52 protein-coding genes and 1 tRNA gene (1 of these 53 running past the window's edge) are annotated in these 50,011 nt (G+C 71.0%); 28 read left to right on the top strand and 25 right to left on the bottom strand.

The genetic code is table 11. From position 1 onward, the window contains the following. Window positions 1-372: 372 nt before the first annotated feature. The 4 genes from mshC to ASE25_RS19155 form a co-directional block, all read right to left on the bottom strand. Entirely contained in the window at window positions 373-1,629 is a 1,257-nt protein-coding gene (gene mshC, locus ASE25_RS19170; protein ID WP_082622991.1) for a cysteine--1-D-myo-inosityl 2-amino-2-deoxy-alpha-D-glucopyranoside ligase, read from the bottom strand. A gap of 85 nt (window positions 1,630-1,714) precedes the next feature. After that, window positions 1,715-2,524: an SCO1664 family protein gene (locus tag ASE25_RS19165; protein ID WP_056776959.1), complete on the bottom strand. Its 810-nt coding sequence runs from the start codon at window positions 2,522-2,524 to the stop codon at window positions 1,715-1,717. Then, entirely contained in the window at window positions 2,508-3,053 is a 546-nt protein-coding gene (locus ASE25_RS19160; RefSeq protein ID WP_056776955.1) for a DUF3090 domain-containing protein, read from the bottom strand. Before ASE25_RS19160 ends, ASE25_RS19165 begins: the two co-directional genes overlap by 17 nt. 10 nt (window positions 3,054-3,063) lie before the next feature. Next, a complete protein-coding gene (locus ASE25_RS19155; protein ID WP_056827048.1) occupies window positions 3,064-3,795 on the bottom strand; it encodes an MSMEG_4193 family putative phosphomutase in 732 nt (243 codons plus the stop codon). 91 nt (window positions 3,796-3,886) lie between these two features. Here ASE25_RS19155 and corA point away from each other — a divergent pair, with 91 nt between their 5' ends. After that, on the top strand, window positions 3,887-4,888 hold the full coding sequence (gene corA, locus ASE25_RS19150; RefSeq protein WP_056776952.1) for a magnesium/cobalt transporter CorA: 1,002 nt from the start codon (window positions 3,887-3,889) through the stop codon (window positions 4,886-4,888). Between the two features lie 60 nt (window positions 4,889-4,948). Here the strand turns inward: corA and ASE25_RS19145 are convergent, their stop codons facing one another. After that, window positions 4,949-5,809, bottom strand: a complete 861-nt coding sequence (locus ASE25_RS19145; RefSeq protein ID WP_056776949.1) for an undecaprenyl-diphosphate phosphatase — start codon at window positions 5,807-5,809, stop codon at window positions 4,949-4,951. 140 nt (window positions 5,810-5,949) lie between these two features. After that, on the bottom strand, window positions 5,950-7,047 hold the full coding sequence (locus ASE25_RS19140) for an LLM class F420-dependent oxidoreductase (RefSeq protein WP_056827032.1): 1,098 nt from the start codon (window positions 7,045-7,047) through the stop codon (window positions 5,950-5,952). A 75-nt stretch (window positions 7,048-7,122) separates the two neighbouring features. Here ASE25_RS19140 and ASE25_RS19135 point away from each other — a divergent pair, with 75 nt between their 5' ends. Further along, entirely contained in the window at window positions 7,123-8,058 is a 936-nt protein-coding gene (locus ASE25_RS19135; protein ID WP_056827031.1) for an aldo/keto reductase, read from the top strand. A 60-nt stretch (window positions 8,059-8,118) separates the two neighbouring features. Here ASE25_RS19135 and ASE25_RS19130 read toward each other — a convergent pair whose 3' ends face one another. Both ASE25_RS19130 and ASE25_RS19125 read right to left on the bottom strand, forming a co-directional pair. After that, window positions 8,119-8,520 (bottom strand): hypothetical protein, encoded by a 402-nt coding sequence (locus tag ASE25_RS19130; RefSeq protein WP_056827030.1) that lies wholly within the window; start codon window positions 8,518-8,520, stop codon window positions 8,119-8,121. A 161-nt stretch (window positions 8,521-8,681) separates the two neighbouring features. Then, window positions 8,682-9,476, bottom strand: coding sequence for an LppX_LprAFG lipoprotein (locus tag ASE25_RS19125; protein WP_056776938.1), 795 nt, complete (start codon window positions 9,474-9,476; stop codon window positions 8,682-8,684). Window positions 9,477-9,656: 180 nt separating this feature from the next. Between ASE25_RS19125 and ASE25_RS19120 the strand changes: the two genes are divergently transcribed. Continuing rightward, the gene (locus ASE25_RS19120; protein ID WP_034770947.1) at window positions 9,657-9,842 is read left to right on the top strand and encodes a DUF5703 family protein; all 186 of its coding nucleotides are present in this window, start codon (window positions 9,657-9,659) and stop codon (window positions 9,840-9,842) included. 21 nt (window positions 9,843-9,863) lie between these two features. Here the strand turns inward: ASE25_RS19120 and ASE25_RS19115 are convergent, their stop codons facing one another. Continuing rightward, window positions 9,864-11,222: a M20/M25/M40 family metallo-hydrolase gene (locus tag ASE25_RS19115; protein ID WP_056827029.1), complete on the bottom strand. Its 1,359-nt coding sequence runs from the start codon at window positions 11,220-11,222 to the stop codon at window positions 9,864-9,866. Between the two features lie 121 nt (window positions 11,223-11,343). Between ASE25_RS19115 and ASE25_RS19110 the strand changes: the two genes are divergently transcribed. The 7 genes from ASE25_RS19110 to ASE25_RS19080 all read left to right on the top strand — a co-directional run bounded on the left by ASE25_RS19110 (window position 11,344) and on the right by ASE25_RS19080 (window position 16,149). Then, a tRNA-Leu gene (locus ASE25_RS19110) sits at window positions 11,344-11,430 on the top strand. A gap of 121 nt (window positions 11,431-11,551) precedes the next feature. Next, complete coding sequence (locus ASE25_RS19105; protein ID WP_056776932.1) at window positions 11,552-12,097, top strand: MarR family winged helix-turn-helix transcriptional regulator; 546 nt, start codon at window positions 11,552-11,554, stop codon at window positions 12,095-12,097. Continuing rightward, window positions 12,094-12,903: an ABC transporter ATP-binding protein gene (locus ASE25_RS19100; RefSeq protein ID WP_056827028.1), complete on the top strand. Its 810-nt coding sequence runs from the start codon at window positions 12,094-12,096 to the stop codon at window positions 12,901-12,903. The genes ASE25_RS19105 and ASE25_RS19100 overlap by 4 nt, the downstream gene beginning before the upstream one ends. Further along, the gene (locus ASE25_RS19095; RefSeq protein ID WP_056827027.1) at window positions 12,863-13,684 is read left to right on the top strand and encodes an ABC transporter permease; all 822 of its coding nucleotides are present in this window, start codon (window positions 12,863-12,865) and stop codon (window positions 13,682-13,684) included. The genes ASE25_RS19100 and ASE25_RS19095 overlap by 41 nt, the downstream gene beginning before the upstream one ends. A 47-nt stretch (window positions 13,685-13,731) precedes the next feature. Then, a complete protein-coding gene (locus ASE25_RS19090; protein WP_056776923.1) occupies window positions 13,732-15,000 on the top strand; it encodes an MFS transporter in 1,269 nt (422 codons plus the stop codon). Between the two features lie 4 nt (window positions 15,001-15,004). Beyond that, window positions 15,005-15,775: a HipA family kinase gene (locus ASE25_RS19085; RefSeq protein ID WP_056776920.1), complete on the top strand. Its 771-nt coding sequence runs from the start codon at window positions 15,005-15,007 to the stop codon at window positions 15,773-15,775. Further along, window positions 15,772-16,149 carry a DUF3037 domain-containing protein gene (locus ASE25_RS19080; protein WP_020144179.1) on the top strand — a complete coding sequence of 126 codons (378 nt, stop codon included), beginning with the start codon at window positions 15,772-15,774 and terminating at the stop codon, window positions 16,147-16,149. The genes ASE25_RS19085 and ASE25_RS19080 overlap by 4 nt, the downstream gene beginning before the upstream one ends. Before the next feature lie 27 nt (window positions 16,150-16,176). Here ASE25_RS19080 and ASE25_RS19075 read toward each other — a convergent pair whose 3' ends face one another. From ASE25_RS19075 to ASE25_RS19055, 5 genes are all read right to left on the bottom strand, one after another. Beyond that, window positions 16,177-16,995 carry an RNA methyltransferase gene (locus ASE25_RS19075; protein WP_056827026.1) on the bottom strand — a complete coding sequence of 273 codons (819 nt, stop codon included), beginning with the start codon at window positions 16,993-16,995 and terminating at the stop codon, window positions 16,177-16,179. Between the two features lie 86 nt (window positions 16,996-17,081). After that, window positions 17,082-17,852 carry a sulfite exporter TauE/SafE family protein gene (locus ASE25_RS19070; protein ID WP_056776914.1) on the bottom strand — a complete coding sequence of 257 codons (771 nt, stop codon included), beginning with the start codon at window positions 17,850-17,852 and terminating at the stop codon, window positions 17,082-17,084. 59 nt (window positions 17,853-17,911) lie between these two features. Further along, entirely contained in the window at window positions 17,912-19,105 is a 1,194-nt protein-coding gene (locus ASE25_RS19065) for an SPFH domain-containing protein (protein ID WP_056827025.1), read from the bottom strand. A 123-nt stretch (window positions 19,106-19,228) separates the two neighbouring features. Further along, entirely contained in the window at window positions 19,229-19,678 is a 450-nt protein-coding gene (locus ASE25_RS19060) for an NfeD family protein (RefSeq protein ID WP_369793513.1), read from the bottom strand. Between the two features lie 130 nt (window positions 19,679-19,808). Continuing rightward, window positions 19,809-20,594, bottom strand: coding sequence for an ABC transporter ATP-binding protein (locus ASE25_RS19055; RefSeq protein WP_056776906.1), 786 nt, complete (start codon window positions 20,592-20,594; stop codon window positions 19,809-19,811). A gap of 60 nt (window positions 20,595-20,654) precedes the next feature. Between ASE25_RS19055 and ASE25_RS19050 the strand changes: the two genes are divergently transcribed. Then, a complete protein-coding gene (locus ASE25_RS19050) occupies window positions 20,655-21,419 on the top strand; it encodes a hypothetical protein (protein WP_056827024.1) in 765 nt (254 codons plus the stop codon). 24 nt (window positions 21,420-21,443) lie between these two features. Here the strand turns inward: ASE25_RS19050 and ASE25_RS19045 are convergent, their stop codons facing one another. Then, window positions 21,444-21,860: a hypothetical protein gene (locus ASE25_RS19045; RefSeq protein WP_056776900.1), complete on the bottom strand. Its 417-nt coding sequence runs from the start codon at window positions 21,858-21,860 to the stop codon at window positions 21,444-21,446. Window positions 21,861-21,915: 55 nt separating this feature from the next. Here ASE25_RS19045 and ASE25_RS19040 point away from each other — a divergent pair, with 55 nt between their 5' ends. Next, entirely contained in the window at window positions 21,916-22,650 is a 735-nt protein-coding gene (locus tag ASE25_RS19040) for a PIG-L deacetylase family protein (RefSeq protein ID WP_056827023.1), read from the top strand. Window positions 22,651-22,670: 20 nt separating this feature from the next. Here ASE25_RS19040 and ASE25_RS19035 read toward each other — a convergent pair whose 3' ends face one another. From ASE25_RS19035 to glgA, 3 genes are all read right to left on the bottom strand, one after another. Then, the gene (locus ASE25_RS19035; RefSeq protein ID WP_200959170.1) at window positions 22,671-24,392 is read right to left on the bottom strand and encodes an alpha/beta-hydrolase family protein; all 1,722 of its coding nucleotides are present in this window, start codon (window positions 24,390-24,392) and stop codon (window positions 22,671-22,673) included. Between the two features lie 113 nt (window positions 24,393-24,505). Then, entirely contained in the window at window positions 24,506-25,081 is a 576-nt protein-coding gene (locus tag ASE25_RS19030) for a 1-acyl-sn-glycerol-3-phosphate acyltransferase (RefSeq protein ID WP_056776893.1), read from the bottom strand. A gap of 62 nt (window positions 25,082-25,143) precedes the next feature. Further along, entirely contained in the window at window positions 25,144-26,346 is a 1,203-nt protein-coding gene (glgA, locus tag ASE25_RS19025; protein WP_056776890.1) for a glycogen synthase, read from the bottom strand. Between the two features lie 102 nt (window positions 26,347-26,448). Here glgA and glgC point away from each other — a divergent pair, with 102 nt between their 5' ends. From glgC to cphA, 6 genes are all read left to right on the top strand, one after another. After that, on the top strand, window positions 26,449-27,708 hold the full coding sequence (gene glgC, locus ASE25_RS19020) for a glucose-1-phosphate adenylyltransferase (RefSeq protein WP_056777761.1): 1,260 nt from the start codon (window positions 26,449-26,451) through the stop codon (window positions 27,706-27,708). 45 nt (window positions 27,709-27,753) lie between these two features. Beyond that, entirely contained in the window at window positions 27,754-28,611 is an 858-nt protein-coding gene (locus tag ASE25_RS19015) for an LLM class F420-dependent oxidoreductase (RefSeq protein ID WP_056827022.1), read from the top strand. Between the two features lies 1 nt (window position 28,612). Continuing rightward, entirely contained in the window at window positions 28,613-29,344 is a 732-nt protein-coding gene (locus ASE25_RS19010) for a ZIP family metal transporter (protein WP_056827021.1), read from the top strand. Between the two features lie 110 nt (window positions 29,345-29,454). Further along, the gene (gene serB / locus ASE25_RS19005) at window positions 29,455-30,702 is read left to right on the top strand and encodes a phosphoserine phosphatase SerB (protein WP_369793512.1); all 1,248 of its coding nucleotides are present in this window, start codon (window positions 29,455-29,457) and stop codon (window positions 30,700-30,702) included. A 9-nt stretch (window positions 30,703-30,711) separates the two neighbouring features. Further along, window positions 30,712-31,632: a cyanophycinase gene (locus tag ASE25_RS19000; RefSeq protein ID WP_056776878.1), complete on the top strand. Its 921-nt coding sequence runs from the start codon at window positions 30,712-30,714 to the stop codon at window positions 31,630-31,632. An 89-nt stretch (window positions 31,633-31,721) separates the two neighbouring features. Next, window positions 31,722-34,613, top strand: coding sequence for a cyanophycin synthetase (gene cphA, locus ASE25_RS18995; protein ID WP_056827020.1), 2,892 nt, complete (start codon window positions 31,722-31,724; stop codon window positions 34,611-34,613). A 218-nt stretch (window positions 34,614-34,831) separates the two neighbouring features. Here the strand turns inward: cphA and ASE25_RS18990 are convergent, their stop codons facing one another. The 3 genes from ASE25_RS18990 to ASE25_RS18980 all read right to left on the bottom strand — a co-directional run bounded on the left by ASE25_RS18990 (window position 34,832) and on the right by ASE25_RS18980 (window position 38,695). Beyond that, on the bottom strand, window positions 34,832-37,093 hold the full coding sequence (locus ASE25_RS18990) for a tetratricopeptide repeat protein (protein WP_082619841.1): 2,262 nt from the start codon (window positions 37,091-37,093) through the stop codon (window positions 34,832-34,834). Window positions 37,094-37,132: 39 nt separating this feature from the next. Continuing rightward, entirely contained in the window at window positions 37,133-37,894 is a 762-nt protein-coding gene (gene fabI, locus ASE25_RS18985) for an enoyl-ACP reductase FabI (protein ID WP_056827019.1), read from the bottom strand. Between the two features lie 81 nt (window positions 37,895-37,975). Beyond that, complete coding sequence (locus ASE25_RS18980; protein ID WP_056776869.1) at window positions 37,976-38,695, bottom strand: beta-ketoacyl-ACP reductase; 720 nt, start codon at window positions 38,693-38,695, stop codon at window positions 37,976-37,978. A 119-nt stretch (window positions 38,696-38,814) separates the two neighbouring features. On the opposite strand from ASE25_RS18980, the gene ASE25_RS18975 reads away from it, so the two are divergent. The 8 genes from ASE25_RS18975 (at window position 38,815) to ASE25_RS18940 (ending at window position 44,539) form a co-directional block, all read left to right on the top strand. Beyond that, a complete protein-coding gene (locus ASE25_RS18975; RefSeq protein WP_056757006.1) occupies window positions 38,815-39,105 on the top strand; it encodes a DUF3099 domain-containing protein in 291 nt (96 codons plus the stop codon). After that, window positions 39,102-39,350, top strand: coding sequence for a hypothetical protein (locus tag ASE25_RS18970; RefSeq protein WP_056827018.1), 249 nt, complete (start codon window positions 39,102-39,104; stop codon window positions 39,348-39,350). The genes ASE25_RS18975 and ASE25_RS18970 overlap by 4 nt, the downstream gene beginning before the upstream one ends. Before the next feature lie 231 nt (window positions 39,351-39,581). Further along, a complete protein-coding gene (locus tag ASE25_RS18965) occupies window positions 39,582-39,818 on the top strand; it encodes an acyl carrier protein (protein ID WP_056776862.1) in 237 nt (78 codons plus the stop codon). Between the two features lie 25 nt (window positions 39,819-39,843). Beyond that, window positions 39,844-41,502, top strand: a complete 1,659-nt coding sequence (locus ASE25_RS18960; protein WP_056827017.1) for an HAD family hydrolase — start codon at window positions 39,844-39,846, stop codon at window positions 41,500-41,502. Beyond that, entirely contained in the window at window positions 41,495-42,709 is a 1,215-nt protein-coding gene (locus ASE25_RS18955; RefSeq protein WP_056827016.1) for an MBOAT family O-acyltransferase, read from the top strand. Before ASE25_RS18960 ends, ASE25_RS18955 begins: the two co-directional genes overlap by 8 nt. Further along, window positions 42,706-43,896, top strand: coding sequence for a hypothetical protein (locus tag ASE25_RS18950; protein ID WP_056827015.1), 1,191 nt, complete (start codon window positions 42,706-42,708; stop codon window positions 43,894-43,896). The genes ASE25_RS18955 and ASE25_RS18950 overlap by 4 nt, the downstream gene beginning before the upstream one ends. Further along, the gene (locus ASE25_RS18945) at window positions 43,893-44,108 is read left to right on the top strand and encodes a hypothetical protein (RefSeq protein WP_056827014.1); all 216 of its coding nucleotides are present in this window, start codon (window positions 43,893-43,895) and stop codon (window positions 44,106-44,108) included. The genes ASE25_RS18950 and ASE25_RS18945 overlap by 4 nt, the downstream gene beginning before the upstream one ends. Next, a complete protein-coding gene (locus ASE25_RS18940; RefSeq protein WP_056827013.1) occupies window positions 44,108-44,539 on the top strand; it encodes a VOC family protein in 432 nt (143 codons plus the stop codon). Before ASE25_RS18945 ends, ASE25_RS18940 begins: the two co-directional genes overlap by 1 nt. A gap of 3 nt (window positions 44,540-44,542) precedes the next feature. Here ASE25_RS18940 and ASE25_RS18935 read toward each other — a convergent pair whose 3' ends face one another. The 4 genes from ASE25_RS18935 to ASE25_RS18920 form a co-directional block, all read right to left on the bottom strand. Continuing rightward, window positions 44,543-45,457 carry a bifunctional 2-polyprenyl-6-hydroxyphenol methylase/3-demethylubiquinol 3-O-methyltransferase UbiG gene (locus ASE25_RS18935; protein ID WP_082619839.1) on the bottom strand — a complete coding sequence of 305 codons (915 nt, stop codon included), beginning with the start codon at window positions 45,455-45,457 and terminating at the stop codon, window positions 44,543-44,545. Between the two features lie 92 nt (window positions 45,458-45,549). After that, window positions 45,550-46,572 (bottom strand): GTP 3',8-cyclase MoaA, encoded by a 1,023-nt coding sequence (gene moaA, locus ASE25_RS18930; RefSeq protein ID WP_056827012.1) that lies wholly within the window; start codon window positions 46,570-46,572, stop codon window positions 45,550-45,552. A 232-nt stretch (window positions 46,573-46,804) separates the two neighbouring features. Further along, on the bottom strand, window positions 46,805-47,161 hold the full coding sequence (locus ASE25_RS18925) for a nuclear transport factor 2 family protein (protein WP_056827011.1): 357 nt from the start codon (window positions 47,159-47,161) through the stop codon (window positions 46,805-46,807). 201 nt (window positions 47,162-47,362) lie between these two features. Continuing rightward, entirely contained in the window at window positions 47,363-47,917 is a 555-nt protein-coding gene (locus ASE25_RS18920; protein ID WP_056827010.1) for a hypothetical protein, read from the bottom strand. 226 nt (window positions 47,918-48,143) lie between these two features. Here ASE25_RS18920 and ASE25_RS18915 point away from each other — a divergent pair, with 226 nt between their 5' ends. Then, entirely contained in the window at window positions 48,144-48,818 is a 675-nt protein-coding gene (locus tag ASE25_RS18915; RefSeq protein ID WP_056827009.1) for a helix-turn-helix domain-containing protein, read from the top strand. Beyond that, window positions 48,815-50,011 carry the 5' portion of an MFS transporter gene (locus ASE25_RS18910; RefSeq protein ID WP_056827008.1) on the top strand. It continues 141 nt past the right edge of the window, so only the first 1,197 of its 1,338 coding nucleotides appear in the window; its start codon is at window positions 48,815-48,817; its stop codon lies beyond the right edge, outside the window. Before ASE25_RS18915 ends, ASE25_RS18910 begins: the two co-directional genes overlap by 4 nt.

The raw sequence follows: 50,011 nt of genomic DNA, 5'->3' as shown, positions 1-50,011 counted from the left end.
GCCAAAGGCCAAACCCGACGAACCGAGATCTACGACAACCTCATCACCAGCCTCGACACCACCGAAGCCTCTTGACACCGATCACCCACATAATGCCGATGACAGGATGCCGTTCGAGGAGAAATAGTTGGTCTAGCCCGGATTCCAGCAGGCATCATCATGAGGCTCATGAAGATCCCGGCGCTGGACGGCATCCACCATTTGAAGGTGCATGTGACCGACGTTCGTCGGTGGGCGCGATGGTAGACGCGCACTCTCGGCTATGAACCCCTGATGGAGTTCGTTGAGGGTTCGCGGCTGGTCGACTACGGGATGAGCCACCCACACGGGGGCACGCTCTTGACCTTGCGGCTCGACCATCGGAGACGATGGTCAGAGACGCACGCCGAGAAGCGCATCCAGCGCGCGTCCGAGCACACCGGGAGCGCCCGGGTCGTCGCCCCCGCGGGTCAGCGACTGGCTGGCCCAGCGGTCGACGGCCTCGAGGGCCCTTGGGCTGTCGAGGTCGTCGGCGAGGGCCGCCCGGATGTCGTCGACCGTCTGGTCGGCGACGGGTCCGCCGTTGCCCGACAGCGCCTCGCGCCACGTGGCGAGCCGCTGCTGCGCCTCGACGACCTGGCTGTCGGTCCACATCCAGTCGTGCGCGTGGTGGCGGGCGAGCAGCGCCAGCCGGATCGCCATCGGGTCGACCCCGTCGCGACGCAGCTGTGAGACGAGGACGAGGTTGCCCTTGCTCTTGCTCATCTTCTCGCCGTCGAGGCCCACCATTCCCTGGTGCACGAAGGACCCGGCGAACGACTCGGAGCCGCTGAGCGCACGGCCGTGCGCCGAGCTCATCTCGTGGTGCGGGAAGACGAGGTCCGTGCCGCCACCCTGGACGTCGACGGGGATGCCGAGGTGGTCGAGCGCGATGCAGGCGCACTCGATGTGCCACCCGGGACGACCGGAGCCGAGGCTGCCGCCGTCCCACTCGGGCTCGCCCTCGCGGTGAGCGCGCCACAGCAGGGCATCGAGGCGGTTGCGTTTGCCTTCACGGTCGGGGTCGCCGCCGCGCTCGGCGAAGACCTCCATCATGCCGGCCTCGTCGAGGTGGCTGACCGAGCCGAAGCGAGGGTCGCGGGCCACGTCGAAGTAGTGGTCCTGCGCACCCTCGCGTGACGCGTCCGGCGCCGGCACGGCATACGCCCAGCCGTCGGCGACGAGCTTCTCGATGGGACCGACGAAAGTGGGGATGCTCTCGACGGCGCCGAGGTACTCGTCGGGCGGGATGACGGCCAGGGCGGTCATGTCCTCGCGGAAGAGCGCGATCTCGCGGGTCGCGAGGTCTCGCCAGTCGACGCCGTCGCGCTCGGCCCGCTCGAGCAGCGGGTCGTCGATGTCGGTGATGTTCTGGACGTAGCGCACCGCGTGCCCGCTGTCGCGCAGGACCCGACCGAGCAGGTCGAAGGTGACGTAGGTCGCCGCGTGACCCATGTGGGTGGCGTCGTAGGGCGTGATGCCGCAGACGTAGAGGGTGACGAGGTCACCGCGGGCGGCGGGCACGAGCTCTCCGGATGCCGTGTCGCGGACTCGCACCTCGGGTGCACTGCCGGGAACCTTGGGGACGAACGGCATCGGCCAACTTCTCACGCGCAGACTCTATCCCGGCGCGCGTGACCCGTCGGGACCGGTCGGACGCGGCGCGGTCGACCACGCGCACGGCGACGCGCGCACCTCACAGCGGCGGCCACGGGACCGAGGGCCAGTCGGGGCTGGGAAAGGGGTGCACGCCGCGGTCGAGGAGCCGCCGGACGCGCTGGGCCAGGGCGTCCACGTCGTCCTCCGGGAGCAGCGCGAGGAGCCGCTGCCGCGGCTCGTCCTCGGCGAGCGCGTCCCGCAGGCGCTTCAGGCGCAAGAGGTCGTCCTCGACGATCGGCTCCCCGGCCCACCCCCACAGCACCGTGCGCAGCTTCGGGGTCGGCGAGAACGTCACGCCGTGGTCGATGGCCCAGAGGCGTCCCTCCCGGTCCCGGAGGCAGTGCGAGCCCTTGCGGTCGGAGTTGTTGAGGGCGGCGTCGAGCACGGCGAGGGACCGCACGTCGTCGGCGCCCGAGTGCACGACGGTCACGGCCGAGCCGCCGGGTGTCTCGCCGTCGAAGACCGCGTGCCAGCCGTCGGGTGTGCGCCCCTCGGGCACGAGGTCCACGACGACGTCGTCGTCGACGGGGTCGAACGGGTCACCGATCCACAGCTGCACCGAACCGGGACCGAGCGGGCCGTCGCGCAGCACGGTCGAGGGCACGACGTGCCAGCCGCCGAGCTCCGAGACCACCTGCGCCGCCACCTCCCGGCCGGCCAGCGTGCCGTCGGGGAAGTCCCACAGCGGTCGCTCGCCCCGGACCGGCTTGTAGATGACGTGACCGCCGGGGACGCTCGCGATGCGGGCGACGACAGCGAGGTTCGAGGACTCGGTGATGCGCCCGAGGACCTCGAGCTCGCCGGTCAGGTCGACCGACGGCGGGGTGCCGTCAGCGCTTGTAGCCATTGGCCCGCGGGCAGATGTGGCCCGTGGGATCGAGTGGGCTGCCGCAGAAGGGGCACGGCGGGCGGCCGGCAGCGACGAGCGCGTTGCTGCGCCGTGCGAAGGCGCGGGCCTCGGCCGGCGTCAGGGCGACCCGGATCGAGTTGCGCCCGAGCGGACCCACCTCGTCGTCGGCGTCCTCGTCGACCTCGTCGGGGTCGTGGTCGTGGCACTCGATGACGACCTTCTGCGCCTCCTCGTCCCAGGCGAGGGAGAGGGTCTGCACGTGCCAGTCCTCGTCGAACGGCGTCTGCAGCGGGTCGGTGTCCTCGGGCGCCCCACCGGGCTCGCCCGGCTCGACGGCAGCGGCGGGCGCGAGCTGGTCGAGCACGTCGTTGACGCGGTCGGCGAGGATCGAGACCTGCTGCTTCTCGACGCCCACGGTGACGACGAGAGGGCCGGTGCTCGCCTGGAGGTAGAAGGCCCGCTGGCCGGCCGGGCCGACCGTCCCGGCGACGAACCGGTCAGCGGGATCGAAGTCCTGGACCGTCATGCGCTCGACCCTATCCGACACTTCCGGGTGTCCCGGCGCCCCCGCCCACGACGGCGTCGCCCTCCTCGGCGGCCGGCTTCTCGGGCGGTCGCAGCCCCGTCAGGTCGCCCCCGACGTCGTTGAGCCGCAGCACGAACGGCTTGCGGCTCGTGTAGCGCACGACGCTCACCGAGGCCGGGTCGACGTTGATCCGCTGGAAGTCGTCGAGGTGGGCGCCGGTGGCGTGCGACAGGATCGACTTGATGACGTCACCGTGCGACACCGCGACCCAGACCGCGTCCTTGCCGTGCGTCTCGAGGATGCGTGCGTCGATCTCCCGGACCGCGCGCAGCGCCCGGTCCTGCATCTCCACCATGGACTCGGCGGGGTATGCCGCCGAGTCGGGGAAGCGCGCCTCGCTCGGTCGGTCCTGCACGACCTTCCAGAGCTCCTCCTTGGCGAGCTCCGCGATGGGTCGCCCGGTCCACGCGCCGTAGCGGCACTCCCCCAGTCCCTCGTGGATGCTGCGGGCCACGTGGTCCGGGAGCGGGGCGGCCAGCAGGTCGGCGGTCTGCACGCACCGGTCGAGCGGTGAGCTGACGACCTCGACGACGGGCAGCACTGCTGCGGCGAGCCGCTGGCCGACGGAGGCGGCTTGCGCCTCTCCGGTCTCGTCGAGGAAGACCCCGGGCATCCAGCCGGCGAGCGTACCGGCGGTGTTGGAGGTGGAGCGCCCGTGGCGCACGAAGATGACGGTGGGCACGACCGCCACCCTAGCCCGCCCCTGCACCCTCGCCCGGCGGCATACGCCAGCCTGCGAGACGTCGGCGAGCGGACGTGGTGAAGTAGGAGATGTGATCGTGGACAAGGCCATCTACCGCAACGGCCGGCGGCAGGGTTGCGGCGACCTCAGCGATGAGCTCGACGTGCTGCGCCTCACTCAGGACGGCTTCCTCTGGATCGGTCTCAAGGACCCGACCGACCAGGAGTTCGACCTCGTCAACGAGGAGCTGCACCTGCACCCGCTCGCCGTCGAGGACGCGGTCAACGGACACCAGCGGGCCAAGATCGAGAAGTACGAGTCGTCGGTGTTCGTCGTCCTCAAGACGCTGCGCTACATCGAGGCGACGAGCGACATCGAGACCGGTGAGGTCATGCTCTTCATCGGCGACCGCTTCGTCGTGACCGTCCGGCATGGTGAGGGCAACCCGCTGGCCGGCGTGCGCCAGCGCCTCGAGACCGAGCCCGAGCGCCTCGGCCACGGCGCCATGACCGTGCTCCACGCCGTCATGGACTCCGTCGTCGACAACTACCTCGTCGTCGACCGGGAGGTGCGCCGGGACCTCGAGCAGATCGAGGAGCAGGTGTTCGCCTCCCACCTCGGCGGTGACGCCAACACGATCTACCGCCTCAAGCGCGAGGTCCTCGAGTTCCGCCGGGCCAGCCAGCCGCTGGCCGACACCCTGACGCAGTTCATGGAACGCGCGCGGGGCCGTGGCCTCACGGAGGAGATGCTGCCCTTCTTCCGTGACGTCGCCGACCACCTGCGCCTCGTCAACGACCACGTCGAGTCCTACGACCGCCTCCTGACCGACGTGCTGTCGGCCCATCTCGCGAGCGTCTCGGTCAAGCAGAACGAGGACATGCGCCGGATCTCTGCCTGGGTCGCGATCGCAGCCGTGCCCACGATGATCGCCGGCATCTACGGCATGAACTTCGAGCACATGCCCGAGCTGACCGCGAGCGTCCATCTCGGCCACGGGGAGTTCCAGTACGGCTACTTCCTCGTGCTCGGGGTCATGGCGGCCGCGTGCATCGGCCTCTACCGCGCGTTCAAGCGCTCGGGCTGGCTCTAGCGACGGCGAACGGCCGGCTCCCCCGCGGGGAAGTCGGCCGTTCGTGGTCTGCGCGGGACGTCAGGTCGCGGTGATGACACCGCCCGCGAGGACGCCGGCGAGCACCACGGCGAGCGCGATGCGGTACCAGACGAAGGGCAGCAGGGTGTTGCTCGCGACGAAGCGCAGCAGCCAGGCGATCGTCGCGTAGGCCACGACGAAGGCGACGACGACCCCGACGACCACGGGGCCGACCCCCAGCGCCGAGAGGCCGTCCTTCTCCTCCACGGCCTGGAAGAGGCCCGCGGCCGTCAGTGCCGGGATCGCGAGGAAGAAGCTGAGTCGGGTGGCCGTGACGCGGTCGATGCCGCGGGCGATACCCGCGGAGATCGTCGCGCCCGAGCGGGAGACACCGGGGATGAGCGACAAGCACTGGACGAGTCCGATGACGACGCCGTCGACGGGACGCACCGAGTGCTCACCCCGGATCTCGCCGCGGGCCTCGTGGCCGGCGTAGATCCGCTCCGCGACGACCATGGCGATGCTCCACAGGAGCAGCGCGACGGCCACGACCCAGAGGCTGCGCAGGGCGCCCGAGATGAGGTCGCGCGCAAGGAACCCGACGATGCCGACCGGGATCGAGCCGATGACGACGGCCCACGCGAGGCCGTAGTCGGGATCCTTGCGCGCACCCGTGGACGTGAGGCCCCGGAACCAGGCGACCGCGAAGCGGACGATGTCGCGGAAGAAGTAGAGGAGGGTCGCCGCGATCGCGCCGAGCTGGATGACGGCGGTGTAGGCCGTCACGGCGGGGTCGTTCACCTCGAGCCCCAGGAGCTTCTCGGTGATGGTCAGGTGGGCGGTCGAGGAGATCGGAAGGTACTCGGTGAGGCCTTCGACGACGCCGAGGATGATGGCGTCGAGGTAGCTGAGGTCAGCCATGGGTCAGGGTGGGCCTTCTGCGCAGGAGGGACGGGACGGGTCGTCACCCGAAAGGGTGCGACGGCCGCTGGGCACAATGTCGCACCCTATCGACAACGCCGGCTGGGAGGCCTCGAGGAGGGCGGCGCGGAGACGAATCCCTAGGGAACGTCCGGGGCCGGCTCGTCCGACGCCCTGGCGGGCTCGAGGGCGGCGATCCCGGCGACCACCTGCAGCGTCGCGAGGGCCTGGTCGCGGGTCATGCCCCCGCCGACGGCGACGGCGAGGGTCGTGACTCCCGCCTCCTCGTAGCGACCGAGTCGTCGGGCGATTCGCTGCGGCGACCCGAGCAGCGCCGTCTCGTCGATGAACTCGAGCGGCACGGCGGCGGCGGCCTCGCGGTGGCGGCCGGCGAGGTAGAGGTCCTGGATGCGCGCCGCGTCCTCCTCGAAGCCCATCCGGCACGCGAGCTGGTTGTAGAAGTTCTGCTCGCGCGAGCCCATGCCGCCGATGTAGAGCGCGCAGTAGTCACGCACGTGGTCCGCCGCCTCCGCGACGTCGTCGACGAGGACGACGGGCGTCGTCGCCACGACGTCGAAGCCCGTCATCGGTGCGTCGGCTGGGCCTCGCACACCCCGTCGCCGTCCCGTCTCGAGAGTGGCGAGCAGGTCGGCGGCGTGCTCGGGGCTGAAGAAGATCGCGAGCCAGCCGTCGGCGATCTCGCCGGTCAGCTCGAGGTTCTTGGGACCGACCGCCGCGAGGTAGATCGGGAGGTCGGGGCGCACGGGCCGCGCGGAGAGCTTGAGCGGCTTGCCCGGTCCGCCCGGGAGCGGGAGCGGGTAGTGCGGGCCGGCGTGGGTCACCGTGTCGCGGCGGAGCGCGGCGCGCACGATCTCGACGTAGTCGCGCGTGCGGCCGAGCGGGCTGCGGAACGGGACGCCGTGCCAGCCCTCGCTCACCTGCGGACCGGACACCCCGAGCCCCAGCCGGAACCGTCCGCCGGACATCGTGTCGATCGTCGCCGCCGTCATCGCCGTCATCGCCGGGGTCCGTCCCGGGATCTGCATGACGGCCGAGCCGAGGTCGACGTGCTCGGTCAGCGCCCCGATCCACGCGAGCATGGTCGGGCTGTCCGAGCCGTACGCCTCGGCCACCCACACGCTGTCGTAGCCGAGCCGGTCGGCGGCCTGCGCCACCGCCACCTGGTCCTGCCCCGTCGTGCCGCGTCCCCAGTAGCCGAGATTCACACCGATCCTCATGGATCGCAGGCTATCGGCGCGGTCGCCGACGTGGCGGCCGCTCGGGGTGCGGCGTCGCCCACTACCGTTCGAGGCATGCGCAGGCGTCTCGGCTCGTCCGGTCTCACGGTCACCCCTCTCGCCCTCGGGACGATGCTCTGGGGCAACGCCGTGGACCGCCACGAGGCCGGTGACCACCTGCGTGCGTTCGTCGAGGCGGGCGGCAACCTCGTCGACACGGCCTACGGCTACGGCGGCGGAGACGCCGAGACCATCCTCGGGGGCCTGCTGGACGGCACGGTCCCTCGCGACGACATCGTCATCTGCACCAAGGCGGGCATCTCCCGGGCGGGTGGCGAGCGACGGGTCGACGTGTCGCGGCGCGGGCTCATGGCCCAGCTCGACACGTCGCTGCGCCGCCTCGGCACCGACCACGTCGACCTCTGGCTCGCGCACACGTGGTCCGACGACGTGCCGCTGGCCGAGACGCTCTCCGCGCTCGAGTGGGCGGCCGCATCGGGCCGGGCCCGCTACGTCGGCGTCTCCAACTACTCCGGCTGGCAGTCCGCGCGCGCCTTCAGCCTGCTCGAGTCGGCCCGAATCCCTCTGGTGGCCAACGAGATCGAGTACTCCTTGGTATGCCGTACCCCCGAGCGCGAGGTCGTGCCGGCCGCGACGTCGCTCGGCTTCGGGCTGCTCCCGTGGTCACCGCTGGGACGCGGCGTGCTGACCGGGAAGTACCGCAACGGCATACCGTCGGGATCGCGCGCGGCGTCGAGCGACTTCCCGGGATTCGCCGAGCGCTTCATCGACGAGCAGACCACGCGCGTCGCCGACGCGGTGGCGATGGCCGCCCGAGGCCTCGGGGCCAAGCCCGGGGAGGTTGCCCTGGCGTGGCTGCGCGACCGGCCCGGCGTGGCGGCGCCCATCGTCGGCGCCCGCACGGCAGCTCAGCTGCGCTCCGCGCTCGGAAGTCTCGAGCTTGCCCTGCCGTCGGAGATCGTCGCCGCCCTGGAGGACGTCTCGGCCTGACGCCGGGACCCTGCTCGCGATCAGGCGGGGTGACCGCTCTCGCCGCAGCGTCGCGACGGGTCAGGCTCGCGTGTCGGAGCTCTCGGTCACGCCGCCGTCGACGTGGCCCTCGTCGTCGTCGTCCTCGTAGTCGTCGTCGTCGTCGTCCTCGTCATCGTCGTCGTCGTCGTCGTCGTCGTCGTCCTCGTCGTAGTCGTCCGAGTCGAGCCCGGCGTAGACGCGGCCCTCGGTCCCGTCCTCGTCCTCGTGCCCGTCGAAGTCGTCGCCGTAGATCGCGAGGGGCGTCGCGACCTCGGTGGCCTCGTAGAGCGCCTCGTCGTAGTCGTCGAAGGCCTCGGCGAGGTCCTGCGCCGCTGCCATCACCATGGGGTGGTCGGGGTCTCGGCTCGCGTTCGCGGCCTCGAGGTGGCGTTCGAGGGCGACGATCAGCTGCTCGAGGGCGGAGCGGGGGTCGACGGTCATGCCTCGACCGTAGTCGACCCGCACGACCGAAGGCACCGATTCCGGGCCCGGAAACGCCCGGAAACACAGCGATCCCGCAGCGAGCCGGGCTCGCTGCGGGACCGTTCACGCGTGGTTGGCGGGCCGTTCACCCGTCGCCGACGTGGCCTGTCATGCCTGCCTCACATGGGCGCCTTGACGGTGTCAGAGGCCGGCGGGGCGGTGATGTCGACCGGCTCGCCGTACTTGCTCATCGTCATCTCGGCCTTGACGCCGGAGAGGTCGAAGGTGACCTTGCGCAGCTGGTTCTTCTCGTCGAGCCACGCGGTGTACGTGATGGTGGCCGGCATCTTCGTCTTCTCGGCGGCGGGCAGCTGGGCCTGCATCGCCGTGGTGTCGAGCGTCAGGTCGTACTTCCACGTCTTCTCGCCGTCGACGGTGTCCTCACCGACGTACTTGACGTCCTGCACGGCCGCGCCGAACTGGTCGTACATCTTGGTCGGGTCGGCCTGGTCGAGCGACTGCGAGAGCTGCTTGCCGAGCGTCGAGCTGCTGTCGATGACGGCCCACTTGCCCGCGGCGAGGCCCGGGAAGCCCTTCATGTAGACCTTCTTGTCGACGAGGACCATGTCGAGCTTCATCGAGGGGCCCATGTCCATCGTCATCTTCATCGCCGGGTTGCTCGCGTCGACCTTCGTGTCACCGGTGATGGCGATCTTCTGGCCGGCGGCGTCCATCGCCATCGTGACGTGGGCGGTCGTGGCGTTCTTGCCCGCGGCCTTCATGGCGGCGACGAACGATGCCTTGTCCTTGTACGGCTGACCGGCGGCCGGCGCATCGCTCGTCGCGGCGGCCGAGCTGGCCTGAGTCTGCCCCGTCGCGGGGGCCGGGGTCTCGCTCTTGCCACAGGCCGCCACTCCGAGGACGGCCGGTAGGACGATGGCTGCTGCCGCGATGCGGCGGGTGTTCCATTTCATGTGTGTTGACCTCCTGGGCCCTTGACGCCGGGCTGTGCCAGGCGGTTCCCCTGCTCGCCGCGCGGACCACGCAGGTCCGGTTCGCGGCCGGATGACCCAGCGACGGTACCGCGGTCGCGTGACCGCCACGCCGCGCATACGGTCTCGGAGGGGTCACGGTTGGTGTCAGAATGGACGGCGATGACGGAGTACGAGTACCGGGTCCTCACGTTCGACCGCCACACGTCGAAGGCCCAGGCCAGACAGGCGGTGCGTGAGCACGCCGAGTACGGCCGTTGGGAGCTGTCGCGCACCGTCATCTACGAAGGTGGCGTGCGTCGGATGTGGCTGCGCCGCCGGATCATGCGCGTCGAGCGCACGGCCTGACCGACGCGTCCGCCGCGACCCTCAGCAGGAGCGCAGGAAGTCGCCGAGCACCCGCGCCCCGAAGCGAAGCGACGCCGTGGGCACCCGCTCGTCGATGCCGTGGAACATCGGCGCGAAGTCGAGGTCTGCCGGCAGCCGCAGCGGCGCGAAGCCGTAGCCGCTGATCCCGAGCCGGCCCAGCGCCTTGTTGTCGGTGCCGCCCGAGAGGCAGTAGGGCAGGACGACGGCCTCGGGGTCCTCACGCAGCAGCGCCTGCTTCATCGACTCGACGAGGTCACCGGAGAACGGTGCCTCGATGGCGACGTCACGGTGCACGACCTCGACCTCGACGTGCTCGCCGGCCAGCTCGCGGATCGTGGCCATGAGGGCGTCCTCGTGGCCGGGCAGGAAGCGGCAGTCGACGGCCGCCGTCGCCGTCTGCGGGATGACGTTGTGCTTGTAGCCGGACTCGAGCATCGTGACGTTGGCGGTGTCGCGCAGCGTGCCCCGCACGAAGCCCTGGGCCCCGCCGAGGGTGGCGAGCAGCGGCTCGAGGTCGTCGTCGGTCGACGAGAGCCCGGTCAGGCTGCCGAGCGTGTCGAGCAGCTCACGGACCGAGGCGATGTACTCACGCGGCCACTCGTGGGCGGCGATCCGGCCGATGGCGGCGGCGAGGCGGACGATGGCGTTCTCGTCGTTGGGGACCGACCCGTGCCCGGCACGTCCGTGTGCGCGCAGCCGCAGCCAGGCGATGCCCTTCTCCGCGGTCTGGAGGAGGTACGCGCGCTGCTGGCCCCCCGGCGTCGGCACGGTGACGCTGTAGCCGCCTACCTCGCTGATCGCCTCGGTCACGCCGTCGAACCAGTGCGGGTGGTGGTCCACGAGCCAGTGGCTGCCGTAGGTGCCGCCGGCCTCCTCGTCGGCGAAGAAGACGAACGTCGTGTCGCGGGCGGGCTTCGTGCCGGTGCGAGCGAAGTGACGGATGTTCGCGAGGATCATCGCGTCCATGTCCTTCATGTCGACCGCTCCGCGGCCCCAGATGCAGCCGTCGCGCTCCTCCGCGGCGAAGGGGTCGACCTGCCAGTCCGCGGCGTTCGCCGGCACCACGTCGAGGTGGCCGTGGACCGCGAGGCCAGGGCGCGAGGAGTCCTCGCCCTCGAGGCGGACGACGACCGTCGCCCGGCCCGGCTCGCTCTCGAGCAGGGTGCCCTCGAGGCCGACCGCGTCGAGCTGCTCCATGACGTACTCGGCCGCCTTGCGCTCCCCCGGACCCGACCCGTCACCGTAGTTGGAGGAGTCGATCCGGATGAGCTCGGCGCAGATCCGCGCGACCTCCTCCTCGGGCGTCACGGCAGTCTGTGCCGTGGTCGTCACGGTGCGGTCGGCGTCGTCGTGGCTCATGCCGATCAGCGTATGCCGCCGCCTCCCGACGCCAGCTGCCGCCCGTTTGGTCTTTTGGTCGGGCCCCGTGTAACGTTTCGCCTCGCCGCAAGGGATTCCCACGAGCCCCTTGCAACACCTTGTCGGGGTGGCGGAATGGCAGACGCGCTAGCTTGAGGTGCTAGTGCCCTTAACGGGCGTGGGGGTTCAAGTCCCCCCCTCGACACCATGAGACCCCCGGGTTCCTGCAGGCCAGGACCCGGGGGTCTTCTCGTACCCGGGCGGCTGCGTCCGGAGGTCAGGCTCCGGTTTCTCTGGTCACCCCTCTGCGACAGACGTAATCTTCGATCGTGAGCGACGAGAAGGTGGCTGGGCTGGCGGACGACCTCTACGACGTCATCGGGCTGCTGCGACGCCGGTCGCGGCGCCTCGTCGGCGCTCCGCTGCCCGAGCTCGCCCTGTCCGGGGCCCAGCTCGAGCTGCTCCGCGTCGTGCGGCGCAACCCCGGGATCACCGTGGCCGAGTCGGCCCGGGTCCTCGGTCTCGCCGCCAACACCGTCTCGACCCTCGTCGGCCAGCTGCTCGCCCTCGGGGTGCTCGTGCGTGAGCGCGACTCGAGCGACCGGCGTGTGGCGCGGCTCGACCTCACGCCCTCGGCCCGGGCGGGCCTGGAGCAGTGGCGCGACCGTCGCGCGCAGTCCACCGCAGTGGCGCTCGCGGAGCTCCCGGCCGCCGACCGCGCCCGCCTGGCTGCGGCGCTGCCGACCATCGCCCGCATCGCAGCGAACCTGCCGGAGACGCACGACGTCGCCGCGCCGCACACCTCCGAGCCGGCCGTCACCGTGGCCGCGGCGCTCGACCTCCCGGACGGGTCGGCTGCCGGCGACCGACCATGACCTCGGCCATCGACATCCGGGGCCTGAGCTACAGCTTCGGGACGCACCGCGCGGTCGACGACCTCACCTTGGCCGTCGAGCCGGGTGAGTGCTTCGGCCTGCTCGGGCCCAACGGGGCCGGCAAGACGACGACGATCCGGTTGCTCAACACCCTGCTGCCGCTGCAGGCCGGGCAGGTCGAGATCTTCGGCCGCTCGGTGCGCACCGAGGCGATGGCCGTGCGGCGGCTGCTCGGCTACGTGCCCCAGCAGCTGTCGATCGAGGGCGCTCTCACGGGTCGCGAGAACGTCGAGTGGTTCGCCCGTCTCTTCGACGTCCCCCGGCGCGAGCGCAGGACTCGCGTCGACGAGGTGCTCGACATGGTCGACCTGCGCGGCGACGAGTCACGCCTCGCCTCGACCTACTCCGGCGGCATGGTGAGGCGTCTGGAGCTCGCCCAGGCCCTGGTCAACCGCCCCGCACTGCTCGTCCTGGACGAGCCGACGGTGGGCCTCGACCCCGTCGCCCGCGACAGCGTCTGGCTGCGGGTGGCGCAGATGCAGCGAGACCACGGCATGACCGTGCTGCTCACGACCCACTACATGGAGGAGGCGGACGCGCTGTGCGACCGCGTCGCCCTCATGCACCGCGGGGCCCTGCGCGCCCTCGGCTCCCCCGACGAGCTCAAGGCCGCCGCTGGGGAGGGTGCCAGCCTCGAGGACGTCTTCCGTCACCACACCGGCGAGGCGCTCGACGAGGTCGAGGGCGAGAAGGGAGGGCTGCGCGGTGTCCGAGCAACTCGTCGAACCGCCCGCCGTCTGGGCTGACCGGCGCAGCCGCACCGGGGTGCGGCTCCTCGTGTCGCGCATCGCGACCTTCTGCCTCGTCGAGCTCCAGAAGCTGCGCCACGACCGCAGCGAGCTGATCACCCGGGCGATCCAGCCGATCCTCTGGCTCGTCATCTTCGGCACGACGTTCAGCCAGATCCGGGCCATTCCCACCGGGGGCCTCGACTACCTCGACTTCCTCGCGCCGGGCGTCATCGCCCAGTCGGCCCTCTTCGTCTCGATCTTCTACGGCATCCAGATCATCTGGGAGCGCGACGCCGGTGTGCTCACCAAGCTCCTCGTGACGCCGACGCCGCGAGCAGCGCTCGTGGCCGGCAAGGCGTTCGCCGCCGGGGTCAGGTCCGTCGCCCAGGCCGTCATCGTCGTCGTCGTGGCCGCGCTGATGGGCGTGGCGATGACGTGGAACCCCCTGCGGCTGCTCGGCGTGGTCGTCGTCGTGATGCTCGGCGCCGCGTTCTTCTCGTGCCTGTCGCTCAGCATCGCCGGCGTCGCCCTCAAGCGCGACCGGCTCATGGGGATCGGCCAGGCGATCACGATGCCGCTCTTCTTCGCCTCGAACGCGCTCTACCCGATCGAGATGATGCCGGGCTGGCTCCAGGTCATCAGCCACGTCAACCCGCTGACCTACGAGGTGTCGGCCCTGCGCGGCCTGCTGCTCGGCACGCCGACGAACTACTGGGTCGACTTCGGGGTCCTCGCCGGCAGCGCGATCGCCGGCATCGTCTGCGCCGCGGCCCTCATCGGGCGACTCGCGCGCTGACCGCTCCCGTCGCCGGGCACCGCACGGGTGACCGTACGCTGTGCCGCGTGACCTTCCTGCGCGCCCTGTTCACCCTGCTCCGGGGGCGCGGGTTCCGTCGGCTCTTCGTCAGCCGGGTCACGTCGTCGTTCAGCGACGGCATCTTCCAGGTCGCCCTGGCCAGCCACATCCTCTTCAACCCCGAGAAGGCCGCCGACGCGCGCGGGATCGCCATCGCCTTCGCGATCGTGCTGCTGCCCTACTCGGCGCTGGGGCCGTTCGTCGGAGTGCTCCTCGACCGGTGGCCGCGCAAGCGCGTCATCGTCGTCAGCCAGGTCATCCGGGCCACGGCGATCCTCGGCGTCTCCGTCCTCGTCACCGGAGCCGAGACCGGCCCGGCGTTCTTCGGCCTCGTGCTCCTCGTCTTCTCGGTCAACCGCTTCATCCTCGCCGGGCTCTCCTCGGCCATGCCGCACGTGGTGCCGCGGGAGGACCTCGTGAGCGCGAACTCCGTCGCTCCCACGTGCGGGTCCCTGGCATACCTCCTCGGCGGCGCGGTCGGCACCGGGATCAGGGCCCTCGGGGGCAGCGACGTCGTCGACGTGCTCCTCGCCGCCGCTGGCGTCCTCGTGGCCGCCTGGGCGGCGACCCGGCTGCCGTTCATCGGCCCCGACGACACGAGCGGCGCGCCCTCGGTCGGGCAGATCACCCGGTCCGTCGTGACGGGCCTCGTCGAGGCCGTGCACACCCTGCCGCGCCGCGCACGCCTCCTGCTCACCCTCGTCTTCATCACCCGGCTCCCGTTCGGCTTCCTCCTGCTGCAGACCCTGCTCCTCTTCCGCGGCCCGTTCGAGTCCGGCCACGGCGCGCAGGGCTTCGGCATCGCCGCAGGCGCGTCCGCACTGGGATTCGCCTCCGCGGCCTTCGTCACCCCGTGGCTGGCCCCACGCCTGACCGCCGTGCCGTATGCCGCCCGGATGCTCGCGCTGGGCGCGGTCGTGTGCGCCGTGCTGGGACCGTTCCTCACGCCGTGGAGCATCGTCGTCGTCGGCTTCGTCGTCTCCTTCACCTCCCAGTGCGTCAAGATCACCGTCGACTCGCTCCTGCAGGCCCACGTCGACGACCACCTGCTCGGCCGCGCCTTCTCCGCCTACGACGTCGTCTACAACGCCGGCATGGTCGCGGCGGCGGCCCTCGGCGCGCTCGTCCTCCCCGAGAGCGGGCTCGCCTGGTGGCCGCTCGTGGCCTTCGCCTGCCTCTACGGGGCGAGCGCGATGCTGCTCGGCCGGCTCTGGACGCGGGCCACGGTGCTCGACCACGAGCGGCCACTAGGCTGACGGCGTGCTTCCCGAGCTGACCGCCACCCGCTACGTGACGCCGCTCAAGGAGGGTGGGTCGCTGCCCGGCATCGTGGAGGCCGACGACGACGGCACCTACGTCCTGAAGTTCCGCGGCGCCGGTCAGGGGCTCAAGGTCTTGGTCGCCGAGGTGCTCGTCGCCGGGATCGCCCGGCTGCTCGAGGTGCCGGTGCCCGACCTCGCCGTGGTGCGCCTCGACCCGCGCATCGCGAAGTACGAGGCCGACGAGGAGGTGCAGGACCTGCTCACCGCCTCGGTCGGGACCAACCTCGGCGTCGACTTCCTGCCGGGTTCCCTCGGCTACGACGGCTCGAGGCCGCCCGACGCCGACCTCGCCGAGCGGATCATCTGGCTCGACGCGCTGACCGCCAACGTCGACCGCACGTGGTCCAACCCCAACCTGCTCGTCTGGCACGGACGCACGTGGGCCATCGACCACGGAGCAGCCCTCTACTTCCACCACTCGTGGCCGAGCAAGGCACCGGCCCCGGAGCGCTTCGCGGCCCAGCCGTTCGACGCGAGCCGCCACGTCCTGCGCGACGTCGCGGGCGACGTGGCCGCGCGCCACGACGAGCTCGCGGCGCGCCTCACGCCCGAGGCCGTCGAGGCCGTCGTCGCCGAGGTGCCCGAGGAATGGATCGAGCCCACGCCCGAACTCGCCGACGCACCCGCGGTGCGGACGGCATACGCCCGGATGCTGCGGGCCCGCCTCGACGGGCCGCTCACCTGGGTGCCCACGGGCGTCGCCGCGTGAACGCGTACCAGTACGTCCTGCTCCGGCTCGTCCCCCGCGTCGACCGGGAGGAGTTCATCAACGTCGGTGTCGTGCTCTACTCGCAGGACGCGGGCTTCCTCGACGCCGCCTGGGAGCTCGACGAGCGGCGTGCGGACGCGCTGTCACCGACGTGCGACCTCGAGGGCGTGCGCTCGATGCTCGAACGCGTCCGGGCGGTGTGCCGCGGCGAGACGGGCCGCGGCCTGCCGACCCTCGACAAGCCGGGCCAGCGGTTCGGCTGGATCATCGCACCGCGCTCGACCGTCGTGCAGCCCGGACCGGTCCACGGGGGCCTGTGCGACGACCCTGCCGTCGAGCTCGAGCGCCTGCTCGACCGGCTCGTCCGGGCCTGACGGACCCGACTGGCTCGACCGGCCCGGTCAGCCCTGGGGCCGCGGGCGCAGCGCCCACATCGCGACGGCGCTGGCCGCGGCGACGTTGAGCGAGTCGACGCCTCCGGCCATGGGGATGCGCAGGGTGAGGTCGGCGTCGGCGACGGTCCGGTGCGACAGGCCGTCGCCCTCCGTGCCGACGACGAGCGCGAGCCGCTCGGGTGGGCCGCTCTCGAGGTCGTCGAGCGAGACCGAGTCGTCCGACAGGGCCATGGCCGCGACGGTGAGACCGGCGTCGTGGAGCAGGGCCATGCCCTGCGGCCACGGGTCGATCCGCGTCCACGGCACCTGGAAGACCGTGCCCATGGAGACGCGGATCGAGCGCCGGTAGAGGGGGTCGGCGCACCGGGGCGTGATGAGGACGGCGTCGACCCCGAGCGCAGCAGCCGACCGGAAGATCGCACCGACGTTCGTGTGGTCGACGACGTCCTCGAGGACGATGACGCGGCGCGCGTCGGCGATGAGCGACTCGACGGTCGGCAGGGCGGGGCGCTGCATCGCAGCCAGTGCACCGCGGTGGAGGTGGAAGCCGGTCAGCTGCTCGATGACGTCGTGCTCGGCGAAGTAGACCGGCACCCCGTCGGCCTCCGCGTCGCCGACGATGTCGGACAGGTCGTCGAGCCAGCGCCTGGCCATGAGGTAGGACCGCGGTCGGTGCCCGGCTCGAAGCGCACGGCGGATCACCTTCTGGCTCTCCGCGATGTAGAGGCCGCGCTCTGGCTCGTGCCGCCTCCGCAGCACGACGTCGGTCAGCGACACGTAGTCGGTCAGCCGCGGGTCGGTGGGGTCGGTGATCTCGATCGGCACGCCCGACAGGCTAGTGCCGGTCGCACCTTCATCCGGCATCGTGGCCCGGGGGCGGGGCCGGGGCCGGGGTCAGGCTGCGAAAGGCGTCAGGGGAACCAGACGAGCTTGACGACGGCGACGAGGCCGATCGCGATGATGAGGCCCCGCAGGACGTTCGGCGGGATCCGGCGGCCCACCCGTGCCCCGATGATGCCGCCCACGAAGGCGCCGACGCCGATGAGGAGGACGATGAGCCAGTCGATCTGGTCGCGTGCGAAGAGGATGAACACCGCGGCCGCGACGACGTTGACGACGAGGGAGAGCACGTTCTTGTAGCCGTTGAGCCGCTGCAGGGGCTCGAGGCTCAGCGCACTGAGCAGGCCCATGAGCAGGACGCCCTGGGCCGCGCCGAAGTAGCCGCCGTAGACGCCCGCGGCGAAGACCCCGGCTGCCATCGCCGGCGCGTGCCAGCGCGGCACCGCCCCTTCGACCCCCTCCGGGTGGACCCGGGCCTGGATGCGCGGGCCCGCGACCACGAGCACGAGCGCGATGAGGATGAGCACCGGCACGATCGCCCGGAACGCCGCGGCGGGCAGGACGAGCAGCAGCCCCGCCCCAACGACCGAGCCGACGAACGACATCGGCATGAGCCGGCGAAGGGTGCGCGCCTGGCCGTCCAGCTCCCTGCGGTAGCCCCACGCCCCGGTCACGCCCCCGGCGACGAGGCCGATGTTGTTCGAGACGTTGGCGACGAGCGGGTTGACCCCGAAGAAGAGCAGGGTCGGGAACGTGATGAGCGTGCCCGACCCGACGATGGTGTTGATGACGCCGGCCCCGGTCCCGGCCAGCGCGATGGCGACGGCGGACCAGAACGACACCCGGTCACCCTACAGAGGGTGACCGGGTGTCGTCGGGGGCGGTGTCGCCAGGGCGTCGGTCAGCGTCCGGTCGGGGGCTCGGGCGGCGCGTCGGGCAGGTCGTCCGCGGACGCCGGGGGCGTGACCGGGGGCGTGACCGGGGGCGTGACCGGCGGCGCCGCAGCGGGGGGCGGGGGCACGTCGGCCCCCGAGCGCAGCGGGGGCTGCTGGCGACCCATGGGCGCGGCGTGCTCGGTCGACTCGGCACTCGCCTGCGCGGCCTGGCCACGGGCCTCGGCCAGTGCCTTGGCCGGGTCCTCGAGCACCGTCTCGGCAAAGGCGTTGTCGTCGGCGTCGCCCGTGTCGACCCACTGCTCCTCGTCGTCGCCGCCCATCGGGCCCTGCTCGCTGCCGCCGAGCGCGTTGCCGATGCCCTTGAGGGCGTCGGTCAGCTCGGACGGGATGATCCACATCTTGTTGGAGTCGCCGCGTGCGAGCTGCGGCAGCACCTGGAGGTACTGGTAGGCGAGCAGCTTCTGGGTGGGCTTGCCGCGATGGATGGCCGCGAACACCTGCTGGATGGCGCGGGCCTGGCCCTGCGCCTCGAGGATGCGGGCCTGTGCCGAGCCCTCGGCTCGCAGGATCTGGCTCTGCTTCTCACCCTCGGCCGTGAGGATGGCCGACTGCTTGAAGCCCTCGGCGGTGAGGATCGCGGCACGACGGTCACGCTCGGCGCGCATCTGCTTCTCCATCGTCTCCTGCACCGAGCGCGGCGGGTCGATGGCCTTGAGCTCGACACGGTTGACGCGGATGCCCCAGTTGCCCGTGGCCTCGTCGAGGACGCCGCGCAGCTGGCCGTTGATCTGGTCGCGGCTCGTCAGGGCCTGCTCGAGGTCGAGGGATCCGATGACGTTGCGCAGCGTGGTGACCGTCAGCTGCTCGATGCCCTGGATGAAGTTGGCGATCTCGTAGACGGCGGCCTTCGCGTCGGTGACCGAGTAGTAGATGACGGTGTCGATGTTGACGACGAGGTTGTCACTGGTGATGACGGGCTGCGGCGGGAAGGTGACGACCTGCTCACGCAGGTCGATGTTGGCGCGGACCTTGTCGACGAACGGGATCAGGAAGTGGATACCTGCCGTCAGCGTCTTGTTGTAGCCGCCGAGTCGCTCGACGATCTGTGCCGTCTGCTGCGGCACGATGCGCACGGTGCGCAGCACGACCACGAACGCGACGACGACGATGAGTATCGGAATGATGAGTACCGGGTCCACGACCTTCTCGACCTTCTCCCTGTGCGGTCCGTGCTCCCCCGGGGAAGCGCGGTTGGTGCGGGCGGATCGGACGACCCGCTCGTTGGTTCGGTGGCGTCGCCGGGCGCGGGGCCGGAGGCCGGCTCAGCTCCCCACGACGCGGGCGCGGCTCACGATCGCGGTGGCGCCGTCGATGGAGTCGACGACGACCTCCTCGCCGGGCTCGATGTCGTCGCCGAGGGTGCGCGCCGACCACGTCTCGCCGGAGAGCTTGACCCGCCCTCCGGCCGGGTTGACACGGTCGATGGCGACGGCCGAGCGGCCGACGTGGGCGGCGGCGCCCATGAGCTGTTGCGGCGTGCTGGCCGAGAGGCGGTTCTTGAGCCACGGACGCACGATCGCGAGGAGGGCCACGGCAACGAGGGCCGCGACGATGGCCTGCACCACGGGGGGCGCCCCGAAGGCCGCGGCGATCGATGCGCCCACGGCACCACCGGCGAGCATGAGGAAGGTGAAGTCGACCGTGACCGCCTCGATGGCGACGAGGACGAGAGCCACTGCCACCCAGACCATCCAAGCCTGTCCCTCGACCACGTGCCCCCACCCTGCCTTCGTCCACCTCGGCGACGGGCCCCGATGTCCCGTGCGTCACTCCTGTGACGTTCTCGATTCTGCCTCAGTTCCCTCTCGGGACCTACGGATCAAGGGGTCGGGACGGTTGCGATCAGGACTCGGCCCGCGCCGACCAGCGCTCGCCGTGCTGCTCGAGCACGAGGGGCAGACCGAACGTCGCGCTGAGGTTCTCGGCCGTCAGCGTCAGCGGAATGGGGCCGGCGGCGACGACCTTGCCGTCGCGGATCATGAGGACGTCGGTGAACGACGGAGGGATCTCCTCGACGTGGTGCGTCACGAGCACCATCGCGGGCGCCTCCGTGTCGGCGGCCAGGTCGGCGAGCCGGCGCACGAGGTCCTCGCGACCGCCGAGGTCGAGACCGGCGGCCGGCTCGTCGAGCAGCATCAGCTCGGGGTCGGTCATCAGCGCCCGGGCGATCTGGACGCGCTTGCGCTCGCCCTCGCTCAGCGTGCCGTAGGCCCGGTCGGCGAGGTGCTCGGCGCCGAGCGTCCTGAGCAGCTCCATGGCGCGCACGTAGTCCACGTGGTCGTACGTCTCGCGCCACCGGCCGATGATGCCGTAGGAGGCCGTCACGACGACGTTGCCGACGAGCTCGTCGCCGGGGATGCGCTCGGCCATCGAGGAGCTCGCGAGGCCGATGCGCGGCCGCAGCTCGAAGACGTCGACGGCGCCGAGCACCTCGCCGAGGACGCCGGCGACCCCCGCGGTCGGGTGCAGCCGCGCCGCGGCGATCTGGAGCAGCGTCGTCTTGCCGGCACCGTTGGCGCCCAGCACGACCCAGCGCTCGCCCTCCTCCACCTCCCACGTGACGTCGTCGAGGAGCGTCGAGGCACCGCGACGAACGGTGACTCCGGCGAAGGCGAGGACGTCGCTCATGGCTCGACCCTATGACAAGGCCTCCACAGCCGCCGCGGCGGCGCACCCTAGGATGACGGGGTGTCCGAGCTGCCCGCGTCCGTGCGCCTCGCGCTGTGGGTGACGGCCTCGTGGCGTGGCGATCTCGCGACGACGGAGGCGTTGGCCCGGGCCTTCCCGGACCTCGACCACGTCGCCGGTGACCTGGCCCGGCTCGACGTCTGGCGGGACCTCGGCGAACGCGCCCTGTTCGTGGCGCTCCCCCGCCCCGGCGACCTGAGCCGTATGCCGCGTGGCTCGTCCGCGGCGACCGCGCACGCTGCGAACGCCGGGGAGTGCGTCTTCGTCGCGGGCATCGGCGGGGTGCTCGTGCCGACGCTCTCGGAGTTCGGCCCCGAGGGCGACGTGGGCGTCCGTGCGGACTGGACGGCCTACGAGGCGGACCCGCTCCCCCGGCACCGGATGGAGATGCTGGACCTCCGGGACATCGAGCGCGACCTCATGGGCCGCCTCCGCGACCACACCCAGCGCTTCGACGAGGTGGGGGGCCACCCCTGGGGTGACGAGGCGCGCGCCGAGGCGCAGGCCGACCTCGACACGACGCTGTGGGGCATCCCGCCGGCGACGTCCGGACGCGCCCTGCGGATCATGGCCCTGTCGGCCAACCTCTCCCGCGTCGCCCACCGCAACGCCGGCCGGACCTCGCTCGGGTCGAGCGGTCTCGACGCGGTGACCACGGCGAACCGGACGCGGCTGTTGCGCGACCTCGCCGCGGACGCCGACACAGCACTCGCCGACGCGACCAACGTCGCCGTCATGTCCATCGCCGGCTGGCGCCCCGCCTGAGTGCCGGTTCGCTCGGCCGCGCGGCTACGCCTCGGGGGCGGACGTCTCGAGCTGCGCGAGCACCGCTCGCGCGTAGGCGCGTTCGGCGTCGATGTCGGCATGGCGCCCGACCGCGCCGTCACGCCCGCGGGCCGACACGGCATACCCGCCCTCGAGCTGTTCGAGCGAGACGAAGGACTCACCGAGCAGGTCACGCAGCTGGTCCTCCCTCGGGAGCCACACGGCCTTGTCCTGCTCGACGCTGTCGAGGGCCCACTCGGTCGTGCCGTTGAAGCCGATGACGTCGCCCGTCGTGAAGTGGTGGACGTCGACCGTGATCTCGCTGATCACGAAGACGTCGTCCTCCATGCCGCTGACGGCCACGACGAAGCGGTCGCCCGAGACGGGCTTCCACGTCAGTCCCGCGTCGGAGAGCCGGCGGGCGAGCTCGAGGGTCAGCATGTTCCCCATCGTCACATCCCCCCGGGACTTCGCCAAGCAACCCTAGATTTGGTCCATGACGGAGCACCCAGACCTGCAGCCACTCGACGAGAGCACCTTCGAGACCGTTCTCTGCGTCGTGGCGCATCCCGACGACCTCGAGTACGGCACGGCCGCCGCCGTCGACCGGTGGGTGCGGGCCGGCAAGACCGTGACCTACCTGCTGGCCACCCGCGGCGAGGCGGGGATCGACACCCTGCCGCCCGAGCAGGCGGCCCCGCTGCGCGAGCAGGAGGAGCGGGACGGGGCTGCCCAGGTCGGCGTCGACGTCGTGGAGTTCCTCGACGGCTTCACCGACGGGGTCGTCGAGTACGGCCTCCCGCTGCGGCGCGCCATCGCCCGCGAGATGCGGATCCGCAGGCCCGACCTCGTCATCACGTCGACGTACGCCGACCGTTTCCCGGGCGGCTTCGCCAACCAGGCCGACCACCGGGCGGTGGGTCTCGCCGTCGTCGACGCCAAGGCAGACGCGGGCAACCGCTGGATCTTCCCCGACCTCGTGGACGAGGGGCACGAGCCGTGGCAGGTCGCCCGGCTGCTCATCGTGGCTGACCCCGAGCCGACGCACTTCGTCGACGTCTCGGAGCACTTCGACGCCGCGGTGGCGTCCCTGTCGGCGCACGACGCCTACCTCGCGGCGCTCGGACCGGACTATCCGAAGCCGGCCGAGCTGCTCGGCATGATCCTCGGCGGCCCCTCGGAGGTCGTCGGGGTGCCGTATGCCGTGACGGGCCGTCTCGTCGGCGGCTGACCTGCGTCGGGCCCGAGGCTCTAGCCCAGCGCTCCCACCGCCGTCCGGATGGCTGCCAGGTCGTCGGCGGTGACGCCCTCGGGACGCATCACGGCGTTCCAGGCGTCGACGTACTCCGTCGTGTACTTGTGCCCGTGTCCTGCGGGGACGCCGGTCGAGAACGGGAGGTCGGCCGTCACCTGCCAGAAGGTCACGAACGGCATCCAGAACATCCCCTGCAGCACGTCCTTGCCAGCCGCCTCACCGATCCAGTCGGGCTCGTTGAACACGAGGTGGGGGCTCCACCACACGATCGGGTCGGACGGGTGCATGAGGTAGAGGACGCGGGTGCCGTCCCACGGCTGGCCCTCGGGCGGGATCGAGGCCGCCGGGTCGGTCGCGAAGCGCACGGTCCGCCCGTTCTTGTAGACGGGTTGGATCTCGGGACTGCCGACGTCGCGGTGGTCGCTGAACTCACGGAACAGGGTGTTGAAGTTCGGCGGCCCCGCGAAGACCGTGCCGGCGGTCCGGTTGCGCAGGTCGTACTCGCCGCTGAAGGCGGTCTCACCGCCGAACGTCCCGAGGCTCTCGCCCGACACGTACAGCTTGGGCCGGGAGTCCTGCGGCAGCCGGGACCAGCGGTCGTAGACGGCGTCGAAGAGTGCCCGTCCCGCCTCGCGGGCCTTGGACTGGTCGACGAGGAAGGAGAGCCACGACGGCAGGTACGAGTACTGCATCCCCACAGTGGCTGCGTCGCCGCCGGTCAGGTACTCGAACGGGGCGACGAGGGCCGGGTCGACCCAGCCGCTGCCGGTCGTCGTCACGACGAGGAGGTTCGTCCGCTTGAACCCTCCGGCCCGCTCGAGGTCGTCGACGGCCAGGGCAGCCCGCTGTTCGGCGTCGTCGGCCGAGTCGAGGCCGGCGTAGGTTCGGATCGGTTCCTCTGCGGGGTGGTGGACGACCCCCTCGATGTCGCTCGCGGTCGGACCGCCTGCCACAAACGTGCGGCCCTCGCGACCGAGCGACTCCCAGGGGACCATCGAGCCCGGCCCGCCAGACCGGAGGCCGGTCGCGGGCTTGACGACCCCCTCCTGCGTGACGGTGTTGCCCACAGAGAAGGCCTCGTCCATGGCACCCACGAGACCGTCGATGAGGACGCCGCTGATGACGAGGTAGGTCATCGTCGTGACGAGGATCCAGCCCGTCGCGCCCGCGGCCCGCCGCCCGAACCTGCGGCTCAGCAGGTCCGCGACCCAGTGGTAGACGCGTCGGATGCCACGGCCGATGAGCAGGAATACCGCGAAGAAGAACACGGCGACCACGGGCGAGAGGACGACGAGGGCGATGTTGTACTCCGTCACTCCCATGAGGCTCCGGATCTCGTGCTGCCAGTACTGGCCGAGACCGAAGAAGACCACGAGCAGCACTCCGCCGCCGATGAACAGGGCCCGCCACGACGAGGGCTTGGGCTCTCGTGGCTCCCGATCCGCGAAGGCGCGCCACAGCCATGCGCCGAGGACTCCGAGCCCGTAGCCGATGGATGCGGTGATCCCGCAGACGAGGCCCTGGATGAACCCGCCACGCGGGAGCAGCGACGGGGTGAACGACAGGGCCGCGAAGAGGACCGCGCCCCAGCACCCCGGGACGGTGAAGTGGAGCAACCCCCGGAGGCGTCCGGAGCGCCGCTCCAGCCCGTCCGCCTCGTCGACCGACCCGTGGTCGCCGGCGGTCAGCGCATCGTTGCCAGCCACGTCAGTTGCCATCTCAGCTCGTTCCGGTCAGCGGGACGGGGGTGCACTCACGTGGAACGCTCCCACACGTGGCGGTCGCGGGCACGCGAAACGCCGTACGCGCGACCGGACCCCGAACCCCGGGATCAGCGCCGGACGTCGGGTTGCGACTCCTCGCGGAGTCGAGGCTCCGTGCGCCGCTCGGGGTGGATCCCACGCTTGTCGCGGTAGAACGCCCGCACCGTGTCCATGTCGGCGACCACGTCGGCCGTGGCGGTCATGGTGGGGCCGAATCCGGCTGTGCGAGAAGGTCCGTCGATGAAGGCGAGGGCGATGGGCAGACGGGTCGACCGCCCGATCCGCCAGAAGCCGGACTTCCAGTAGCCGCCCTTCGAACGGGTGCCTTCCGCAGCCAGGATCAGCAGGAACGGCTCCCCGCTCCGGGCCTCCCGCACGAGTCCCCGCACGACCTCGCCGGGGTTGTCGCGGTCGATCGGGATGCCACCGAGCCGCAGCAGGAGCCACCCGAGCGGGCCACGGAAGAGCTCCTTCTTGATGAGGACGCGCGGTGTGACGCCGCCCCGCCACATGACCAGGAGCATCATCACGAAGTCCCAGTTGGACGTGTGCGGTGCACCGACGACGATGCCGGTGCGAGGCACGTCGCCCACCGCGGTCCACCCGATGAGGCGTAGCACCAGGCCGGCCAGTCGACTCCTCATGGCGTTTCCTCTCGGGCTGTGGCGGTGGTCCGCCTCCACCAACCTACGCGAGGCGCCGTGCGTCAGATGTCCAGGACCGAGCGGTAGACCTCGAGCGTGCGGTCGCCGATGGAGGCCCACGAGAACGAGTCGACCGCCCGCTGCCGGCCGGCTCGACCGAACGCGTGGGCCCGGTCGACGTCGGAGACGGCGTCGGTCAGCGCGGCGGCGAGGTCGGCGACGAACCGGTCGGGGTCGACCGGCGTCCCGGTGCCGTCCTGCACCTGCTCGATCGGCACGAGCCACCCGGTCTCGCCGTCGACGACGACCTCGGGGATGCCGCCGGTGGCGGTGGCGACGACGGCGAGCTCGCACGCCATCGCCTCGAGGTTGACGATGCCGAGCGGCTCGTAGACGGACGGGCAGGCGAAGACGGTGCCGTGGCTCAGCAGGGCGACGACCTCGTTGCGCGGCAGCATGTCGGGGATCCAGACGACGCCCTCACGCTGCGCCCGCAGCTCGTTCATGAGTCCCTCGACCTCGGCGAGGATCTCCGGAGTGTCGGGGGCACCCGCGCAGAGGACGATCTGGACGTCGGGGGGCAGCAGCGCGCAGGCCCTCAGCAGGTAGGGCAGGCCCTTCTGGCGGGTGATGCGGCCGACGAAGACGACCGACCGCAGGTCGGGGTCGACGCCGTGACGCCGGACGATCTCGGTGGCCTCCGGGGAACGGTCGGCCGACCACAGCTGCGAGTCGATCCCGTTGTGCACCACGTGAACCCGCGCTGGATCGAGCGAGGGGTAGCTCTTGAGGATGTCCTCGCGCATGCCCGCGCTGACCGCGACGACGGCGGCAGCCGACTCGTACGCGGTGCGCTCGGCCCACGAGGACACGCGGTAGCCGCCGCCCAGCTGCTCCGCCTTCCACGGGCGCATCGGCTCGAGCGAGTGTGCGGTCACGACGTGTGGCATGCCCCCCAGGAGCGACGCGAGGTGGCCGGCCATGTTGGCGTACCAGGTGTGCGAGTGGACGAGGTCGGCTCCGACGCAGTCGCCGGCCATGCTGACGTCGACGCCGAGTGTCTGCATCGCGGCGTTGCCGGCCGCGAGCTCGGGGAGATCGGCGTATGCCGTCGTCCCGGCCTCGTCACGCGCGGCGCCGAAGCAGCGCACCCGGACGTCGATGTCGCCGCGGTCGCGGAGCGCCCGGACGAGCTCTGCCACGTGAACACCCGCGCCTCCGTAGATGGCCGGCGGGTACTCCTTGCTGAGGATGTCGACGCGCACGTTCCGACCCTAGTGCTGCAGCCATCCCGCGGAGCGGAAAGCTCGGCCGATCTTGCGTGCTGAACCTGTCGGCGACCGGACGCCTGCCCTAGGGTGGCGCTCATGGCCCGACGAAGCCCAGCTGCTGGTCCGAAAGTCCTCGCGATCGTGCTCGCTGGCGGTGAGGGCAAGCGGTTGATGCCGTTGACCGCCGACCGGGCCAAACCCGCCGTGCCGTTCGCCGGCATCTACCGTCTCATCGACCTGGCCCTGTCCAACGTCGTCAACTCCGGCTACCTCCAGGTCGTCGTGCTGACGCAGTACAAGTCGCACAGCCTCGACGCGCACGTGACGAAGACATGGCGCATGTCGACGCTCCTCGGCAACTACGTCACGACCGTCCCGGCGCAGCAGCGCGTCGACAAGAACTGGTACCTCGGCAGCGCCGACGCGATCTACCAGAGCCTCAACCTCATGCACGACGAGCGGCCCGACATCGTCGTCGTCGTGGGCGCCGACCACGTCTACCGCATGGACTTCAGCGCGATGGTCGAGCAGCACATCGAGACGGGTGCGGCCTGCACCGTCGCGGCCATCCGCCAGCCGATCTCTCTCGCCAACCAGTTCGGCGTCATCGAGGTCGACGACGCCGACCCGTCCAAGATCGCCGCCTTCCTCGAGAAGCCGAACGACCCCAAGGGCCTGCCGGACAACCCCGACGAGGTCCTGGCGTCGATGGGCAACTACGTCTTCACCGCCGCAGCCCTCGAGGCGGCTGTCATCGCCGACCACGACAACGAGTCGAGCAGCAACGACATGGGCGGCGACATCGTGCCCTACTTCGTCGGCCGCGGAGAGGCCGGCGTCTACGACTTCAAGGACAACGAGGTGCCCGGCGCCACCGACCGCGACCGCGGCTACTGGCGCGACGTGGGGACCATCGAGTCCTATTACGACGCCCACATGGACCTCATCTCGATCCACCCGGTCTTCAACCTCTACAACTACGACTGGCCGATCTACACGAGCCACAGCCCCTACCCGCCGGCGAAGTTCGTCCACGGCAGCGGCGACCGCATCGGCGAGGCGCTCAACTCGGCGGTCTCCCCGGGCGTCGTCGTGTCGGGTGCGCACATCTACGCCTCGGTGCTCTCCCCCCTCGTCAAGGTGCACTCCTACGCGAGCATCCAGGGGTCGGTCCTGCTCGACGGCGTCGAGGTGCACCGGCACGCGCAGATCCGCCGGGCCATCATCGACAAGAACGTCGTCATCCCGGAGGGGTGCCAGATCGGCATCGACCACGAGCACGACCGGGCACGCGGCCTCCACGTCACCGAGACCGGCATCGTCGTCGTGGGCAAGGGCCAGATCGTCACCCGATGAGCACCCCGATGAGCCCCGCCCGATGACATCTGCGAGGGTCTTCCCATGACGTCCACCGCCGCGAATCCCCCGGTCAGCGCGACGGACTCACGGCCGGCGCGGGTCGGGATCCAGATCCCGCCGCAGCACGCGACGTGGGCCCAGATCCGACGCACGGCCTCGACGCTCGAGGAGATGGGTGTCGACGTCCTGCTCAACTGGGACCACTTCTTCCCGCTCAGCGGCGACCGCGGCGGCCAGCACTTCGAGTGCTGGACGATGCTCGGCGCGTGGGCCGAGTCGACCGAGTCCGTCGAGATCGGCGCCCTCGTGACGTGCAACAGCTACCGCAACCCCAGCCTGCTCGCCGACATGGCGCGCACCGTCGACCACGCGAGCGAGGGGCGCCTCATCCTCGGGATCGGCTCGGGGTGGGCGCAGCTCGACTACGACGAGTACGGCTACGAGTTCGGCACCGCGGGCGGGCGTCTCGACGACCTGGCGCGCGACCTGCCGGTCATCCGCGACCGGTGGAGCCGGCTCAACCCCGCCCCGACGCGCGACATCCCCATCCTCATCGGCGGCGGCGGCGAGAAGAAGACGCTCCGGATCGTCGCCGAGCACGCGGACATCTGGCACGGCTTCGGCGGCCCCGAGCAGATCGCGCACAAGCACCGCGTCCTCGACGAGTGGTGCGCCCGCCGAGGCCGGGACCCCCTCGAGATCGAACGGTCGGCCGGTGTCGCCTTCGTGCCGGGCCGCAACCCCGACCAGTCGGGCGACTACGCGAGCAACGCCCAGCAGCTCCACGACGTCGGGACCCGGCTGTTCACGGCGAGCGTCGCCGCGGCCGACCCCGACCTCGCCCGCGTGCGCGACCTGCTCCAGTGGCGCGACGAGGTCAACGGGGTCAGCGCGTCGTGACGTGCTGACCGCGACCTTCTGGGGACTCGTCGGTGGCGCCGCCCTGCTCGTCGGCGCGCTCCTCGGGCTCTATGCCAGAGCCTCGTACCGCGTCATCGGCCTCGTCATGGCCTTCGGCGCCGGCGTGCTCATCAGCGCGGTCGCCTTCGAGCTGACCGAGGAGGCGTTCCACTCTGCCGGCGCGGCGCCCGTCGTCGTCGGGCTCGTCAGCGGCTCGGTCGTGTTCTTCGTCGGCGACTGGTTCATCGACCGTCGAGGTGGCCACCGGCGCAAGAGCCCGACCGGGGGCCCGCAGCAGGGTGCGGGCGCGATGGCGCTCGTCCTCGGGGCCCTGCTCGACGGCATACCCGAGTCGGCGGCGATCGGCGTCAGCGTCCTCGGCGGCGGTGAGGTCGGGATCGCGATGGTCGCGGCGGTGTTCCTCTCCAACGTGCCCGAGTCCATGTCGGCGAGTGCCGGCCTCAAACGGGCGGGACGCTCCGCGCGCCAGATCCTGCTGCTGTGGCTCGTCGTCATGCTCGTCTCGGGCCTGGCCGCCGGTCTCGGCTACGTCCTGCTCGAAGGCGCCTCCCCCGCCGTGGTGGCCGGGATCCAGACCTTCGCAGCCGGCGCCATCATCACGATGCTCGCCGACACGATGATGCCGGAGGCCACCGAGCACGCCGGACGCCTGGTGGGCCTCGTGACGATGCTCGGCTTCGCACTCGCGTTCCTGCTCAGCGCCCTCGGCTGACTCCCGCACGACGCCGGCGGACGGCATACGCCCTCCGGCATGACGGACGTCACCGGCCGAATGCCGGAAGGTGACGCGGGAGCGCACGCGCGCTCACTACCCTGACGCGGGTGACCGAAGTGAACAGCACGGACGGAACGGACATCCAGACCCTGAGCGTCACCGTGACGGGCGACGACCGACCAGGTGTGACGGGGACGCTCCTCGGGGCGCTGTCGGGAGTGGACGCAGAGGTCCTCGACATCCAGCAGGTCGTCGTGCACGGTCACCTCACCCTGACCGTCCTGCTGAGACCCGGCGCCCATGTCGACCAGCTGCGCGACGCCGCCGCCGTCGCCGCCCACCGCCTCGGCCTCGCCCTCACGGTCGTCGAGGGCACCGGCGTCAACGCGCGCTCGCGGCAGGGACGGGCGGCCGTCGTCGTCCTCGGCGCCCCGCTCAGCGCCGACGCCGTCTCGCTCGTCACGACCCGGATCGCCGACCACGGCGCCAACATCGACCGCATCCGCCGGCTCTCGCGCTACCCCATCACGACGGTCGAGTTCGACATCTCCGGCGCCGACCTGCCGTCCCTGCGCACCGAGCTCGCCCTCGTGGCGACGTCGGAAGGCATCGACATCGCCGTCGCACCCGGCGGGCTCGCCCGGCGCGGTCGGCGACTCGTCGTCCTCGACGTCGACTCGACGCTCATCCAGCAGGAGGTCATCGAGCTGCTCGCCGCCCACAGCGGCCGGGAGGCGGAGGTGGCCGAGGTGACGGCGCGCGCGATGGCGGGAGAGCTCGACTTCGAGGAGTCCCTGCGTGCCCGGGTGGCGACCCTCGCGGGCCTGCCCGAGTCGGTCCTCGACGAGGTGCGCGAGTCGGTCCAGCTGACCCCCGGCGCCCGGACGCTCGTGCGCACGCTCAAGCGGCTCGGCTTCACCGTGGGACTCGTCAGCGGTGGGTTCATCGAGATCGTCGGCGAGCTCGCGGACGACCTCGGCATCGACCACGCCCGCGCCAACCGGCTCGAGATCGAGGACGGCCGCCTCACCGGACGTGTCGTCGGCGAGGTCGTCGACCGGGCGGGCAAGGCGCGCGCCCTGCGCGAGTTCGCCGAGCAGGAGGGCCTTCCGCTGAGCCGTACCGTGGCCATCGGCGACGGCGCCAACGACCTCGACATGCTCGACGTCGCCGGCCTCGGCGTCGCCTTCAACGCCAAGCCGATCGTCCAGGAGCAGGCCCAGACCGCGGTCAACGTGCCCTACCTCGACTCGGTGCTCTACCTGCTCGGCATCTCCCGCGAGGAGATCGAGGAGGCCGATCTCGACGACGGCACGCCGACCCAGGCTCCGCCGGTCCCGCACGCCGGTCACTAGGCTGGCGCGATGCAGTCCGTGGCCCCTTCGTCCGTAACCCCGAACGCGAACGGCGTCCGCCGCACGCTGCTCATCATCGGCGGTGCCGAGGACCGGATCGGGCGGTCGGTCGTGCTCAAGCGGTTCGTGAAGCTCGCGGGCGGCCGGCGGTCGCACATCGTCCTCATCCCCACGGCGTCGTCGTACGCCGACGAGGTCTCCGAGGCGTACCGCGACGTCTTCACCCGGCTGCGGGGCGGCGACTACTCCGTCGTCCACCCCGAGACCCGCCGCGACGCCAACGACCCGGCGATGGTCGAGGCGCTCGACACCGCGACCGGCGTGTTCATCACCGGTGGCAGCCAGGTCAAGCTGGCGCAGAACATCGTCGGCACGCCCGTGGGCGACGCCGTCGTGCGGGCCTACGAGCGCGGCGCCGTCGTGGCCGGCACGTCGGCCGGCGCCTCGATCATGAGCCGATACATGATCTCGCTCGGCGAGGAGGGGCTGACGCCCAAGCAGCGAGCGAGCCAGATCTCGGCCGGCCTCGGGCTCGTCGAGGACGTCATCATCGACCAGCACTTCGACCAGCGCGGCCGCTACGGCCGGCTCATGTCGATGGTCGCCGCCTCGCCGAACCTGCTCGGCATGGGGATCGACGAGAACACGGCGGCCGAGATCCGTGGCGGCACGGTCATGTCGGTCATCGGGGCCGGCTCGATCTTCGTCGTCAACGCCCGCAACGCCATCACCGACGCCCCCGACGCGCGTCGCGGTGCGCCCCTGCTCGTTTCGGGCGCGGTCGTGCACTCGCTGCCCACGGGCAGTACGTTCGACCTGGACCACGTCGAGCTGACCGCGTTCGTCGAGCGTCACCCCGACATCGAGGGTGCGGTCGTCCCGGCCAAGGTCCGCGCGGCGCGCTCGTCGACGAGCAGCGCCGCTCACTGAGTCCCGTCCGTCCAGCCGCACCGCACCGCACCAACGGTCGACGGGTGTGCCGCACGGCACGTCCCGCACGACCCCGTAGGAGGAGATCCATGGCCGTCGAGGTACCCACCCCCACCGGCCCGGCCCGACCGGACCTGAAGATCCTCGAGACCCGGATCTACCGCGGCCCCAACATCTGGTCCTACCAGCAGGCCGTCCACCTCGTCGTCGACCTCGGCAGCCTCGAGGAGTACCCCACGGTCTCGCTTCCCGGCTTCACCGACCAGCTCGTCGAGCTCGTCCCCGGGCTCGAGCGCCACACCTGCTCGCTCGGCCGACGCGGCGGGTTCATCGAGCGGCTGCGCGAGGGCACGTGGCTCGGCCACGTCGCCGAGCACGTCGCGCTGCAGCTGCAGACCCTGGCCGGCCACGACTCGCGCCGCGGCAAGACGCGTGCGGTCAAGGGCAAGCCCGGCCAGTACAACGTCGTCTACAGCTACACCGACGAGACCGTCGGGGTCGCCGCGGGCAAGCTCGCGGTGCGCCTCATCAACCACCTCGTCCAGCCCGAGGACGGCTTCGACTTCGAGACGGAGTTCAACGCCTTCCTGCGCCAGGCCGAGCGGGTCGCCTTCGGTCCCTCGACGGCCGCCATCCTCGAGGAGGCGGCCTCGCGCGACATCCCGTACATCCGCCTCAACTCCGCGTCGCTCGTCCAGCTCGGCCAGGGCGTGCACGCCCAGCGCATCCGGGCCACGATGACCTCCAAGACGGGCGCGCTCGCCGTCGACATCGCGAGCGACAAGGACCTCACGACCAAGCTCCTCGGGTCCGCCGGCCTGCCCGTGCCCAAGCAGGAGGCCGTTCGCACCGTGCGGGGAGCCGTCGAGGCAGCGCGCCGCATCGGCTTCCCGGTCGTCGTCAAGCCGCTCGACGGCAACCACGGCCGCGGCGTGTGCCTCAACCTCATGAGCGACGAGGACGTCGAGAAGGCGTACGACATCGCCAAGGCCGAGTCGCGTCGCGGCACGATCATCGTCGAGTCCTTCGTCACCGGTCGCGACTACCGCTGCCTCATCGTCGGTGGACGGATGCAGGCGATCGCCGAGCGCGTCCCCGCGCACGTCATCGGCGACGGCACCCACACCGTCGCCGAGCTCGTCGAGATCACCAACGCCGACCCGCGTCGTGGCGTCGGGCACGAGAAGGTGCTGACGAAGATCAAGGTCGACGCCAACGCGCTCGAGATCCTCGCGGGCCAGGGCCACACGACCGAGTCGGTGCCGGACGAGGGCGAGATGGTCAAGCTGGCCCTGACCGGCAACATGTCGACCGGTGGCATCTCGATCGACCGCACCTTCGACGCCCACCCGGACAACGTCGAGATCGCCGAGGAGGCGGCCCGCATGGTCGGGCTCGACGTCGCCGGCATCGACTTCATCTGCCCGGACATCACCTATCCCGTGCGTGAGACGGGTGGCGCGATCTGCGAGGTCAACGCGGCTCCCGGCTTCCGCATGCACACGCACCCCACCGTCGGCGAGCCGCAGTTCATCGCCAAGCCGGTCGTCGACCTGCTCTTCCCACCGGGCGCGCAGTCACGCGTGCCGATCGTCGCCGTCACCGGCACGAACGGCAAGACGACGACGTCGCGCATGATCGCCCACATCTTCAAGGGTCTCGGACGCAAGGTCGGGATGACCTCGACCGACGGCGTCGTCATCGACGAGCGGCTCGTGATCAAGGCCGATGCCTCGGGTCCGCGCTCGGCCCGGATGGTGCTCCAGAACCCCCGCGTCGACTTCGCCGTCATGGAGGTCGCCCGGGGCGGCATCCTCCGCGAGGGCCTCGGCTACGACCGCAACGACATCGCGGTCGTCACCAACGTCGCCCCGGATCACTTGGGACTCAAGGGGATCGACACCCTGCGCCAGCTCGCCGACGTCAAGGCCGTCATCGTCGAGGCCGTGCCGCGCGACGGCTTCGCGGTGCTCAACGCGGACGACCCGAACGTGCGCAACATGCGCCGACGCTGCTCGGGCGGCATCGTCTGGTTCTCGATGGCCGAGCCCGGCAGCGAGACGCGCGAGTTCGTCGACGACTACTGCCGCCGCGGCGGCCGTGCCGTCGTGCTCGAGCCGAGCGAGCGTGGCGAGATGATCGTCATCAAGCACGGCCGGCGCAGCATGCAGCTCGCCTGGACCCACCTGCTCCCGTCGACGTTCGGTGGTGCGGCACGCTTCAACGTCGCCAACTCGCTCGCCGCCGCGGGCGCCGCCTTCGCCGCAGGAGCCCCGCTCCACGACATCCGACAGGGCCTGCGGACCTTCGCGACGACGTACTACCTCTCCCCCGGTCGCCTCAACCTCGTCCAGGTCAACAACGCCGACGTGTTCGTCGACTACTGCCACAACGCGGCCGGCATGAAGGAGCTCGGCGCCTTCGTCGACCGCTACGCCGACCAGAAGCAGCGCCAGGCCGACCTCGGCAAGACCTCGCGCATCGGCATGATCGGCGCTGCGGGCGACCGACGCGACGACGACATGCGCGAGCTCGGAGCGGTCGCGGCCCAGCACTTCGACGTCATCGTCATCCGCGAGGACGAACGCCTGCGCGGCCGCAAGCCCGGCGAGACGGCCGAGCTCGTGGCCGAGGGCGCGCGTGCCGCGATGAAGGAGGGCGCCCGCTGCCGTCAGGTCGAGATCGTCCTCGACGAGCTCGACGCCACCCGGCACGTGCTCGCCCGCACCAACCCGGGCGACCTCGTCGTCATGTGCGTCGACCAGCACGCGCTCGTCGTCGCCGAGCTCGAGGAGCGCACCAAGCACGCCCAGGCGGGTGCCCGCATCGGCACGGCCGCGGCGGCCACGAGCGACCCCGACCTCGACCCGAGCACTCTCACCGAGACCGCCGAGGCCGAGGGCGACGAGGCCGAGGAGGAGGCGCTCGGCGCCCTCCCGTCGGAGTCGCAGCCCGACCACGCCGACGACACCGCCATCTGACACGAGTCGAGGCTCGCACGCGATACGGCCGGGAAGTGCGCCACGGCGCGCTTCCCGGCCGCGTGGGCGTTCGAGGAGCGACACGACTGCGCCATGGCGCGGTTGCCGACCTGGCCCAGGCGCGGAACCGGGCACAACTGCGCCGTGGCAGGCTTGCCGACGGCGCCCGGGCGCATCACCGGCAGAAGTGCGCCGTGGCGCGTCTGCGGCCGTGCTGACTATTCGGTGACGGGAGCCAGCTCGTCGGCGTACGCCCGCAGAGCCCGGCGGTAGGCCTGGGTGTCGACGTCGGTCGTCGCCTCGAGCGTCGACCGGATGAGGTCGGCGAGGGCCTGCCGCTCCTGGCCGAGATCGGCCTGGACGAGCGCCTTGAGCATGAGCGCCGCCGTGTTGTGCGGTCGCGCCTCGAGGACGTCGGCAACGAGGCCCTGCGCCTCGGCGGTCCGGCCCACGACGCGCAGGCTCGAGGCGAGCTGGAGCTGCGCCCGGTGCCGGTGCGGCTCGCGCAGGCCACCGGCCAGCGCCTCCTCGTAGAGACCGATGGCGCCCTGCTCGTCGCCCATCGCGTCCTTGACGCCGGCGAGCTCGAAGACGAGGCGCGGGTCGCCCGGGTGGCCGTCGACGAGCTCCTGGGCGGCAGCGAGCCGCGCCGGCTCGTCGTCGCCCTCCCACAGGGCCGCGATCTCCGCCTCGAGCTCGTGCTCGCCGCGCGCGGCGACGACCTTGCGGCGGATCGCGCGGGCGTCGTCGACCTTGCCGCCGTGCTCGCGGATCCAGCCGTTGACCTCAGTGCGCTCGGCGTGGCACATGAGCGCGATGACGTCGCCGTCGAGCGCGTGCGGCACGAGGGCCTCGAAGGACTCGAGCTCCGTGTCGTAGCCGGGCACGTCGAGCACGCCGACCTTGGCCAGGCCGTCGCGGAAGAGACCGAGCAGGTCCTCGGGCTCGCGCCCGCGCAGGTAGTGGCGCGCGACCTTGAGGACGACCTCCTCGGCGCCGCGCCCGGCGATCTCCCCCATCGCGACGATCGCCTCGTCGGCGCGGTCGCCCGCGCACCCGAGGCCGAGGCGCACGGCTCCGCCCGGCGCGGCGAGCCCACGGGCGACGTCGAGCAGGGCCTCGAGGCCGGCCTCGTTGTGGGCCATGTCCATGATGACCGTCGCCTTGCCGCCGCTCGGCAGCGGCAGCGAGTACGTGTTGAGCCGGCCCCAGTTGTGCTCGGGATCCGGCGCGAAGGTCCGCAGACCCTCGACGACGGCCGAGCGCGGGACACCGAGCCCCAGCGCGGCCGCGGCACCGGCCAGCGCGTTGGCGATGTTGTTGCGGGACAGTCCGCTCAGCGTCATGGGGACGTCGACGATCTTGACGAGGCGGTCCGGGTCACCGTTGGGCGACAGGACGACGATCTCGCCGTCGAGGACGGTGATGCCGCGGCCACCGGAGTTGATCGACTCCCAGAGCGCGGGCGAGGCAGGGTCCAGGCTGAAGGCCCACGGCTTGGCCTTGATGCCGAAGCGCATGGCCCACACGCGAGGGTCGTCGCCGTTGAGCACGACCCAGCCCTGTGGCTTCGTGACGGTCGTGACGATGGCCTTGACCTCGGCCAACTGGTCGAGGGTGTCGATGCCCTGCAGGCCGAGGTGGTCGGCGCTGACGTTGGTGACGACGCTGACGTCGTTGGCGGTGACCCCCATGCCCTTGAGGAGCATGCCGCCACGGGCGGTCTCGAGGATCCCGATCTCGAGGCCGGGCGTCTCGAGCACACCGCGCGCACCCGCCGGGCCGGAGAAGTCGCCCTCCTCCTTCGTCTCGCCCATGACGACGACGCCGTCGGTCGAGCTCCAGGCGGTCTTGAGACCGGCGCTCATGCACATGTGCGCCATGAGGCGGGTCGTCGTCGTCTTGCCGTTGGTGCCGGTGACGGACGCGACCGGCACCGTCGGCGTCAGCACGCTGGGGCCCGGACCGTCGGGCGCGGCCAGGATGACGGCCGCGGCCGCCTCGATGACCTCGTCGGCGCTCCGGGAGCGGTCGAGCAGGCCGGCCATGACGGCACCGAACTGCTCCCCCGCGACGCGGCCGCGGGTGCGATGCACCCACGGGAAGGCGAGCACGACGTCCTCGACGGTCTGACCCGCCCGCACGCGTACGCCCAGGCGCCCGGCGCCGATCTCGGTGCCGACGCGACGCGTCACGGTGCGGATCACCCGCATGACGAAGCGCTGGCGCAGGGCCGTCCCCCGCTTGCCCGGGCGGGCCGAGCGCATGCCCAGTCGGCGGGCCAGGGCCTCGGCGTCGGTGCGCTTGAGCTCGAGGAAGCCGGGCACGTGCAGGATGACCTTGATCGCCGGGCGGGCGAAGTAGAGGTTGGGCCCGTCGAGCACCCTGACCTCGTCGACCCGCACCTGTTCGGCAGGCACCGACGCGGCCACGGGGTCGGTCGTCGTCAGGGGGCTGGACTCGGTCCCGGCGTGAGGCATGGGCAGGACTCTAGCGAGAGGATCAGTGGACCTGCGCGCTCACTGCCCCATCGCGTGGACGCCGCCGTCGACGTGGACGATCTCACCGGTCGTGGCAGGGAACCAGTCGGAGAGCAGCGCCGCACAGGCCTTCGCCGCGGGCTCCGGGTCGTTGACGTCCCAGCCGAGTGGTGCGCGGTCGTCCCAGACCTTCTCGAACTGCTCGAAGCCCGGGATGGACTTGGCCGCCGTCGTGCGGATCGGCCCGGCGGCGACGAGGTTGCAGCGAACGGCCTTGGGGCCGAGGTCGCGGGCGAGGTAGCGGTTCGTCGACTCGAAGGCGGCCTTGGCCACACCCATCCAGTCGTAGACCGGCCACGCGAACTTCGCGTCGAAGGTGAGCCCGACGACGCTGCCGCCCTCGGTCATGAGCGGCAGGGTCGCTACCGCGAGCGACTTGAGGCTGTACGCCGAGATCTGGAGGGCCGTCGAGACGTCCTCCCACGTGCCCTCGAGGAAGTTGAAGGCGCCCTGCGGCGCGAAGCCGATCGAGTGCAGCACCCCGTCGAGGCCGTCCACGTGCTCGCGCAGGCGGTCGGCGAGGGTGTCCAGGTGCTCCTGGTCGGCGACGTCGAGCTCGATGACGACGGGCGTCTCGGGCAGCCGCTTGGCGATGGTCTGGGTGATCTTCATCGTGCGGCCGAACGAGGTGAGGATGACCGTCGCACCCTCCTGCTGGGCGATCTTCGCGACGTGGAACGCGATCGAGCTGTCCATGAGGACACCGGTGATGAGGAGCTTCTTGCCTTCGAGGATTCCCATGCCTGCGACTTTCTCGTGTGGGTGGGCACGCTTGCTGCACAACGCTCGTGACGGCATACCAAGGTATGCCGTGGGGTGGGCTCAGTGCCCCATGCCGAGCCCGCCGTCGACGGGGATCACCGCGCCGGTGATGTAGCCGGCGTCGTCGCTCGCGACGAAGCGCACGACGGACGCGACCTCCTCGGGGGTGGCGAACCGGCCCGCGGGGATGGTGGCGAGGTAGGACTTCTTCTGCTCGTCGGGCAGCACGGCCGTCATCTCCGTGTCGATGAAGCCGGGCGCGACGACGTTGGCGGTGATGCCACGGCCGCCGAGCTCGCGCGAGATCGAGCGGGCGAGCCCGACGAGGCCGGCCTTCGACGCCGCGTAGTTGGTCTGGCCGGGCGACCCGTAGAGGCCGACGACGCTGCTGATGAGGACGATGCGGCCACGGCGCTTGCGGATCATGCCGGTGGCGGCGCGACGCGCGCACCGGAAGGCTCCCGCGAGGTTCGTGTCGATGACGGAGTCGAACTCGTCGTCGCTCATCCGCATGAGCAGGGTGTCTCGGGTGATGCCGGCGTTCGCGACGAGGACCTCGACGGGGCCACCGAAGATCTCCTCGGCGGCGGTGAAGGCCGCGTCGACGGACGCCGAGTCGGTGACCTCGCAGATGACGCCCTGCAGGCCCTCGGGCGGCTCACCGGAGCGGTGGGTGATGACGACGTTGTCGCCGGCGTCGGCGAAGGCCCTGGCGATCGCCAGGCCGATGCCGCGGTTGCCTCCGGTCACGAGCACGTTGCGCGCCTCGGTCGTTGACACTGTGCGTTCCTCCGTCCGTCCGGCCTCTGCCGGGTCGCTGCCTTGCCCCGAAACCTAACGGACTACCGAACGGTAGACAGCACGGTGCCGCGGGCGTGGGACGGGCTTATGGTTGAAGGGTGCCAAGAGCCAAGAACGAACCGGTCGTCTACTCCGTCACCTCGGCGTCGACCTCCACGACGGACGACCAGGACCAGCGCGTCCGCCGCTACCTCACGATGATGGGCATCCGCATCGTGTGCTTCGGCCTGGTCTTCGTCACCTCGGGCTGGCTGCGCTGGACCGCCATCCTGGCCGCGGTCTTCATCCCCTACGTCGCCGTCGTGCTCGCGAATGCCGTGAGCCCGCGCCAGCCGGGCAGCATCCAGTCGGTCGTGCCCCGCGACGACACGCAGCGCCTCGAGCAGTGAGCGGTCCGCTCTCCCTGTCGCCCACGGGCGGCCCTGACGTCGAGCACGTCTGCAGCGCCAAGGGCTGCCGCGCGACGGGCGTTCACGCGGTCATCTGGAACAACCCGAAGCTGCATGCCGCGGACCGACGCAAGGTGTGGCTGGCGTGCGACGACCACGAGAAGTCGCTCGCTGACTTCGTGGCGCTGCGGGGCTTCCTCATCGAGGTCGTCCCTGTCGAGGCCCTCACCGACGCCGACGGCTGAGTGCCGCATCCTTCCCTGGAGCGGGTCAGTGCGGGGGGTTCAGGCTGCCCTGCAGGACCAGGCGTCCCACCGGTCCCGGTCTCCGAGGGGCTCCAACCCTCCGTCGGGGGCGTCGCCGCCCACCACGCGGGCCCGCGTCGAGGCAGGGCAACACACGAACCGTCTATCCGGCCTCCGCGATCCCCCGATGGTAAGTTGCGCCGAAACGCTGCCCGACCGAGGAGCTCGCACATGTCGGATCGACTGCTGGACGTCTTCTCCAAGGGGCTGAACCTCCCCGCGTCTCAGCTCAGCGACGAAACGAGTCCGTCCAACACGCCCACGTGGGACTCTCTCGCCGCGATGGAGATGGTCGTCCTTCTCGAGGACGCCTTTGACGTCCGGCTCAAGACCTCCGAGATCATGAAGATGCGCTCCATCGGCCTCGCGCGGAACGTCCTGCGCAGCAAGGGCGTCGAGGACATCTGAGTCACCAGCGACGGGCGAGCCCACCATGATCGGCATCATCGCGAGCTTCACCCCGCACCTGCTGGTCGCGCCGCTGCTCGCCGCCGCACCAGCAGGGTCCGAGGTGTGCCTGGCCGACTTCAACCAGGTGCACCAGTCGCTCCTCGACGTCGAGTCCAGCTTCGAGCAGCCGCCCGACCAGCTCGTCGTGTGCTGGCGCATCGAGGACGTCTTCGGACCGGCGCTCGTCGACTGGGTCGTGCGCGAGTCCGACCCCGCGGGGCTGCGCGAGGACGTCCGCCAGCTGGGACTGCTCGTCGGGCAGGCGGCCGCCACACACGCCATACCGGTCGTGGCGTGCACACCGCCGACGCCGACGTTCGTGTGGCTGGACCCGCTCGACGCCCGGAGCAGCGTGCGGCTCGCCGTCCTGCACGGCCAGCTCGTCCAGGCGTTCGTGGAGGGCATCGGTCAGGCGCCTGTCACCCTCGTCGACCTCGCCGCCCTGCTTCAGCTGCACGGGACCGCGCGCGCCTACGACTCCCGCAACGACCTGATGTACCACCAGCCGCTCACGCGCCCGTTCGCGCAGGCGCTCGGCACTCTCCTCGGCGAGGCCCTGGGCTCGCTCGGTCGCCCGACCCCGAAGGTGCTGGCCGTCGACGCCGACAACACGCTGTGGCTGGGCATCGTCGGCGAGGACGGACCCGACGGCGTCGTCATCGGCGACAGCTTCCCGGGCAGCGGCTACCGCGCGTTCCAGCAAGGCCTGGTCTACCAGGCCGCCCACGGCGCGCTCATCGCCCTGGTCAGCAAGAACAACGCCGCGGACATCGAGGAGATCTTCGCCCGCCGTGGCGGCGACATGGCTCTCAGCTCGGAGCACCTCGCGGCACAGCGGGTTGACTGGAACAGCAAGGCCGACAACCTCAGCGCCATCGCCGACGAGCTAGGCCTCGGCGTCGACAGTTTCGTCTTCATCGACGACAACGACGTCGAGCTCGACGAGGTACGCCAGCGCTTGCCGCATGTCGACCTCGTCAAGGTCAGCGACGAGCCGGAGGAGGTCGCCGAGATCACCCGACGACTCACCGCTTTCCGCTTCGCACGCGTCTCCGGCGAGGACCGCGTTCGCACCCAGATGATGAAGGGCGAGAGCGATCGGCGTGCCGCGGCCGCGGGCGCGCCGTCGCACGCCGACTTCCTCGCCTCTCTCGGGATCAGCGTCCACGTCTTCGAGCCGGGGCCCGCGCACGTCGGTCGCGTCACCCAGCTCATCAACAAGACGAACCAGTTCAACCTCACGACCGTGCGCCGCGACGAAGCCGCGGTAGCCGCGCTCGTGACCTCGCAGGCCCACCGGGTGTATGCCGCCGAAGTGACCGACCGCTTCGGCGGCTACGGCCTCGTCGCCGTCGCCGTGGTTGATTGCGGCATCGACGCCTGGGAGATCGAGACGCTGCTCATGAGTTGTCGCGTCCTGCGTCGGGGCGTGGAGGACGCCATCCTCCAGTGCATCGGGGACGACGCCGTGACGGCGGGGGCGTCGATGCTGCGCGGGTCCTACCGTCCGACTTCAAAGAACGGCCAGGTCGCCGCCTTCTACCCCGACCGCGGCTTCACGGCTACCGGCGAGGGACTCTACGAGGTATCGCTGCCGTTGTCAGTGGCGCCCGAGCACGTTGCGGTGCTGCGAGATGCTTGACGGCGATCCCTTCGCCTACTTCTCGGACCTGCTGGTCCTCATGGTGGTGGCGGTCCCGCTCTACTTCCTGCTGCCGTGGGCATGGGCACGCCGTCTCCTGCTCGGCCTGGCGGGCGCCTACCTCCTCTACCTCATCGCGCCGCGGCTGCTCGCCTTCTACGTCCTCTTCTGGCTCGGCGTCTACGTCCTGCAGCTCGCCGCGACCCGATGGCGCGACCGCCCGTCGAGCTGGGTCCTCACGACCACGCTCGTCCTGCTGACCCTGGCCCCGCTCGTCGTGTGGAAGTTGCGCCCCGAATGGGCGGTGGTCGAGTTCAACGTCGGTATGAATGGGCTCGTCGACGGGCTCAGCCCATGGGTCGGAGCCGTCGATCGGGTCCGCGACCTCATCCTGCCCATCGGGCTCAGCTTCGCCACGTTCCGGGCCATCGACCAGATCGTCAAGGTGCGCCTCGAGATCGTGCCGCCACTGCGGCCGCTCCACCAGCTCGCGTACGGCTTCTTCCCCACCGTGCTCATCATCGGTCCCGTCATCGAGTACACCGAGATCGACCGGCGCCTCGACGAGCGGGCCCGGTGGGACCCGAACGACACCCTGAGCGGGATCCTCACCATCGGTCTCGGCGCGCTCAAGGTCTTCGTCCTCGCCTACCTCCTGCGCGGCAGCCAGGACGTCTTCTCCCTCTCCACGCGCAGCGGCTCGCCACTCGACTACTGGCTCGAGCTCGTGATGTTCGCCTTCTACTTCTACTTCAACTTCTCCGGCTTCTCCGACATGGCCATCGGGTCGGCACGCATCTTCGGCTTCCGGCTCGCCCCCAACTTCAACAACCCCTACCTCAAGACGAACCCCCAGGCGTTCTGGAATGCCTGGCACATGAGCGTGACGAGGTTCGCCCAACGCAACGTCTTCGTGCCGCTCGGGGGAATGCGCGCGCGGACCCAGTACGTCGCCATCGTCGCGACGATGATGGTCATCGCGCTGTGGCACGACCTCACCATCCCCCTCGTCATCTTCGGCCTCTACCACTCCGCGGGGCTCATCGGTCATCGTTGGTGGGTGGCCCGCCACCCAGTCCCCGACCACCGCGGCCTGGCACGCCGGGCGGGTGCCAACGTCCTGCTCTTCGTCTTCTACCTGCTCAGCCTGCCCCTGCTCATGGTCGAGCTCGGGTCGCTGGGCGACTTCTACGGGAGGTTGCTGTGATCCTCGCCGACCGTCTGCTCGCGTTCCTGCACGACCGGGTCGGCTTCGACGTGACCCGCTGGTCGATCGTGCGCATCGCGACGTTCGCCGTCGCCGCCCTCGTCGTAGCCGGCATCGTCGTGGAGCCGCGCCCCGGACAGCGGGACGACCAGGCCCTCGCGACCCGGCAGGTGCGCAACGTGTCCCTGGCGTTCGGTGACCCCCGCGGCTTCGATCCGACGCCGAAGGGCAAGAACTTCAAGGTGGCCTGGATCGGCGGGTCGGAGACCCAGGCGGTAGGGCCCAAGACCCGCGCCTTCATTCCGGGACTGGTCAGCGAACGCCTTGGGCGCGTCGATGGCAAGGTCGTCTCGACCGACCTCTACTACCTCGACGCGATCAGGCTCGTCGATGAGGTCAGCGCGCTGTCGTCGGCTCTCGCGAGCAAGCCCGACCTCGTGGTCATCAGCCTCAACCCCGTCTGGGTGCTCAACGATCTCGCGCCGCAGCAGTGGGACTACCTCGACGGCGCACTCGCCCGGGGCAGCCTCTGGCCCCCGTCGCGATGGGTTCTCGCAGCGTCCTTCCTCAGCCCCGGTGACGTCGGCTGGCGCGTCCTGTCCGCCGCCAGCCCGCCATTGGTCGGCGACCGCTTCGAGTGGGGCCTCGACCTGACGGAGCAGACCTCCACGCTCTCGTTCCTCGACGTCGTCCAGACACCGAAGTCACGCGCCACTGGGCTCGCCGCACTCGCGGAGCGCCGGCCCGTGGACTTCTGGGCCTCGCGCTTCGCCTCCAGCCGACCGACGAAGGATCTCGCGAGCATCCAGCTCAACACCATCGAGCGCGAAGTGGTGTCGCGGTCGTCACTCAACACCGCCGCCCTCCAGCAGATGTTCGAGATGGTGCGCACAGCCGGCGTCCCGACGTACTTCTACGTCCACGGCATCAACCCGACGGTCTACGCACAGCCCGACGCCCGTGGCTACGTCGACCAGCTCCGTGCCCAGCTCGCCGCGGCGACGGCCGGGCAGACCACGAGCAGCGTTCGCTTCGACCCGCAGGGACTCCAGGACCGGGTGCCGCCGACGAAGTACCGCGACATCGTCCACGTCTATGACGGCCGCAACGAGGCTGCCGTCCTCAGCACCGACCTGTGCGCGCTGCTGCGCTCCACGGGCCGGCAGGCAGACTGTGAGGCACCATGAGCGACACCCCGACCCCCGAGGCGCCGGGGGCTGACCCGGTGGACGACGGTGGCTCCGAGACCGCCGTACCCACCGGGGGTAGCCGCCGCGCTACCCGGCTCGCGAGCCGACTGGCCGTCGAGCTGGCGATCGGACTCGGCATCGCGGCCGTGCTCGTCGTCGTGGCGTGGGCCTCGAGCAACGCGATCCGCTTCGTCTACGGCGGCTACTGATGGAGCGCGACGTCTCACAGGGCCTCGACCCGACGCCGCGACTGCACCACGTCGGCTATGTCGTCGCCGCGATGAAGGGTGCGATCAGACGCTTCGAGGAGGCCGGGGGCCGGCTCGTCGTCGGCCCGACGGACGACCCGACCCTCGGCGTCATCTGCGCACTGATCCGGCTTCCCGAGGGGGTCGACATCGAGCTCGTGGCCCCGCTCGAGGGTGCGGACTCGCCGGTCACCTCACGGCTCCAGCGCGGTGGGGGTCTCGACCACCTGTGCTTCTGGGTCGAGGACCTCGACGCCTCACTCGCCCGCGAGCTCGACAACGACGCGCTGCTGCTCGTCCCGCCGACGTATGCCGTGACGTTCGATGCCACCATCGCCTTCGTCCAGCGCCGGACCGGTCTCGTCGTCGAGCTCATGGGCGCGAAGCGGTGACGGTCAGGCGCCCGCCTTGGCCAGGACGTACGCCACGTTGATCGGCAGCTGCTCGTCGCGGGACTGATCGAGGGTCTTGCCCTCGTAGGGCAGCCGCAGCGGCTCGACGATCGAGAGCCCGCTGTCGGAGATCATCGACTCGAGCTCGTCCGTCGTGCGCCACAGGTAGATGTGGTCGACCGCCGGCGCGTTGACGCACGTCGTGACGAAGATGAACGCTCCCGGTTTCGCAAGGTCCGCGATCCGCCGGAGGAACACCTCGGGCTGCTCGACGTGCTCGAGCACCTCACCCATGACGACTGCGTCGAAGGACGACGGCGCGAGGTCGTCGGCGGTGAGGAAGTCGCGCAGCTCGACGCGCACCGGGGCGTCGGGGTGGAAGTGTTCGACGATCGTCCTGGTCTGCTCGACGCTCGCGGGCGACAGGTCGACACCCAGGAAGTCGTCGAAGGACCCGGTCTCGATCGCCGCCATGAGCAGGAACCCGTGGCCCGGACCCACCTCCAGGTAGCGGCCGCCACGGTCGCGGGGCAGCGACCGCCGCAGGAAGCGCGACATCTCGACGTGGTTGGGCCAGAGGAACGTGGTGATGGCCAAGCCGTACATGTAGCGGTCCATGTAGTCACGGTCGTGGTAGACCGACTCGGCCACGTCGGCGAACGTCGAGTGTCGGTAGTGCCCGTGCCGGCGGAAGTACTCCTGCTCGTCAAGGGTGTCCCCGAGGATCGTCAGGTAGCTCTCGGCGAGGTACTCGAGCGACAAACCCTTGGACAGGCAGAAGCGCAGGTAGCTGCCGAGGCGGTCGCGCTCGTCCTCGGTGGCTCCTTCGACCGCCTGCTCCAGGAAGCCCCGGTGGACGGGGAACTGGTCGATGACGCTGTCGACGAGTTTGCCGACCAACTGTTGTGAGTCACTCATGGACGGTCACGCTAGCGTCGTCCGGCGCGAAATCGGGGCCGACGCGACCGCTCCACGTGCCACGCCCGTGAGGGGGACTGGAGCAGGTCCCGTCAGCCGCCGATGGCGGACATGGGTCGGTCGGGCTGGACGAAGTCCGGGTCGCCGATCCCGTGGCCGCGGCGCTTGCGCCACATCTCGCCCCGGATCAGGCCGAGCAGCTCGTCGTCGGTCGCGCCCTCGCGCAGGGGCCCACGCAGGTCGGTCTCGGTCGTCGAGAAGAGGCAGTTGCGCACCTGTCCGTCGGCGGTGAGCCGCGTGCGGTCGCAGGCCGCGCAGAACGGCGCACTGACGCTGGCGATGATCCCGACGGTCTCGGGGCCGCCGTCGACGAGGAACCGCTCGGCGGGGGCACTCCCCCGGTCGGCGGCCGGCAGGGGCGTCAGCTCCCAGCGCTGCGACAGGCGCTCGCGGATCTCGTCGGCGGAGATCATCTGCGTCCGGTCCCAGGCGTGCTGGGCGTCGAGCGGCATCTGCTCGATGAAGCGCAGCTCGTAGCCGCGCTCGAGGCACCACGCGAGCACGTCGGCGACCGACTCGTCGTTGATGCCGCGCATCGCGACCGCGTTGACCTTGACCGGCGTCAGGCCGGCGTCCGACGCGGCCTTGAGGCCCGCCTCGACGTCGGCGAGGCGGTCGCGACGGGTCAGCTGCGTGAAGGTCTCCGAGTCGATGGTGTCGAGGCTGACGTTGACCCGGTCGAGGCCGGCCTCCTTGAGCCCGATGGCGACGCGCTCGAGGCCGACGCCGTTCGTCGTCATCGCGATCTTGGGACGCGGCTCGAGGGCCGCGATGCCGGCGACGAGCTCGACGAGCGATCGGCGCAGGAGCGGCTCGCCTCCGGTGAGGCGGACCTGCGTGATGCCGTCGCGCACGAAGACGCCGATGACCCGCAGCATCTCCTCGTCCGTCAGCATCTCGGTCTTGGGCATCCACGGCAGGCCCTCGGCGGGCATGCAGTAGGTGCAGCGCAGGTTGCAGCGGTCGGTGACCGACACGCGCAGGTCGCGGGCCCGGCGCCCGAACTGGTCGGCCAGCCCTGCCGGTCGGACGCTCGGGTCGGGAAGGCGGGTCATGTGCTCCACTCTAGGCCGGGTATTGCTGCGACCCGGTCTGCTGGTGGTGCCGATGTTGCCCCAGGCCTCTGAACTGCGGTGATGTGACGTCTGGCTCGTTGGTCAGGACGACGGCGCCGGGCCGCCGTCGGAGCTCCTCCGGACTCGTTGCGGACTGCACGGTGCGTCAGCCCGAGACCGACGGCGCCGCTGCCGTCATTGCCCAGCGTCCCTGATTCCTGGTGGAGCTCTGCTACGGCGACGGGGGCATGAGGGAGGCGATGTTGCCATAGGCGCGCATCGCGTCGATCCGATCTGCCGACAGGTCGTAGGCGACGCAGAAGGGAAGGCGTTCCCCGCCGTCGGTGCCGGCGCACGTTCCTTCGAGGTAGGCGACGCCCTGGGCGGACACCAGTCGACGTGTGCTCAGATCCGGCATGCGAGCGTGCAACCCGTTGATGGCCTCTTCCACGGCCCCAGCACCGCGGACTACCGCGCCGCTCTGAATCGTGGTCCACGTGACGTCGTCGGTGAAGAACTGCTGGAAGCGGCCCTTACCGAGGGCTGTGAAGTAGGCGGACATCGTCTGGCTCGTGTCGTCGGTCGACATCCGGGCTCCCTGCTTCGGGAAATGATGGAAGGGCCCACTCAGTGTGCTCCGGCTACTGCTGCTCCGCCACAGTCCGCTGCGCCCGAGGCCATCTGGGGGTGCCTGACCACGTACCGATCGTCGCGCGTGCGATCGCGACGGACGAGAGGCGGCGAGGTGCTCGTGTCACGTCGGTCGTCCGCTGAACAGCACCGGCTGGTGCTACGGCTGCCAGTCCGCACGTGGCGCGCTGTGGTCCCCGCCTGTCAGCCGAGGGACGGAGTGTGTCGGGTTGATCTGCGCGGCCTCCAGCGACGTGTCAAACCCGAGCAGCGCCTCCGCAGCGGCCGGGGACGCAGCTGCCGTTCGCGCCGCGGCTTCGAGCACGGAAGCGCCATACGTGGTGGTGTCCGCACGATGCTTGCCCGCGGGCTCGGGCGCGCTTCCAGGTGCTCCGCCCGGCCGTCGGAGAACTCGCAGCAGGTACACCGGGTCGTCGTCCTGCGCGCGGGCGGCGGCGCGGGCCAGCTCTTCCGGGTCAGCGCTCGTCGGCCTGTGCTCTTCGGGCACGTCACGACACAGGCGCCGGTACACCGCTTCACGCGTGGCGACGGGGAGCTGAGCGAACACCTCGGCGTGGACGAGGTCGAACACCTGCGGCGTTGAGACTCGGAGCAAGTACTTGTACTTGGCCATGTCCAGGGCCACCTCGGCCTCTGATCCGCTGTCGTCGGACTGGTGCGGAATCAAGCGCCGCAGCCTGCCTTGAAGGTTCATGACCGCTCCTTCAGCTCGTCGTGCCAGCCTACCCGCGCGCCTCTGACGACGGGCCTCGATCCACGGCGCGGCATCGGTGAGCTGCGCGTCCGAGCTCGGGATCGGCCGGGTCGAAGTCATCCGCCGCGCTCTCTGGCCAGGAGCGGGCGCTCAGACGTGAACACGCCGAGAAACTCATCGAAGGGAACGTATTGAAAGACCCCTTTCGAAAGAGTAGTTTCATCACATGCCACCGACCCGCCGCCGCGTCACCGATGCCGACGCCCTGAAGGCGCTCGCCCACCCGCTTCGGATGGCCCTGCTGGGCGCCTTGGTCACCGAGGGGCCGCTCACTGCCAGCCAGGCGGCGGCGCTGCTCTCCGAGTCTCCGTCCAACTGCTCCTGGCACCTGCGCAAGCTCGCCGAGCACGGCTTCGTCCGCGAGGCCCGCGGCGGCACCGGCCGCAACCGGCCTTGGCAGGCGGTCAGCGACGGGCTCGAGTGGGGCGACGACGTGGAGGGCGTGACGGACCCCGACCCCACGGACCGGATGGCCGCGGACGCCCTCACCGACATGGTCCTCGAGCGGGAGCTGCAGCGCTTCCGGGCGGCCCGCGCGGCCCGAGACAGCGAGCCGGCGCCCTGGCGCGAGGCCACCGGTCTGGTGCAGTCCCAGCTCTGGCTGACGGTCGAGGAGGCGCAGGGGCTCAAGCGGGAGCTCACCGACCTGCTGCAGCAGCACCTCGACCGGTCCGGCCATCCCGAGCACCGACCCGACGACGCCCGGTTGGTGTCCCTGGTCGGCTGGCTGGTGCCGAGCGGCCCGCACCGTCTCCGGCCGGTCCCGGCCGACGGCGCCACGCCGCCCGAGCCGTCCCGCGCCACCGCACACACCCACTCGAGCGAGGAGACCACGCGATGATCCGGACCACCTTCCGCACACCCGGGTTCGGCCGGCTCTTCGCCGGTCTGACGGCCAGCATGTTCGGCGACTCGCTGATGCTGATCGTGCTGAGCATGTGGGTGAAGACCCTCACCGGCTCGAACGGAGCAGCTGGGCTGACCTTCCTGTGGATGACGGCCCCCGCCCTGCTGGCACCGCTGTTCGGCTACATCGTGGACCGGGTCGCCAGGCGCACGTTCCTGGTGGTCGCCAACGTCGCGTCGGCCGCGATGATGCTGCCCCTGCTCCTGGTGCACGACGCCGGCGACGTGTGGATCGTGTACGCCGTCGCCTTCTGCTACGGCACCTCCTTCGTCGTGGTGCCCGCCGCACTCAACGGCCTGCTCAAGGAGATGCTCGCCGAGGACGTGCTGGTGGAGGCGAACGCCTCGCTGAGCGTGACCCGCGAGGCGCTGCGTCTGGTCGGTCCGCTGCTGGGAGCCGCCACCTTCGCGTTCGTCGGGGGCGGCGCGGTGGCGATGGTCGACGCGGCCACCTTCCTGTGCGCGGCCGTGGCCATCGCCGGGCTCCGGGCGGGCGACCGGCCCGAGCCGGCAGGGCAGCCGCAGCACTGGCGCGCCGAGGTCGTCGAGGGGGCGACCTTCATCCGCCGGACCCCGGTGCTCCTGCACACCACGCTCGCGCTGGCCCTGGCGCTGCTGGTGATCGGGTTCGCCGAGTCCGCGGTGTACGCCGTCGTGGAGGCCTTCGACAAGCCGGTCACCTTCGTGGGCCCGCTGCTCACCGTGCAAGGGGCCGGCGCGGTCGCCTCCGGACTCTTGGCCAGCAGGATCGTCCGGCGGTTCGGCGAGCCGGCCACCGTGATCGTCGGTCTGCTGGTCACCTCCCTGGGCCTCGCCGGGGTCGTGGCGGCGCAACAGACCTGGGAGCTCCTGGTCACCGTCGCCGTCCTCGGTGCCGGTCTCCCGCTGGTCATCGTCGCGTTCAACACTCTGCTCCAGAAGCGCACCCCGGGCCGGCTGATGGGGCGGGTCAGCACGTCGGTGGAGGTGCTGACCACCACCCCACAGGCCCTCTCGATCGCCACCGGTGCCCTGCTCGTGACGCTGCTGGACTACCGCGCCATCTTCGCGCTGATGACCCTTGGCACGTTCGTCGCCGCCGGGTACCTCGCACTCACGTTGCGGGGCCGGCTGACCATGACTGCGGGT

The organism is Terrabacter sp. Root85, from assembly GCF_001429185.1.
In the GTDB taxonomy this organism is placed as follows: Bacteria; Actinomycetota; Actinomycetes; order Actinomycetales; family Dermatophilaceae; genus Terrabacter.
The sequence above is the reverse complement of the archived record's forward strand: the minus strand, read 5'-3'. Positions and strand labels throughout refer to the sequence as shown.

Excerpts from the sequence above, each read along its gene's own strand:
- ASE25_RS19165 (WP_056776959.1), bottom strand. The coding sequence starts at position 2,524 with ATGGCTACAAGCGCTGACGGCACCCCGCCGTCGGTCGACCTGACCGGC.
- ASE25_RS19160 (WP_056776955.1), bottom strand. The coding sequence starts at position 3,053 with ATGACGGTCCAGGACTTCGATCCCGCTGACCGGTTCGTCGCCGGGACG.
- ASE25_RS19145 (WP_056776949.1), bottom strand. The coding sequence starts at position 5,809 with ATGGCTGACCTCAGCTACCTCGACGCCATCATCCTCGGCGTCGTCGAA.
- ASE25_RS19140 (WP_056827032.1), bottom strand. The coding sequence starts at position 7,047 with ATGAGGATCGGTGTGAATCTCGGCTACTGGGGACGCGGCACGACGGGG.
- ASE25_RS19135 (WP_056827031.1), top strand. The coding sequence starts at position 7,123 with ATGCGCAGGCGTCTCGGCTCGTCCGGTCTCACGGTCACCCCTCTCGCC.
- ASE25_RS19130 (WP_056827030.1), bottom strand. The coding sequence starts at position 8,520 with ATGACCGTCGACCCCCGCTCCGCCCTCGAGCAGCTGATCGTCGCCCTC.
- ASE25_RS19125 (WP_056776938.1), bottom strand. The coding sequence starts at position 9,476 with ATGAAATGGAACACCCGCCGCATCGCGGCAGCAGCCATCGTCCTACCG.
- ASE25_RS19120 (WP_034770947.1), top strand. The coding sequence starts at position 9,657 with ATGACGGAGTACGAGTACCGGGTCCTCACGTTCGACCGCCACACGTCG.
- ASE25_RS19115 (WP_056827029.1), bottom strand. The coding sequence starts at position 11,222 with ATGAGCCACGACGACGCCGACCGCACCGTGACGACCACGGCACAGACT.
- ASE25_RS19100 (WP_056827028.1), top strand. The coding sequence starts at position 12,094 with ATGACCTCGGCCATCGACATCCGGGGCCTGAGCTACAGCTTCGGGACG.
- ASE25_RS19055 (WP_056776906.1), bottom strand. The coding sequence starts at position 20,594 with ATGAGCGACGTCCTCGCCTTCGCCGGAGTCACCGTTCGTCGCGGTGCC.
- ASE25_RS19045 (WP_056776900.1), bottom strand. The coding sequence starts at position 21,860 with ATGCTGACCCTCGAGCTCGCCCGCCGGCTCTCCGACGCGGGACTGACG.
- ASE25_RS19040 (WP_056827023.1), top strand. The coding sequence starts at position 21,916 with ATGACGGAGCACCCAGACCTGCAGCCACTCGACGAGAGCACCTTCGAG.
- ASE25_RS19035 (WP_200959170.1), bottom strand. The coding sequence starts at position 24,392 with ATGGCAACTGACGTGGCTGGCAACGATGCGCTGACCGCCGGCGACCAC.
- ASE25_RS19030 (WP_056776893.1), bottom strand. The coding sequence starts at position 25,081 with ATGAGGAGTCGACTGGCCGGCCTGGTGCTACGCCTCATCGGGTGGACC.
- glgC (WP_056777761.1), top strand. The coding sequence starts at position 26,449 with ATGGCCCGACGAAGCCCAGCTGCTGGTCCGAAAGTCCTCGCGATCGTG.
- ASE25_RS19015 (WP_056827022.1), top strand. The coding sequence starts at position 27,754 with ATGACGTCCACCGCCGCGAATCCCCCGGTCAGCGCGACGGACTCACGG.
- ASE25_RS19000 (WP_056776878.1), top strand. The coding sequence starts at position 30,712 with ATGCAGTCCGTGGCCCCTTCGTCCGTAACCCCGAACGCGAACGGCGTC.
- cphA (WP_056827020.1), top strand. The coding sequence starts at position 31,722 with ATGGCCGTCGAGGTACCCACCCCCACCGGCCCGGCCCGACCGGACCTG.
- ASE25_RS18990 (WP_082619841.1), bottom strand. The coding sequence starts at position 37,093 with ATGCCTCACGCCGGGACCGAGTCCAGCCCCCTGACGACGACCGACCCC.
- fabI (WP_056827019.1), bottom strand. The coding sequence starts at position 37,894 with ATGGGAATCCTCGAAGGCAAGAAGCTCCTCATCACCGGTGTCCTCATG.
- ASE25_RS18965 (WP_056776862.1), top strand. The coding sequence starts at position 39,582 with ATGTCGGATCGACTGCTGGACGTCTTCTCCAAGGGGCTGAACCTCCCC.
- ASE25_RS18960 (WP_056827017.1), top strand. The coding sequence starts at position 39,844 with ATGATCGGCATCATCGCGAGCTTCACCCCGCACCTGCTGGTCGCGCCG.
- ASE25_RS18955 (WP_056827016.1), top strand. The coding sequence starts at position 41,495 with ATGCTTGACGGCGATCCCTTCGCCTACTTCTCGGACCTGCTGGTCCTC.
- ASE25_RS18945 (WP_056827014.1), top strand. The coding sequence starts at position 43,893 with ATGAGCGACACCCCGACCCCCGAGGCGCCGGGGGCTGACCCGGTGGAC.
- ASE25_RS18940 (WP_056827013.1), top strand. The coding sequence starts at position 44,108 with ATGGAGCGCGACGTCTCACAGGGCCTCGACCCGACGCCGCGACTGCAC.
- ASE25_RS18935 (WP_082619839.1), bottom strand. The coding sequence starts at position 45,457 with ATGAGTGACTCACAACAGTTGGTCGGCAAACTCGTCGACAGCGTCATC.
- moaA (WP_056827012.1), bottom strand. The coding sequence starts at position 46,572 with ATGACCCGCCTTCCCGACCCGAGCGTCCGACCGGCAGGGCTGGCCGAC.
- ASE25_RS18925 (WP_056827011.1), bottom strand. The coding sequence starts at position 47,161 with ATGTCGACCGACGACACGAGCCAGACGATGTCCGCCTACTTCACAGCC.
- ASE25_RS18920 (WP_056827010.1), bottom strand. The coding sequence starts at position 47,917 with ATGAACCTTCAAGGCAGGCTGCGGCGCTTGATTCCGCACCAGTCCGAC.
- ASE25_RS18915 (WP_056827009.1), top strand. The coding sequence starts at position 48,144 with ATGCCACCGACCCGCCGCCGCGTCACCGATGCCGACGCCCTGAAGGCG.